Genomic DNA, 55320 nt, shown 5'->3' with positions numbered 1-55320 from the left:
CGCGGACAACTACGGCCACCTCGAGCTGCTCGCCGGAAGCATCGACGGCAGGCTCCTCACGTTCCGCAGCATCGGGAACCCGCCGGTCCGTCTCCAGCTCTTCTGGCACATCGTCGACGACAACACGATGACGTGGCGCAACGAGATCTCGGTGGACGGCGGCGCGTTCCAGCTGGTCGAACGCTACGACTGCACGACGATCCGCTGACAGACTGTCGTGCCGGTTGCCGGCCGCGCCTAGCAGGCGTGCAGGTCGATGGTCCAGGCGTTGCGTTCGAAGGCGGCGTCGAAGGCGATGCCGCCGGCCGTGCCGTCGGCTTCCGGAGAGTCCGGTACGGCGCCCCACGTGATCGCGGGCAGGTGCGTGATCACCGCGCCGCCGCGCGAGTCGCAGCCGGCATTGGCGGTCTCGACGTACCGGACCAGCAGCAGCACCTCCGCGACCAGCCGCGAGTCTCGCGGTACGACGGCGATCGGGGACGACACCGACGCCATCGACCGCGCTGCCGCGAGGTCGCGGTCGAAGCGCGCCGCGGCCACGTGACCGCGGCGGAGTTCGCTGAGAAGGTTCGCCGTACCGCTGTGCGGCGTTCCCGGCGGCATGTTCTGGAACGACGTGAGTGCGGCGCGCCGCGATGCCAGGTCGCTGAGTACCAGGACGACCGACTGCTGCAGGTCGTGCTTCATGCCTGCCGGAATCGGTGCCGCGACCGGCTGCAGATCGGCTGCTCGCACCTTGCGCTCGACTGCTGGGTCGGCTGCGGTCCAGGGCGGTCCGGCGGCATTGATCGCGGCAGCCGCCGCCTTCAGCTGCCGATCGAGAGCGTCGGCCCGGGTGAAGAACGGCGCGAGCGCTGCGGCAGCGCTGCGACCCGGTGCCGTCGTCGGGGTGTTCGCTGGTGCCGTTGCGGAGGCGGACGGTCCCGCACCCGGACTTGCCTGTCCCTTGTCCCGGTTCGCGCGGATCACCAGGACGGTGGTGGCGCCGGCGGCCAGTGCGACGGCGACGACCGCCGCGAGGACGATGGTCCAGAGTTTCTTGTTCCGGCCGCCGTTGCCACCGGATGAGGCAGTCTCGAACATGCGATCTCCCCCTGAGTAGCCTTCTGAGTCGTACCCTCAGGGAAGCCCGGCCGCAGGCGTGCGCCCAGGGGTGTTAGCCCCCATGTCCCAGCCGAAGGTCCCTGGTGTCGGGAGCGGGCGTCGAGCCGGTGCCGGGGGGCTTTCGGCCGGTTCGTCCGGGACCGATGGCCCTGCAGTCGGGATGCTGCGGCAGCCGAGGCTGTGGACATGAGCTGGTCGATGGATCCGTACATGTTCGGCGCCGCGCGCTTCTTCTGGCCCTGGGCAGGATCAGAAGAAGCGCAGCCCCGCCCGGCCCCGCGCCGCCGCTTCGGCCGGCACCGTGCCCAGGCGAACCCAGTACCCGAGGCGGTCGAGACGGACGCCGGTCAGTGGCCGGGCCTGTGGCTGCTGGCACCGGTGGACGAGGACGAGGTCATCGCCTTCGGACGCGAGCTCGAGGCAGCCGAGGACGTCGTCGGTGCCCTCCTGACCGAGCACTGATCAAGCTCGGACAGCAGGTCCCCGTCACGCCAGCGAGAGAAACAGCTTCTCCATCTTCTTGGTGTCGACGCTGTCCGGCCCGTCACCGTTCACGATGCATTGACGCAGCCCGGTCGCGACAACGGCGAAGCCGGCCCGATCCAGCGCGCGCGACACCGCGGCCAACTGCGTCACGACGTCCTCGCAGTCCCGCCCCTCCTCGAGCATCCGCAGCACGCCGGCCAACTGGCCCTGCGCCCTCTTGATCCGGTTGACGACCGGACCCAGCTCGCTCGGCTCGAGCGTCGTCATCTCGTCTCCTCGCTGACTGCGGCAAGCGCAGCGGTGAGCCGCTGCTTGGCCTCCTGCGCGACGCTCCGCAGCTCGGGCGCGTTGTTCAGCTCCGCCATCATGTCGGGGTCGAACGCTTCGACCACGCAACTCGCCGTACCGGTCTCCCGAACGACCACGTTGCACGGCAGCATTGCGGCGATCGACGGATCCGCCTGTAGCGCGCGGTAGGCCAGCGGCGGCCGGCACGCGCCCAGGATGACCTGCGCGGGTACGTCGACACCGAGCTTGGCCGCCAGCACCGTCTTCAAGTCGATCTCGGTCAGAACGCCGAACCCCTGACCGGCCAGCGCGGCACGGACCGCTTCGACGGTCTCGCCGTACGGCCTGCCGACCTCCGTCGTCAGCGTGTAGCCCGGCATTTACGCGCCCCGGGCCACGGTGCGCGCCCTGTCCACGTCCAGTTCGCGTACGGCGGTGATGACCTGCTCCAGCGCCTGCGCCGGAAGTGCGCCGGGCTGCGAGAAGACCAGCGACCCTTCCTTGAAGGCCATCAGCGTCGGAATCGACGTGATCCCGGCCGCCGCGGCCAGTGCCTGCTCCGCCTCGGTGTCGACCTTGGCGAAGACGATGTCGGTGTGCTGGTCCACGGCCGCCGCGAAGATTGGTGCGAACATCCGACACGGCCCGCACCACGCCGCCCAGAAGTCGACCAGGACGATGTCGTTCCCGGTGATCGTCTGCTCGAAGTCTGCGGCCGTCAGCTCGATGGTGCTCATGTGCTCTCCTCCCGAACCGGGACGCCCGCGCCGTTCGCGATACCCCCCGGGGTGTTTTCTGGTTCAACATTACATACCCCGGGGGTATTCCAAGGAGCCCGAGAGGCCGGACACGATGCCGCGATACGCGAGGCGCAACTCGCCGGTCGACGGCTCGGCGGACAGTTCGGGCTCCAGCTGTTCGAACTCGGCGAGCACGGCCGGCGTGCTCCCCGGCGTTCAGGGCGCGAGCCCGCGGGACGGTGCTTTGGTCGCGGGGCTGGCCGCGCTCGGGATCTCGTGGCGCGAGGCGCTCGGCGCGGTCGCACTCACCGCCTTGCTGTACTGGATTCCCGCCATCCTGATCGGTGGCAGTGCGCTGTTGCTGCGCTGGCGCGGCTGGTTCACCGAACGACACCCCGCAGTGGAACCGGCATGATTCGGCCGCTGGTTGTGGCGCATCGTGCGGGCAACGATCCTGGCACACCGCGGGCTGCTCTGGACCTCGGCGCCGATCTCGTCGAGGCCTCGGCGTCGAAGGAGTGATCGGCAAGCACCTCGCAATCCTGCGGACCTGAGGAAAGTCTTCAGCCGGTCGGCCTCGCCGTGGCCGCGGCGAAGCCGACCAGTACTGTGTCTCCTAACCGGCCCGGTACAGCGAGCCGCCGCCCGTGATACCGATCGTCGCTGCCGCGCCCCCGACGTTCAGGCCCACGAGGAACGTGGTGCCTGACCAGCGGGTGGTGTAGGTGACAGAGCCGGACGCGCGCACCGGGACGACGAAGGACAGGATCGACGCCGACTTGCCGGAGCGGGCCATCATGATCGTCGGCGCAGACTTGCGCACGTAGCTGCTCGGGTAGGTCCAGCCCTGGATCGGGCTGGTCTGCCCCTGCTTCACCAGGATCGCACCCGCCGGCAACGCCTGCTTGAACGGCACCTGGAAGATCACCGTCCGGGTCGTGTCTCCGGGCGCCATCGCCACCGCCGTCGTTCGTGAGTACACCGTCGCCCGCTGATCGGCCGGGAGGTGCCACAAGGTCTGGAACGCCTGCGCGGTCTTCGCGGACGCACTGTCCCAGGTGACAATCAGGTCCGGGTCCTTCAGTACCAGCACCCTGCGCACCCGGCTGATCCCCGCACCCGGAGCATCAGTGAACTGGTACGACTCCGAGGTCGTCTTCACCGTGTACGCGTTGAGTTTCGTCACCGGGTTCACGTCTGTCGACATCGGCGTCGTCAGCACACTGTGCGCGCTCGGGCTCACGGTCCAGGTGCGGTACACCCCTGCGTTGTAAGCGGCGTACCCGCCGTTGATGATGATGTCGCGGCCGCGAGCCGTGTACGTGATGCTCGTGTGGTCGCTGTGCCCGTGGTACGCGCGGGCCGGTCCGAACCGGATGCTGTACGCCGACTCGCCGGTGAACCCTCTGGCTGGATCGGTGCCCCAGCCGGTCCGGCCGAACACGTACCCGTTCGAGTACACACCGACCCGCCACGGCGGAACGGTGCCCGACTTGCCCAGCGACCCGGCGTACTCCATCGGCGTCCCTGCGTACGGGTACGTCGCCTGCAGTTCGGTGTCGCCGATCTGCGGCAGCTTGCCGAGCGAGTTCGTTGCCAGCGCCAACCACTTCGCGAGCAATGCGCGCCGGGTCGCGATCGTCGTACCTGGATCAACCCCACCGTTCTGCAGCACGGCCATCGCCCGGCCCCAGAGCGCGTAGTTGAAGGAGGCGTACCCCGTGGATTGTTCGTTGGTCGACCCTTGCGCGTCGATCGCCGTGGTGATGCCTGCCGCGAGGCGTTGCACTGCCAGGTTCTTGTAGTCGCTGCGGCTCAGGGTCACGCCGACGCCGAACAGGGCGATGCTCTCGTCGGTGCCGTGGTTCCAGGCGCCGCTCCAGTAGTTCGTCAAAAACCGCGCGTGGCTCAGCAGCGCCGAGTCGAGCCAGGCGTATCGCGTCGGCAGCGTGGTGACCTGCAGTCCGGACAGGATCGCCTGCCGGAGGCAGACCAGCACGTTCGTGCGGTGCATGGTCGACTCCCACGCGCCGACGTTCGCCTTCCACGAGTACGGGTTGTCGCGGTACCAGTCGTACGCGATCGTGTTCACCCTTGTCATGGCGGTCAGATCACCCTTGCTAGCGGCAACGATTCCCTGTCCCAGCCAGCGCAGCGAGTGAAACCACATGTACCAGCTCGCGTTCTTGTACGGGTTCAGCGACCAGTTGATGTTGCCGCCACCGTTCCCCACCTTGTACGGCGCGTACGGCGCCCAGGTGAACTTGTCGGCGTACAGGTTCGCCAATGGGTTCTGCGCATCAAGACCGCTGAACCCCGGACACGCGTAGAACGGCGCGACCAGGCTGCGCACGGGCGCCGTACCAATATCCGTCGCCGGTGCCGCAGTTGCCGGTACGACGTTACTGGCACCGGCCACGAACTGGGCCTGCGCCGGCTCCTCCGGCGCCGCCACGATCGTGATTCCCGGTGCCGCCGACGGCACCGCCGGCGCACCGGCCGCCGTCGCCGAGGCCATCACCACGACGCCGATCGCCATGATCAGCCAACTCGTTCGTCTCGATCTCATCGGACCTCCCCTCTCAACACCGCCGCCGTACGGCAGCGGTTCAATCGAGGGTCCGGCCAGTCACGATCGCTCCCCAGAGTCCAACGTCCCGAGCACCACGGGACGATCAGCTGTGCAAGTGCACGCGCTGGTGCGTGATCACCTCGATGTCCGAGGCCGCGGCGTGCAGCAGTTTGTGCGCGAGGTCCGACAGCGCGCGGGCCTCCGCGTGCGTGGTCCGGTCGTCGTCGTGCTCGTCGACGTAGATGTCGACACGCCACCGCCTGCTGGTGATCATGATGTGGTCCTTCCGCGCGAGGTCTCCGCTGTCGCTGCCATCGTCGGAGTTCCATCGGCGCCGGACCAGGGCCGTCCGGTCCTGGACGAGCGGGAACTTGTGCCCTGCCGGGCGCGCTTCGTCCGGCGTGTGCTGGAGGTGTGAGAAGGGAGTCGGCCATGAGTGACCTCGACAAGGGCCGCATCCAGAAGGATGCGCAACGCGCCGTCGCGCGCCGCCGTACCGGTGGCTCGGCACTGCCCGAGCAGGCGATCCTGCGCCACCTCGGCATCGAGCTGTACCGCGAACAGCACCACGACGAGCACCACGACCAGCCCGAGGAAGAACCTGCGGACGAACCGACGAAGAAATGACCCAGCGCACCGAGAAGCTGCCGTGGTGGAGTAGGCCCCTACGGATTGCGATCCGGGCGATCGCGATCGTGGTGTTCGTCGTACTGACCGTCCTGCAACTCCTGCACTAACCCACGGGCACCCGCGCCCGGGCAACCGCCGGGAAACGGAGCTTTCGCAGTGGCGTTCCGATGCCGTACGTGACGAACTGGTCCTCGGCGAAGATCTCCACGATCCGGCAGTTCGCGAGCCGTTCAGCCGGCACGGGCCTGGCCAGCGCCGGCGGCAACGAGCCGGTGTCCGGTCGCCCTACCCGGTGCACCACCGCCCGCGCGTGGAAGCTGACAGTCGCCGGTGGGATCGGAAACAACAGTGAGAACACTCCCCCGCGCCCTACCGGCACCGTCACCGCGACCTGCCCCGTGGCCGGGATGTGCAGCGCCTTCCAGCTCGTCGGCGCCGCTGCAACGTACAGCCTGTCGTGGCCGGCCGTGTACACGACTCCGCTCGACCTCGGTTGCCCGCTCGGCGTCACATAACTCAGAACCGCGAACGAGGCTCGCGTCAGCTGTCGCCAGATCTGGTTCCTGCTCGGTCTGTTTGTCATCGTCGTGCCTCCGCAACGGCACGACCCGGTCCCCGCAGGCGCCGGCGTCCAGCTCCGACTGCGCAGTCATCACCACGGCGGCACCGCGGGCAGCAGCGTCTTGCAGCAAAGCGGGTAGGACCTCACGTGCCTCGTCGTCCAATTCGGTCATCGGGTCGTCCAAGACGATCAGCTCGGGCTCGTGCATGAGCGCCTGGATGATGCCCAGCCGACGCAGCTGACCACGGGAGAGATCCGCCATCGGGCGATCCAGGTCCAGCCCGAGACGGGCAGCCAGCTCGTGCGCGTACGACGTACCGCAGCCACGGACTGCCGCGCAGATGTCCAGGACGTCCCGCGAAGTCAGCGAGCCCATCGTCTCCAGATCCTTGACCAGGAAGCCGATCCGGCTCTTCAGCTCGGCGGTGAACGGATCCGTCCCCATCACCGACACCGCCCCGGCGGCAGCCAGCTCGCCGACCAGCACGCGGCTGACCGTGCTCTTGCCCGACCCGTTCGGACCGGCCAGCACGACTACTTCGCCGTACCGCACGATCAGGTCCGGGAACCGCACGCCGTACGCCGACAGAGCTGTCAGCCGTACTGCCTCGTCCAACCGCTCCACCGTGCTCATCACAGCCTCCCATCGATTGCTTCGAGTCTCTGTCGCGGGGTGTGAGCCAGACCACAGGCGTCAGACCCGACTGCGGTAGACAGAGGTCCCCGGACCTACCCGTCCACGTGGGCTGCCCGAACAGGCCGTTCGGCGGGATCGGCCGGGACCGTTGGCCCCTCGACTGGGCGTGCCGACCAAGACCACTCTGACACTCCGGCTGTCGCGCGACGAGGGAACAGACGATGACAGGGTCCAGATCGAGTGCGACGGCAGAGCGTTCGCCGTGGCTGATGCTCGCACTCGCCACCGTGGGGTTCGCCGTGAACTTCTGGGCCAGGGCGCTGCTCAGCCCGCCGGCGTGAAGGAAGGCCACAGCGTCGCCGTTGTCGGGGACGGCGCGGTCGGCCTGTCCGCAGTGCTGGCGGCCAAGAAGCTCGGCGCGCGCCGGATCATCGCGCTCAGCCGCAACCCCGCCCGCCAGACCGTCGCCAAGGAGTTCGGTGCCACCGACATCATCGAGGAACGCGGCAACGACGCGGTCAAGGCCGTCCTGCGGCTGACCAACGGCGCCGGAGTCGACGCCGCACTCGAATGCGTCGGAACCGACCAGTCGATCGAAACCTGCGCGGGCATCACCCGCGCCGGCGGCATGATCGGCGCCGTCGGCGTACCGCTGTACGAGACGTTCGAGTACAAGACGCTGTTCTGGAAGAACATCGGCATCAAGGGCGGAGTGGCACCGGCCCGTCGCTACATCCCCGAACTGCTCGACGACGTCCTCGCCGGATGGATCAACCCCGGCCTCGTCTTCGATTACACCACCGACCTCGACCATGTCGCCGACGCCTACACCGCCATGGACGAACGCCGCGCCATCAAGTCTCTGCTCACCGTCAGCCACCCCTGACCGTTTCACCACTCCAAGGAGCAATCGTGCAGATAGTCCCGCGCCCAGCGACCACCAAGAATCCGCCCAACAAATTCACCGGCGACGTCTGGCTCGACCCAATCGCCTCACCACGCGACGAAGGGCAGCGGATGATCGTCGCGAACGTCCGGTTCGCGCCCGGCGCCCGGACCGCGTGGCACTCCCACGCCCTCGGGCAGACCCTGCGCATCGCCCAAGGAGTCGCGTGGATCCAGTCCCGCGGCGGCCAGAAAGTCACCGCTCACCCGGGACAGACAATCTACTGCCCACCCGGCGAGGAACACTGGCACGGCGCCACACCCGACGCCTTCATGGAACACCTCGCGATGCTCGACAACGCAAACGACCCCGCCACCACGACCACCTGGCTCGAACACGTCAGCGACGACGAATACACCGCCACCGGACAGGAGATTTCATGACGAACGCCGAAGACCAGACACCAGCTCAGCGCTTGATCGGAGGCTGGTGCGGTTGCCGTCGGCATCCCAGCCGTAGCTAGTGGTGGATACGACCGCGTTGTTCTGGCTGACCGTTGATGTGGTGAGGCGGCCCGCGTCGTCGTAGTTGTAGCTGGTGCTGTTGGACGCTGCGTTGCCGGACTCGGATTGTTCTAGTGATGCGGTTTGCCCGTCGGCGGTATAGGTGGCGGCGATCTTGTAGGCGTTCGAGCCTAGGTATGAGGTGGGACGTCGATTGGCGTCGTATGAGCGAGACTCATAGCCGGTGGTCGGACTGACCGCCGACTTGACGCTGATCTGGCTGCCATTGGTGTAGCTGTAGTTCAGGTTGATCCCGCCGCGGACCGTCGCGAGTCGGCCGAGGGTGTCGTATCCGTAGCTCGTGGTCGCTGCGCCAGGCGCCGTACGGGCGGTCAACCGTTGCGCCGCGTCATACCCGTACGTGGTGTTGCCGGATGCATCGGTGCTGGAGGCAAGCAGTCCACGGTTGTCGTACCCGAAGCTCAGTGTCTGCGTGGATGTGGCAGCGGTGGCCAGTCGACTGGCGGAATCGTAGGTGTAGTTGCGTGTTTCGGTGCCCGCCGTGCGTTGCGACATGCGGCCGGCGGCGTCGTAGCTGTTGCTGATCGAACGCCCGGACGGCTTGACGGTCTTGGTGAGGCGGCCCTCGCCGTCGTAGTCGAAGCGCGTGACGGCGCCGACGGGGTTGGTCTCGGAGCTGAGCCTGGTTGCGTCGTCGTACGCGTAGGAGTAGGTACCGCCGCGCGGCAGGACGACCTTCGCGAGCTGACGATCTGCGTTGTAGACGTACCGGCTCGTGTTGCCGAGGGCATCGGATGCGGTCGAGATTCGGTTGTCGGCGTCGTACGTTCAAGTCGAGCTGGTTCCACTCGGCCGCGTCAGCTTGACCTGGTTCCCGGCTCCGTCATAGACGGTGGTTGTCCGGGCGCCCAGCGGGTCTACTGATGCGGTCGGATTGCCCCGTACGTCGTACTCGTAAGAGGTGGTGTTTCCGCTGTCTGCGGGTGAGCACGTGTCCGAGCACATCGTAGGTGTAGGCGTTCCCGGGCCACTCGCCGATCGTGTTCGTCTGGGTGAGCCGGTCGAGCAGGTCGTAGGTGCTGACCCAGCTCGCCCCGCTCATGTCACTGCGCACGGACGGTCGGCCGACCGGGTCATACCCGGTCGCGCTGACCACGCCGGTGGGGTCAGTGGTCTTGGCCAGCCGACCGACAACGTCGTAGACGTACGTCGTGGTGTATCCGAGCGGATCGTGCCGATGCCATCCTCGTACGCAACGATCGCCAAGGAGCACATGGAGCGCTTCGGCACGACGACCTTCGCACTGCCGTGGGAGCGCTTGGACGGAGAAATCCGCGAAGTGGATCTCCTGTTCATCTGGCGCGATGGCCGGCCACTACGAGGAAGGCTCTTCGATGAGATCGTCTGGAAACCTGCAGTCTCGGCGAGCGGCGTCATCCCCCCGCCGACGACGGACGGCCGCGGGCGGCGGTACTACAAGACGAACCGCAAGACCGGACTGCACGCGCTGCGCCACTACTATGCCAGCATCACCCTCGCCGACGGCGTCAACATCAAGGAGCTGTCCGAGTACCTCGGACACCACGATCCAGGCTTCACGCTGGAGCAGTACACGCACCTCCTACCGTCGTCGCACGAGCGTGCCAGGCAGGCGGTCGATCGCCGGCTGGAACGGCTCGCTGTGCGCCTGACGGAGCAGGGATCGTCTGAACCTCGATCCTGAGGAACTCGATACCGGTCCTGGTCTACTCTGAAGAGGTGTTCAAACAGACCAACAGCCCTTATAACAGGACTGTTCCAGCTCTCCTAAGCAACGTTCCAAGCAATCCCAGGGCGCGGGTCACATCCGGGGCAGTGGGGGTTCGCACGAAGATCCATCAGATCTATGCCGACACCCCCATCGGCACCAAGGTCCAGGTCTACGGCGAGTTCTAGGTGATACGTCGCCTCGCGCTGCTCGCCGTACTCGCGCTCACAGCCTGCAGCGCCCAACCCGACACCACCCCGGCTCCCACCGCCAGCGCGACACCAACAGTCGTCCCGCTAACAGCCGCCCAAGCAACCAAAGCCGCACTGCGGATCACGGACCTTCCCAAAGGCTGGGAAGCCGGCGTGGCACCCGATCCCATCCCGACACTCGGCATACCGATCAAGTACGACCCAGTCGAGTGCCAACTGCTGCGCGATCCGCTGCGGAATCCAGCCTCACCACCGACGACCAGCATCCGCGGGCATTATCTGCTCCGCGCCGACAACCCCAACGACGACAAGGTAACCACCGAACTGATCGCGTCATGGCCGACTTCGCAACTCCCGCTCCTGCGGAGGATTACTGAGGCGTTGCCGCATTGCGCGACGTACGCCGGCAGCATAGAGGACGAGTCGTACAGGCTGTTCGCACGGCAGTTGCCGGTGGCCGGACTGCGGGACGGGATCGTGTTGCGGTTCGGGGACCCGAGCGATCCGAAGCTGACGTCCGGCACATGGTCGGCGTACGTCGTGCGCGGCAGCACCGTCCTCGCTCTCAGGGCTGACAGCGACACGTTCAGCACTGATGCCGAGTTTGCGCGGTTTGTGACGACAGCCGTGGCGCGGTTGGATGGTGTGGTGGGTTAGGTGGCGGGTTTGTTGTCTACCTTTACCTGGTAGCTTGCTTTGCGGTCTTCGTATGAGGTGACGGTTGCGGTCAGGCCGTACCGGGTCTTGCCGGCCTTCAGTTCGCAGCGGATGGACTCACCGGCTTTTGCCTTCACCGAACCGGGGCACGTCACCGCGTCCGGGCGTTTGCCGACCGACTTCTCGAGTGCGTCGACGATGCCCTTCTCGAGGTTCTCCTTCGAGATGGTCGGATCCGACCCGAACTTCGCCGAGCATCCGGTCAGGGTGATGAGGACGCAGGCGGCGCCTGCCAGGGTGGTACGTACAGCCAGCAACATCCGAAAGTCTCCTTTGAAGGGCCCGAGCGAGGAAACTAGTCGCGCTCACTGTCGCCCCGCTGCCCGTACTCCACCCGTAGTCCTTAAGGGTGAGACCTTTCGATGGAGTCGAGGAGCCAGGCCAGGCCTGATTCGAAGTTGTCGGGCAAGCCGGCGAAGCCGTGGCGTAGCAGCGGGGCGATGTGCGGATGGTCGCCGCTGTCGGCGCGTTCGGTCAGGTACGTGTTGACGGTCGAGGTCCACTCGCCGGCGGCTGCCGGATCCGTGGGGACGGCGCGGCGCTGGGCGGCGATGCGGGTCACGTAGCCGACGGTGTAGTCGTTGACCGCGGTCGCGATGTTCCACGCCTCTTCCGCGCTGACCGACAGCGGCGCCACCGCGCGGATCCACTCGTCGAGTACGCGGAGGGTGTTCGGTCCCAGCTGGATGCGATCGACCAGCAACTCGATCGACCACGGGTGTGCGAGGCCCTGGTCCCTGGTCCGCCGGGCGATCGCTTCGAGCGCACTCCGCCAGTCCGGCGGGAGTTCGTCACCGAGCACGCTCTCGCCGGCGAGCTGGTCGAACATCAGGTCGAGCAGATCATCCTTGCTCGACACGTGACCGTACAGGCTCATCGGCCGGACGCCGAGCCACGCGGCAACGCTGCGGATCGAGACGGCGTCGAGGCCGTCCCGATCGGCCAGATCCACGGCCGCCTGCACGATGGATTCGCGGGTGAGCGTACGGCGCCGCGGCTGGCGATCGTTCCGCGCCCAGACCGGGCCCACGGGTTGGGCGTCCCGTGACGAGGAGGAGGGCGTCATGTCGGGCATCGTACGACCCTGCGCGACGACATCGACTCATCCCGGGTCAACGAGGCGGCGGCGGTACGGGATACCCGCCGGCGAACGCGTCGAACTCCGCAGCCTCGGCCACGTCCGACCGCTTCTTCTCGCCGACGAACAGCAGCGCACCGAGCACGACCACGCACAGCGCGACAGCCACGTACAACCACTGCCGATCGATCCCGCCGCGCAGGTTCACGGTACGGATCGTGGCGACCGCCAGGATCCACACCAACGACAACGGCATCAGCCGCGTCCAGCCGAAGTGCATGAACTGGTCGTACCGCAGCCGCGGCAGCGTCCCACGCAGCCAGATGAAGACGAAGAGGAAGAACAGCATCTTGCCCATGAACCACAGCACCGGCCAGTAGCCGCTGTTGGCACCGTCCCAGAAACTGATCGGCCACGGCGCATGCCAGCCGCCCAGGAACAAGGTGGTGGCCATCGCCGACACCGTGCCCATGTTTACGTATTCAGCGAGGAAGAACAGCATGAACTTCGCCGACGAGTACTCCGTATGGAACCCACCGACCAGCTCGCCCTCCGCCTCCGGCAGGTCGAACGGAGCCCGGTTGGTCTCGCCGATCATCGAGATCACGTAGATCACGAACGACGGCGCGAGCACGAGCCCGTACCAGAGGTGCGACTGGGCCGCGACGATCTCGGACGTCGACATCGACCCGGCGTACAGGAACACCGCGACGAACGAGAGCCCCATCGAGACCTCGTACGAGATCATCTGGGCGCTCGACCGGAGCCCGCCGAGCAAGGAGTACGTCGACCCGGACGACCAGCCGCCGAGCACGATGCCGTAGATGCCGACCGAGGCCATCGCGAGTACGAAGATCACTGCCACCGGCAGGTCCGTGAGCTGCAGGTGTGTGGACGTGTCGCTCCATGGCAGCTTCACCGCCGGCCCGAACGGAATCACCGACCAGGTCACAAACGCCGGAACGACGACGATCAACGGCGCGAGCACGAAGATCACCCGGTCGGCGGTCTTCGGGATCAGATCCTCTTTGAGGATCAGCTTCATGCCGTCGGCCAACGACTGCAGCAACCCGAACGGCCCGTTGACGCTGGGCCCGATCCGCTGCTGCATCCGGGCGACCACCCGCCGTTCCGCCCAGATGCTGAACAACGTCAGGAGCATCAGAATCACAAAGATCAGCACGGCCTTGACCAGCATCAGCCACCAGGCGTCCTGGCCGAACCCGCTCGGCCCAGCCCCCGCAACGACCACAGGCATGCCACGTCACCCCACAACTCGACTCCACTAACAGATACGGTGTATCAGTTAGAGGACAAGCACCGCAACCTTCGCGGCCACACAGCTCGCCGTAACTCGCTGTAACTCGCTGTAACACCGCTCGCCGTCAGCCGATAGGTGAGTCGCTAGCTCGTGTTGAACAGATTGGATCCGGGGGGATCGCATGCGGTGGATGGCTGTTGCAGCGGTGTGTTCGATTGCTGTGGTCGGGTGCGCCGGGAAACCGGAGCGCGCTGACACACTTCCTGGTGCTGCCAGTGAGTCCAAGACAACTGAAACGACCAAGACGGCTCGGCAACCACCGACGGTCCCCGCAGTTCCGAAGGAGTCCACGCTCTCGGCGGCGCAGGCCAAGCGTGCATTGCTGACGCTCGACGACATGCCCACCGGCTGGTCGCAGGAGAAGCCGGATCCGGGAAGCGACGATGAGACCGTGACACCGAAGCGTTGTGCGACGGTTTTCGACGCTCTCGGCGACCGGGATCCGCTCAGCGAGGCGGAGGCATCGTTCAGCGCCGGTGACCTCGGCCCGTCTCTGGATCACACCGTCAGCTCTTGGCCGAAATCGCAGGTGCAGGCGCTGAAAGCGATCACCCAGGCACTTCGGCAATGCCCGAAGTTCACCAGCACGTCGAAGGACGGCAGCTCGGCGACGTTCGAAGCGACCGGCCTGTCGTTTCCGAACCTCGGCGATCGCACTCTCGCGCTACGTCTGAAGGGCAAGACCGATGGCATCGGCGTCGTAGTTGACGTCGTGTACATCGCCAAAGGCAACAACACCGTCGTCTTGATAGCGTCCGGCCTCCAGCCACTGGAAGGCGCCACTTTTGAGAAGCTCGCCCGGACTGCGATCGGTCGTCTGAACGCCGCAGCAGCCTAGTACTACAGCAGGACTTCGTGATGTCGGGGACCCGGCCCGGACGGGGCGGGTTGGGGAGGATTCACCGCCCGAATCGGGAAGAAATGCACCCCAGGCTCGGCTCGGAGTGCGCTGAGTTGCGGTCACTGAGTCCGGCTGTAGTGCTAGGAAAGCGTTGGCCAGTTGCGCTGCTCGGTGCGGCGGCTGTCGAGGTGTGCCACCAGGGCAAGGGCCTGGAGGTCTTGGTGGTGGGGTACGGCTAGTTGGGCGGCGATGGGGAGACCGGTGGTGGAGAAGCCGGCGTTGAGGGTGGTGGCGGGGTGGTGAGACATGTTGTAGGGGACGGTGAAGGCGATGTGTTCGAAGGGCTTGCCGGGGTCGTCGGTCGGGTAGGCGAGCTCGGCCGGGAAGGCTGTGATCGGGGCGACCGGCGACAGGATGACGTCGTACGTCGTGAAGATCTGGGTGACCGCGGACGCCATCGCGGCCATCTGGCTGTAGCCGTGGAAGACGTCCGCCGCGGTGAGGTCGGACGCGGTCGAGACCCACGTACGAATCTGGGGCAGGACCTTCGCGCGACGCTCCTCGGGGAGGGCCGCGATGTCGGTGGCGGACCGGATGCGCCAGAAGCGGTCGAGGCCGTCGAGCATCTCGCGGGTGATGATCGGGCTGATGGGTTCGACGATCGCACCCGCAGCCTCGAGTCGGGCAGCAACCGATGACACGGCCGCGGCGACCTCGGGATCGACCGGCAAACCCACGCCCGCGTCGAGGAGCAGCGCGACCCGCAGCCCGGAGACTTCGGCTTCGAAGACATCGGACGGCGACGGAAGGGACGTGTGGTCCCGCGGGTCGTACCCCGACATCACCGACAACGCCAGCGCCGCGTCACCTGCGGTTCGCGTCAACGGCCCGATCGCGCGCCCGGCGTACGGGTTGCCGACTGCGATCCGTCCGTGCGTCGGCTTCAGCCCGACCAGTCCGCACCACCCGGCGGGCAGCCGGATCGAGCCGCCGATGTCCGTACCGACATGGATCGGCCCGTACCCGGCGGCCGCGGCAGCAGCGGCGCCCGCGCTCGAACCGCCGGCCGTCTTCGACAGGTCCCACGGGTTCCGCGTCAACCGGTGGAACGTCGACACCCCCGACGACAACATCCCGTACTCCGGCATCGTCGTCTTGCTGAAGATCACCGCGCCCGCCGCCCGCAGTCGCGCCGCCGCCGGAGCATCCTCCGCAGCCGGGACCAACGGAGTCGCCGCAGTCCCTTGCGGTACGGGCGTTCCGCGCGTCGCGATGTTCTCCTTGACCGTCACCGGTACGCCGTCGAGCGCTCCCGCCGTACCGTCCCGCCAGCGCTGCTCGGACTCCTCCGCCGCCGCCCGCGCGCCCGACGGGTCCAACGCGTAGAGCGCGCACAGTTGCGGCTCCATCGACGACACCCGGTCGAGAACGTCGGAGATGACCTCGACAGGTGACACCGAACCGTCGCGGTACTTGGCCAGCAGTTCGGTTGCGGTCAGATCGGCGAGACTCATAGCGGACTCCTAGTTCGGTGGTTCGAAGCGGCCGTCGACTGCGGTCCAGCCGCCGTCGACCGCGAGGACGCTCCCGGTCACGAAGCTCGACGCGTCGGAGGCGAGGTAGACGACCGCGCCGGCGAGCTCGTTCGGTTGCGCCCAGCGGCCGAGCGCACCCTTCTGCGCGTAGGCGTCGTACCAGCCCTGGTTGGCTTTGATCTGCGCGGTCAGCGGGGTCTCGACGACGCCAGGGGCGATCGCGTTCGCGCGGACGCCGGACGGTCCGAGCTCGGCAGCGGCGGTGCGCAGCAGTTGGACGAGACCAGCTTTCGTTGCCGCGTACACCGATTGTCCGGGCTCGACGGTCGTCCCGCGGATCGAGCTGAATCCGATGATGCTGCCGCGTCCGCGCTCCGCCATCCCGCGGCCGAACGCGCGGATCAGCTGGAACGACGCCCGCAGGTTCAGCGCCACGACCCGATCGAACTCGTCGGCGGTGTAGTCGAGGATCCGCTTTCGCACGTTCGTCGCCGCGGTGAACACGAGGACGTCCACGGGCTCCAGTTCATCCACCGCACTCTCGATAGCCGTGTCGTCGAGGACATCAAGCTCGTACGCCACCAACGCCTCACCGGCCGCAGCGGTCTCGCGCGCGGCGGCCAGGTCGCGGTCGGCGCAGGTCACCCGCGCTCCGTGCGCCGCCAGCGCCAGCGCACTCTCGCGCCCGATCCCGCTGCCCGCACCGACCACGACCACATGCCGCCCGTCCAACCGGAACAAGTTCGCGTAGTCCGTCATCATGGGCGCGGGCGGATGATTGCCATCCGAGTCGTGGTCAGTTCCTCGATCGCGAACCGCGGGCCCTCGCGGCCGGTACCGGAGTCCTTCACGCCCCCGTACGGCATCACGTCGGAGCGGAATCCCGGTACGTCGTTGATCACCACTCCCCCGACGTCGAGCCGGTCGATCGCGGCGAACGCGGTGTCGAGCGACGACGTGAAGACGCTCGCGTGCAGCCCGTACCGCGTCTCGTTGACGGCCCGCAGCGCAGCGTCCACATCCGGCACCGACCGGACCGCGATCACCGGCCCGAAGATCTCCTCGTCCCATGCCGCCAGACCATCGGGTACGTCGGTGAGCACGATCGGCCCCAGTACGTCGCCAGGTGCCTCGTACGCGATCGATCCACCCGCCTGCACCGCGTCCCCGACCCACTGCCGTACGCGATCGGTCGACGACGGGTTGATGAGCGCGGACACGCGCGTTGCCGGATCGCGTGGATCGCCGACGACAACCTCGGGCATCCGCGCACCGATCTTCTCGATCAAGGCTTCCCGTACGGACTCGACCGCGATCACGCGCTGCACCGAGATGCAGGCCTGCCCGGAGGCGTAGTACCCGCCACGTACGATCGCGTCGGCGGCCGCGTCCAGGTCGGCGTCCGCGGCGACCACGAGAGCGGAGTTGGAGCCCAACTCGAGCAGGACCTTGGTAGGCGCCGCGTCCCGCGCGATCCGATGCCCGACGGCGGCGGAACCGGTGAACGACACCGCGCCGATCCGGTCGTCGGTGGTCAACCGCGCACCGACCTCCGGTCCGCCGGTGACCACCTGCAGCGCGCTCTCCGGTGCCTCCGCATCGGCCAACGCGGACCGCATCAGATGCGCCAGCCACAAGGTAGCGAGCGGCGTCTGCGGCGCAGGCTTCACGATGATCGGGCAGCCGGCCGCGAACGCGGGCGCGATCTTGTGCGCCGCAAGAAGCAGCGGATAGTTGAACCCGGTGATCCCCACGACCACCCCGATCGGCTTGCGAACCCAGAATCCCTGTAGTCCTTCACCACTCGGCAGCAGGTCGAGCGGTACGGTCTCGCCGTGCAGCCGGGCGACCTCTTCGGCGGAGGTCTCCAGCGTGAGCAGGGTCCGATCGATCTCGACCCGGCAGTCGACGAGCGGCTTCCCGGTCTCCAGTACGAGCAGGTCGACGAACGCGTCCCGCTCCGCGAGCATCGCGGAATGCAAACTCTGCAAGACTTTTCGGCGTACGTACGAGGGAAGTCGCCCGACCGTTTCGCGGACGGCGAGCGCACTGTCGAGGGCCGCTTCCGCGATCGCGACATCGCCGACCGGTGCATCCGCGACCGGCGTACCGTCGTACGGGAAGATCACCGGTGCCGTGGCGGGTGCCTCGATCCACGACTCGCCGATCGGTAGGCCGGCTGGGAACTTCATACAGGATCTCCGTTCGCGAGTAGGTCGGAGGTGGTCGCGCCGGACAGCGCGCGCTGCAGGGTCGGGATCGCCGAGACCAGCCGCTGCGTGTACGGATGCTGCGGGGCGGCGTACACGTCTCCGGTGTAGCCGGTCTCGACGATCTGGCCGGCGTGCATCACGGCGACGCGATCGCAGACGTGCTTGACCACGGACAGGTCGTGCGAGACGAACACCAGGGTGAGGTTGAGTTCGTCGACGAGGTCGGAGATCAGGTTCAGTACCTGCGCCCGGACGGACACGTCGAGGGCGCTGACCGGCTCGTCCGCGATCAGGATCCGCGGGCGTGGGGCGAGCGCGCGGGCGATCGAGATGCGCTGGCGCTGGCCTCCGGAGAACTGGTGCGGGTACCGGTTGCCGGCGTCCGCGGACAGGCCGACGGCCTCGAGCAGCTCGCGGACGCGTTCGCCCGAGGCCGGATGCCCTTGTACTACAAGGGGTTCGGCGATGATGTCGCGGACGCGCATCCGCGGATCGAGGGAGCTCATCGGGTCCTGGAAGACGAGCTGCAGGTTCTCGCGGAGCGATCGCAGCCGGCGCTCCGGGAGGTTGGTGATGTCGGTGCCCTCGACGATCACATGGCCCGAGGTGGCGCGGTCCAGAGCGGCGATGAGCCGCAGCAGCGTGGACTTGCCGCAGCCCGATTCGCCGACGATGCCGAATCGCTCGCCTTGCTTGACCTCCAGGCTCACCCCACGCAACGCCTGCACCGGCGGAGCTGGTCTGACCAGTGACGTACGCGGCCGCGCGTAGTCGCGCACGAGGTCGACGACCTGGATCGCCATCGGCGTTTCAGGCTCGTGCGTCGTCGGGATGTGCTCAGGCATCGGCGCCTCCCGGGTGCTGGCCAACTGCCGCCTGTGCGGGGTGATGGCACGCGAAGCCGTCGGTCTCCGCCCCCGTCCACACAGGTGTCTCCTCGCACAGGGCTGTCGCGTGCGCGCAGCGGGTACGGAAGACGCAGCCGGACGGGAACGTACCGGCGGGCGGAACGTTGCCGGGGATCGTGGTCAGCCGCCGCGAGCTCGTGTCCAGGTCCGACGCGGCGAGCAGACCTTCCGTGTACCGGTGCCGGGGTCGCGTGAACACCTCGGCGACAGGGCCCGCCTCCACGACGCGTCCGCCGTACATGACGAGCACGCGTTCGCAGACCGTGGCGACGACGGCGAGGTCGTGGGTGATGAAGAGCAGCGCCGACGAACGGTCGAGGACGCCGCGCACGATCAGGTCGAGGACGAGCGCCTGGACCGTGACGTCGAGCGCGGTCGTCGGCTCGTCGCAGATCAGCAGAGCCGGATCGTTGGCGAGGGCAAGGGCCAGGACCACTCGTTGCCGTTGGCCACCAGAGAGCTGGTGCGGGTACGCGCGGAGCGTTTCGGGCGGCAACTGCACCCGTTCGAGCAACGAAGCCGCGGCGGTCCGGACTGCCGGTTTGGTGTGCGTCTTGTGGATCAGCATGCTCTCGGCGATCTGATCACCGATGCGCATGGTCGGGTTCAGCGCGGTCATCGGCTCCTGGAAGACCATCGCGATGTCCCGGCCGCGGACGCGGGACATCCGCCGTTCGTCCGCGCCGACCAGCTCGTGGTCGACGCCGTCGAGCCGTACGGAGCCATCCGCGCGGACGTCCTCCGGCAGCAGCCCGAGGATGCTCAACGCGGTCAGCGACTTGCCCGATCCCGACTCCCCGATCAGCCCGACCCGCTCCCCCGCCCCGACCGTCAGATCCACGTCCGACACCAGCGCCGTGTCCCGTACAGACACCGACAACCCACGCACCGTCAAAACGTCGCTCATCGCCGGTCCTCCAGCTTTGGGTCGAAGCGGTCGCGGAGGCCGTCGCCGAGCAGGTTGAATCCGAGGACCGCGACCGCGATCGCCAACCCCGGGAAGACTGCCAGCCGCGGCGCGCTGAACAGGAACTCCTGGCTCTCCTGCAGCATCCGCCCCCACGACGGCGTCGGCGGCGGCGTGCCGTACCCGAGGAACGACAACGCGGCCTCTGCGAGCACCGCGATCGCGAACGACACCGAGGCCTGCACGGTGATCAGGCTCGTCACGTTCGGCAGGACATGCCGTACGGCGATCAGCCACGGCCGCCGCCCCGCCGCGCGCGCCGCGAGCACGTACTCGGTCCGCATCACCTGCAACGCACCGCTGCGGATCACCCGCGCGAAGCTCGGCACCGAAGCGATGCCGATGGCAACCATCGCGGTCAGCGTGCTCGCTCCGAACACCGCACCGAACATGATTGCCAGCAGCAACGCCGGGAACGCGAGCAGCAGATCGTTGGCGCGCATGATCACCTCGCTCGGCCATCGCCGTACGGTCGCCGCCAGGATCCCGAGCGGTACGCCGATGACCGCCGCGACCCCGACCGCGACGACGCCGACGAACAACGTCGTCCGGGATCCGACCATGATCTGACTGAGCACGTCCCGGCCGAACTTGTCGGTGCCGAACCAGTGCGACCAGGACGGCTTCAGCAGCCGCGACGCGGGCGTGACGAGGGTGGCGTCGTACGGCGTCCAAACGAACGAGACCAGCGCCATCAGCACGATCGCGCCGACGATCACGCCGCCGGCGATGAGGCTCGGATTGCGCCGCCTCATCAGGCTGTCCTCAGTCGCGGGTCGAGTGCGACGTACAGGAGGTCGACCAAGAAGTTGACCAGGAGCACTGCCAGTACGAGGACCATCACGACGTCCTGCACGAGCAGCAGATCACGGTTGGAGACCCCGTCGAGCAGCAGGCTGCCCAGGCCGGGGATGACGAAGACGCGTTCCACCACGACGGCTCCGATCAGGAGGGTCGCCAACTGGAGGCCGAGGACGGTCACGACCGGGACGGCGGCGTTGCGGAGGCCGTGCTTCCACAGCGCCTGGAACGGACGGAGGCCTTTTGCGCGGGCCGTTCTCAGATAGTCCTCACGGAGCACGTCGAGGACTGCGCTGCGGACGTACCGGGTGAGCACGGCGCCCTGGACCAGGCCCAGCGAGAGCGCGGGGAGGACGAGTTGTTTGAGGAACATTGCCGGGTCCTGGGCGGGTGGCGTCCAGCCGTTCGCCGGCAGCCAGCCGAGCTTCACGGCGAAGACCACGATCAGCAGGATGCCGGCGAGAAACGCAGGCACCGCGACGCCGACCTGCGAGACCGCCGACAGCGCGAGCCCGGACCACTGCCGATGCCGGGCCGCCATCACCGTGCCGGCCGGTGCGGCGACGAGCAGCGCGATGATCATGCCGGCGACGACGAGCCACAGCGTGACCTGGAAGCGGTCGAAGACCTGTGGCCCGATCGCCACCTTCGACACGTACGACGTGCCGAGGTCACCGTGCAGCAGTCCGCCGAGCCAGTCGAAGTACTGCGTCGGCAGCGGGCGGTCGAGGCCGAACTGCCGCCGCAGCTCGGCCACTGCCTCGTCGGAGGCGTTCACGCCGAGGGCGACCCGCGCCGGATCACCGGGCAGGATCGCCATGAACGCGAACACCAGGACCGAACTGACCGCAAGGCTGACCAAGAACACGGCGGTGCGCTCGATCAGTCGGAGGATCATCGGGCGAGCTTGGAGAGATCGAAGTTCTCGGTGATCGCGTTGGTCGGCAGGCCCTTGATGTCCTTGTCGGCGACCATCAGGTTCGGCAGCAGGAACAGCCAATCGCCCGCGGCCTGTTCGGACAGCCGGCGGGCCGCCTTCTTCATATTGTCGACCTGCGCCGCCTCGTCCCCGGAGTCCGCCGCGGCCAGGTAGCCCTGCAGCGTCGGGTCGTCGTACCGGGTGTAGTACTTCGCGTTGAAGACCGCACCCAGGTCGCGGGGCTCGACGTGCGCGATGATCGACATGTCGTAGTCGGCGTTCTTGAACACCGTGGTCAGCCACGCGGCCGGGAACTCGAGCTGATCGATCTGGACCTTCAGCCCGGCCTGCTCCAGCTGGCTCTTCACGACCTGCCCGCAGGATGTTGCGTACGGCAACGTCGGCAGTCGCAGGCGGAGCGTCTTGCCGGCCGCGCCCGATGCCTGGAGCAGGGACTTCGCCTTGGCGACGTCGTACGGCGCGACGTTGGTGAGGTCCTCGTACCAGGGGTCGGTCGGCGGGACCATGCTGCCGATCAGCTTGCCGCGACCGGCCCAGCAGGTGTCCAGCAGGGCCTTGTGGTCGATCGCCATCCGGATCGCCTGCCGCGTACGAACGTCCTTGAACACCGGGCGCGAGTTGTTGAACGACAGCAGCACCTCACCGTTCGTCGTGCCCTCGATCACCTGGTACTTCGAGTTGCTGGTGAACTGGCTCAGCGCCTCGGGCGCCTGCACCGTGCCGATCACGTTGATCGTGCTCGTGAGCAGCGCGTTGTTGAGCGCGGTCGCGTCCTTGAAGTACTTCAGCGTGATCTGCTGGAAGAACGGCTTGGTGCCCCAGTAGCTGTCGTTGCGGGCCAGGACGATCGAGTCGCCGCGGTTCCACTTGGAGAACTTGAACGGCCCGGTGCCGACCGGAGCAGTGGCCAGCGCGCTGACGCCGCTCTCGGAGAACATCGCACCGATCCGGGTCGTCATCCGGAACAGCCAGTCGTTGCTCGGCTTGGACAGCGTGACCTGCAACTGCGTCGGCGACAGCGCCTTCGCGCCGGCGACGACGTCCATCGCGCTCTTCAGCGAGATCGTCCACGCGGTCTTGACCCGGTTGATGCTGAACACGGCGTCGTTCGCGGTGAACGGCTTGTCGTTGCTGAACTTCGCGTTGTCGACCAGGTCGAACGTGTACGTCTTGCGGTCCGGCGAGACCGTCCACGACTTCGCCAGCGACGGCACGATCTTGCCGGAGTCGTCCTGCTTGACGAGCGTCTCGTAGATGTTGCCGAGCAGCGCCTGCGGGATCGCCGCACCGTCCGTGGTGGTGAAGTCCAGGCTGGCGGGTTCCGCGACCAGGCCGATCGAAAGGTTCTGCGAACTGCCCGGCGAACTGCCGCCGGACGACGTACCGGATCCGGCCGAGCAGGCGGTCACGGCGAGCAGAGCCGTAGCAGCGAGCGCGACCGCACGGGTTGGAAACTTCACGAGAACTCCTCCAGTGCCTCGAACTGTCGCCGCATTCTGACCGCCCGGGTCCCGCTGAACGGCCTCGGCCACGCCGGTGCGGCGGACTTCGCCGCCCGGATGTGACTGGTCAGACCAGTGGACTAGGTATCAGTGGGCCACTAGGTTTGTCGGACCACACCGCTGTGTCAAGACGATTGGGGTGCCGAGATGCCGAAGGGTCCGCAGTTTCAGCCCGTGCAGCCCGTCCGCGCCTACCAGCGGATCGTCGAGCAGGTCGAGGAAGCCCTCGCCCGTGGTGACCTGACGCCCGGTCAGCGGCTGCCGAGCGAGCGTGAACTGGTCGCGCAGTTCGCGGTCAGCCGGTCGACAGTGCGCGAGGCGCTGCGGGTGCTGGAGAGCAACGGCATGGTCCGCTCCCGGCCCGGCGACCCGAACGGCCCGGAGATCCTGCCGTTCTCCCAGGCCGCGCTCCGCAAGCAGGTCGCCCGGCTGGCCAGGGTGGACGAGGTCACCCTGAGCGAGCTGATCGGGTTCCGGATGATCATGGACGGCGCCGCGATCCAGGTCGCGTCCCGGCTCCGTACCGCAGAGCAGCTCGACGAGCTCGAGGCGACGCTGGTCGCGATGCGGGACGCGATCGAGGTCGACTTCGACGCGTTCGGCGAGGCCGACCTGGCGTTCCACGAGCTGATCGCGCAGATCAGCCGGAACACCCTGATCCAGACCTGCAACGAGGTCGTCCGTGGCGTCGTCCTCGGACTGATCTCGGACAAGATCGCCCACGCCCCGAACAGCCGCGCCCTGATGCTCGAGTCGCTGCACCACCACGCCGAGGTCGTGGACGCGATCCGGGCTGGCAACGGCCACGCCGCGGCCCGGATCGCCCGCCAGAACATGTTCGACTACTACGCCGGGTACGTGCCCGACTCCGAACAGGAAACCTTGCGGGCGCTCATAGAGGACTGAGGCGATCCCATGGCATTCTGACGGGATCGCTTCACTGCTGTGGGGGGCACCGCGTGAGCAAACCTGCGATTCTCACTGTCGACGACGACCCGATGGTTTCGGCCGCCATCTCCCGAGACCTGCGCCGACGGTACGGCGACGACTATCTGATCGTCCGCGCGACCTCTGGCGACCAGGCGCTCGCCGCACTGACCCGACTCGCGCTGCGCAACCAGCCGATCGCGATGATCGCGACCGACCAGCGGATGCCGGGCATGACCGGCATCGAGCTGCTCGAACGCGCCCGCGAGCACGCTCCGAGCGCGAAGTACCTGCTGCTCACCGCGTATGCGGACACCGAGGTCGCGATCCACGCGATCAACGACATCGGCCTCGACTACTACCTGCTGAAGCCGTGGGACCCGCCCGAGGACCAGCTGTTCCCGGTCGTCGACGACCTGCTCGGCGACTGGCAGCAGGCCAACCCCGAGCACACCGCGGACGTACGCATCGTCGGCAACCGCTGGTCCGACCGCGCCCACGACATCAAGACCTTCTTGGCCCGCAACCACGTGCCGTACCACTGGTACGACGTGGAGCGCGACGCCGAAGGCCTCCGCCTCAAGGAGCTCGCCGATGCCGCCGACAACGAATTCCCGCTGGTCCTGATCCCGGACGGCGACACGCTCCGCTCCCCCAGCACGCTCGACCTCGCCTCCGCACTCGGTCTGCGCACCCGCGCCGAGCAGCCGCTGTACGACGTTTGCATCGTCGGCGGCGGCCCGGCCGGTCTCGCAGCCGGTGTGTACGCCGCGTCCGAAGGCCTCAGCACCGTGATCGTCGAGCGCGAGGCCCCGGGCGGACAGGCCGGGCTGAGTGCCGCGATCGAGAACTACCTCGGCTTCCCGCGCGGCCTGACCGGGTCCGACCTGGCCCAGCGCGCCGTGGCGCAGGCGTCCCGGTTCGGCGCGGAGATGGTGCTGGCCCGGTCGGTCGTCGGCGTCGAGTCCCGCGGACCGGTGCATGCCGTACTGCTCGAAGGAGCCGGTGAGATCGAGGCCCGCGCACTGATCGTCGCGACCGGCGTCTCGTACCGCACCCTCGATGTCGAAGGCTTGTCCAGCCTCACAGGTCGCGGCGTGTACTACGGCGCGACGGCGAGCGAGGCCGTCCAGGTCCAGGATGACGAGGTCTACATCGTCGGCGCGGCGAACTCGGCCGGCCAGGCGGCGCTCAACCTGGCCCGGTACGCGAAGCGCGTCGTGCTCCTGGTCCGCGGCGAGACGCTCGAGAGCTCGATGTCGCGCTACCTGATCGACAAGATCACCAAGGCCGCCAACATCGAGGTCCGCTGCCGTACGGAGGTGGTCGGCTGCCGCGGCGACGGTCATCTCGAGGGGCTGACGCTCGCCGACCGCGCATCCGGGCGCGTCGAGGAGGTGCTCGCCGGCTGGCTGTTCATCTTCGTCGGCGCGATCCCGCGGACCGACTGGCTCGGCGACTCGGTCGTACGGGATGCGTTGGGATTCGTCGTTACCGGCCCGGAGCTGGTTGCGCAGGATCGATGGTCGCTGCGCCGGCCGCCGTACGCGCTGGAGACCAGCGTGCCGGGCGTGTTCGCGGCCGGCGACGTACGGCTCGACTCGATGAAACGCGTCGCGTCGGCGGTCGGCGAAGGCGCCATGTCGATCTATCTCGTGCACCGCTACCTGGCGAGCGTCTGATGGACGCCGGGGACCTGCGCGACCTCCCGCTCTTCGCCGGGGTCAGCGACGCGCAACTCGAGGAGCTGATCGCGGGCAGCACCGAGGTGCCGATCGTGCCTGGTGCCGACATGTTCCATGAGGGTGAGCCGGCGGACTTCTGGTGGGTGCTCGTCGACGGTGCGATCACGCTGCACCGCAAGATCGGTCGCGAGGACACCGTGATGGGCAAGATGGACGTCCCGGGTCGCTGGGCCGGCGGGTTCCGCGCATGGGACGAGCACGGCCTGTACCTCGCCAGCGGGCGCGGGCTCGCGGCAGGACGGCTCCTCCGGGTGCCCACCGACGTACTGCGGGACCGGATCGACGACTGGTTCCCGCTCGGGGGCCACCTGATCAAGGGCGTGTACGGGACCGCGCGGGCGATCGAGTCAACCGCGCGGCAGCGGGAATCGCTGATCACGCTCGGTACGTTGGCGGCCGGGCTGGCGCACGAGATCAACAATCCGGCTGCGGCCGCGTCCCGTTCGGTCAGCGCCCTCGACACCGCGTGCGTCACGCTGCTGTCGGCGCTGCGCGGGCTCGCGGAGGGCGACGCCACGGCGGCGCAGTTCAGTGCGCTCGACGAGCTGCGGTTGGAGCTCGGGACGAGTACGGCCGCGCCGGATCCGGTGGACCTGGCCGATCACGAGAACACGATCTCGGACTGGCTCGACGACCACGGTGTCGAGCGTTCGTGGTTCATCGCGCCTCCGCTCGCGGCCGGCGGGGCCACTCCGGAGTGGTGCGAGCGCGCCGCCGACGTACTCGGCGACGGGTTGGGAGCCGGGCTGGAGTGGGTTGCCAGCACGCTGTCCGCGACCACGCTGCTCGGTGAGGTGAAGGAGTCGACGCGGCGGATCACCGAACTGGTCGCGGCGGTGCGGTCGTACTCGCAGATGGACCGCGGGTCGATCCAGACGATCGACGTCACCGAAGGCATCGAGAGCACCCTGGTGATGCTCGGGCACAAGCTCCGCGGCGGCGTCGAGGTGGTGCGCGCGTACGGAACCGGGCTGCCGCGGATCGACGCGTTCGCGGGTGAGCTGAACCAGGTCTGGACGAACCTGATCGACAACGCGGTCGACGCGATGGACGGCGCGGGCACGTTGCGGATCGGTGTGCGGGCCGAGGGCGACCGGATCGTGGTCGAGTTCACCGACAGCGGCGCCGGGATGCCCGCGGAGGTCGCGGCTCGCGCGTTCGAGCCGTTCTACACCACCAAGGACGTCGGGAAGGGCACCGGTCTGGGCCTCGACATCGCCCAGCGGATCGTTGCCGAACACCACGGCGGGACGATCGCGATCACGTCCCACCCCGGCGAGACCACGGTCCAGGTCCGCCTCCCGCACCAGCCACCTCGGTGATCCTGGACCGCCACGCAGGCAGAACCCGGTCGGCAAACGCTCTCCAGGCCCGGAATCCCGGGTTCTGCCTGCGTGGCGGTACAGCTCAGCGAGCGACGTCGCCAGTCCGGGTCAGCGGTCGTGCTCGAGAACGCGGACGCGCGGGACCTTGAGCAGCTTGCGGGCCTTCGTGGTCCAGTCGGAGCACACGAAGCGGGCCGCGGTCTCTGGCCAGGCGACCACCACTACCTCTTGGCTGTTGGTGGACTTCACCATCTGCATCAGCGCGAGCAGAATCTCACCGTGCGTGATCGAGACGTGCACCGGATAACCGCTCGCCGTCCGGAGCAGCCGTGAGCTGTGCTCGATCACCGAGGCGAGATCGACCGCCGGGTCGGCCAAGGTCGCCGTCGGTGTCCGGCCGGCACCCGCGGGGCTGACCCGTGCCGACGGACTCCGCGCCGAGCCGATCACGGACGCCGAGCCGGTCATCCCGGCCACGTCCGCGAACGTCGAGCCGAGCAACGCCATCGGTCCACCGATCCCGCTCTCCGGATGACTGGAGACCAGCAGGTGGTAGTCGACGGATTCCTCGCGTTTCGCGTACAGGGCGGCAACGCGGCGCGCGTCGCCCTCGCTCATCTCCCGCTCGATGAGCACCACCACGTCGTACGTCATTCGTGGCTCCCTTCGCCAATTCCGTTGTACTCCTGCGCGGGACCGCACCAAAGCACCGGACTCGCGTCCGTCACCGAATTGTCAAAAACCTCTCAGTCGACTTTCAGACACTCCCGGGTGAAGGGGCTCTGCCACCCGCCCTCGAGTGTCAGATCGCGCGTACGCTCGCGCGGGCCCGGCTGTCGGGGGCGAACGCCGCCAGCAGGTGCGGCGCGTCGACCAGCGCCACGCTCGCAGGGTCCAGCAGGCGCGGATGCAGCGCGTACACTTCCGCCCCCGGGCGGGTCACGACGTCTCCGGCGAGCACCGCGACGAAATCCGCGCGGGCGGCGGAGTCCTCGTCCCACGTCTTGTCCGGCTCAAGCCGCGCGGTCACCCGGCGTGCGAAGTCCACGAGCTCCTCACCCGCGCCGCGCCGATAGCCGACCACGGAGCCGTCCGCGCAACGGACCGCGATCTCGTCGGTACGCGCCGCTGCGTGCCAGCAGCAGATCTCCCACAGGCTGACCCGGTCGCCCGCCCCGTGGACCTCCTCCAGCGTTGCCGCCATCAGCCCGAGCTGACCGCCGAACCGCCGGATGTTGTGGCCGTAGCCGGCCGCGCTCAGGTTCACGTCGTACCAACGGAGGTCCTTGGCGTGCAGGTCGACGCCGAACGGCAACAGGATCTTCGCCGGCCCGCACAGGTCGAACCGGTCCTCGACCGCGGCCGGATCGAACAGGCCGGACGGTTGCCGCATCATCCCGACGAACCCGCGCTCCAACTCGTCGAACGGTACGTCGTTGTAGCTGAACACGACCGGCAGCAGGTACCGCCCGCCGACCCGGCGCACCGCGCGCAGATCGACGTCCACGAACTCAGTCGACCCACCCGGCCCTGGCGCGGATGTGAGGTCGCCGGAATGCACCAGCGCGTCCTCGTCGAACCGCAACCGCGTGTAGTCGCACAGCCCGACGAAGCCCCACTCCTCGTCGAAGACCGCGACCGACAGATCGAGATCGACCCGCCGGTCCCGCGGCTGCACCCAGTGCAGGAACAGCCGCAGCAGCTCGTCCTGCGGGATCGGCACCGTACTCCCCCGCGTCATCCGCAGCAGACTCGACGACGCGCTCCGCTCCGAACCGGGCGCTGCCAGGCGGGACAGCTCCTCGTCCAGGAACGCCCGCCGCCAGCGCGGCAGACCAGTTGCCCTGCGCAACATTTCTCCGATCAGTACGGCAGAGAGCTCCGCGGCGAGCCCACCGGGCAGCGGCTCGCGGTCGTCGACCGACGTCCAGATCCGGGCCGTCCCGCCCCGCGGGAAGAACAGTCGCAGATCGCCCGGCGGCGTCCTGACCTGTCCGAGCGCGGCAGTGATCACGGCCGGCGAGACGTCCGAGACCGCGGTCGTCAGGGCCTCGATCAGCGCGGCGTGCTGCTCCGGGGGCAGCATTCGGGCCAGTTGCACAAGTCGACGTACCAGCTCGCCTGGTCGTTGGCGCAGCAGATCGAGCGCCTGGTCCGGGCGCCCTTGCACGAACGCTCCCTCGACGCGTGAGTGGTACGTCGTGAAGACCAGGCGCCCGTCCTCGACCCGCACCAGCGGATGCCGCGACGCCTCGCCCGCCACCGCCCGCCCGGCCGCGGTCCCAAGGTCGAGATCGGTCCGCCGAACGATCGCGAACGCCAGTGCCGCGACCGGGAAGCAGGCCGCGAACTCGAACGGATGCAGGTTCTCCGCGATCCGCTTCCAGGCTCGCTCGTGCCGGAGCAGGTCCTCGACCAAGGTCTCCACCGGCATCCGGTCGAGCCGCTGCAGCAGCAACCGTCGTGTTGCCCGCGGCAACGATCGGCGGCGGGCCGGCGGTGTCCGCAACCCGGGATCGGCGTCCATCAACGCGTAGATCAGCCGCAGCACATCGGTTGCGGTGTCAGTGCGGTCGATCAGCTCCGGCTCCGCGGGCAGGAAGTGTGCGAGGACGAGCGCCCGGGTCTCCCGGACCGGGATGTCGTCCGGGAGCCAGGCTGAGGCGGCGCCGTCGAGCAGGACCTGGAGATCCGCGCGATCCGCGGCGGACAGCGGAGCGCGCCGCGCCAGCAGGGATTCGATCGTTTGGCGCACCGAATCGGCCGTGGCCAGTGCGAGCAGCCGCAGACGCTCGGACCGGACGTGCGCCGGCCGGTCCTCGTCGACCGAAGGCTGCAGGAACGGGTCGTCCGGGTCGATGCGGCGCAGGCACAGCGGGCAGGCACTGAAGTCGGAGCCGTCCCAGCACGTACGGCAGACCAGGTGCGCGCACGGCGAAACCGCATGCACCGACGTGGTGTCGCCACAAAGCACACAGGGCTGCTCCGGCTCCTGCAGCAACCGTGCGAAGACCCTGTTCACGTAGAAGGTCTCGGTGTTGCCCGGCACGCTCTCCGGGAAGCCGCGGAACAGCGGCGTGTGCTCGGTGTCGAACCCGGACTCGGCGTCGAGCAGGTCGAGCAGCGCACCGCCGAATCCGGCCAGTGCGGGCGCCGACAGCGAAGCGCAGTACCGATAGAGACCGACCGAGAGCAGCAGGCCGCGCTGGACCAGGTCGGCCTGCAACGCGGACAGTCCCGCCTGGATCGTCAACGGGCGACGCAACCATTGCCACGCGGACCGCCGGACCGGTGGGGTGAGCGCAGTGGAGTCGACCAGCCGCCGGCGGCGCAGCAGAACAGCGGCCCGCGGATCGCTTGATCGGTCCGGCATCGCGTCTCCCCAGCTGTCGGGACGAAGGCGCCAGGGGCGGAGAGCGGACGCGCTACTTGCCTGGTAGAGGAGAAGGAAGCACGTCCAGGAGCCGCCCCTGGCACTGAGAACGCTACCGGGTGCCACCGACAGTTTCCGGCGGGCCGGGCCACCGAGGGGCCGGCAAAGAAGAGCTCCGGTGGCAGGGTCGGGGCCGCCCCGCCCAGACCCCGCCACCGGAGATCTCCAGAGTAGAACGTTCACCCAAATGTTGCGCCACCGGGTCCCCGATCCGGACGGGATCTGGCACTGATGCGCCGCAGGCAAACCCTTGAAGTACCGCCGCAGACCCGAACCGATCACGGTCGGGAGGTGTCAGGCCACGGAATGTGGTTAATCTGCAAGGTATGGCGGGTGGGGTGATCGAACGTGCGCGTTGGCGCGACGTCTTCGGGCATGCGGAGTTCCGGGCGTTGTTCCTGGCCGGCGTGCTGTCCGTGGCCGGCGACCAGATCGCCCGCGTCGCCCTGTCCGTACTGGTCTTCGACCGCACCGAGTCCGCCGGGCTGACCGCGCTGACGTACGCGCTGACGTACGTCCCCGATCTCCTCTTCGGCCCCCTCCTCGCCGGCTTCGCCGACCGCTACCCCCGCCGCACTGTGATGATCGTCACCGACCTGGCCCGGGCAGTCCTCGTTGCCTGCATGGCAATCCAGGCCCTCCCTCTACTGGCAGTCATCCTTCTACTGGTTGGCCTCCAAGCCTTCGGCTCCCCGTTCAACGCAGCCCGCGCCGCCACCCTGCCCGCCGTACTCCCCGGCGACCACTACGTCCTCGGCAAAGCCGCCAACGACATGGTCGTCCAATTCAGCCAGGTCCTCGGCTTCGGATTCGGGGGTGCGGTCGTGGTCGCGGTCGGGACGTCCGGCGGCATGCTGCTCGACGCGCTGACCTTCCTGCTGTCCGCGGCGCTGGTCGCGTTCGGCGTCCACCGCCGACCGGTTCCGCGAGTTGACACGAATGCGCCGACGCCGAGCTACTTCCGCGATCTCGGCGCGGGGCTGTCCCTCGTTGCCCGGACGCCGAAGTTGCGGACGCTGGTGCTCCTCGCGACGATCGCCGGGTTCTACGTCACCGTGGAGGGCCTCGCCGTCCCGTACGCACACGAGATCGGCCACGGCACCACCGCAGCGGGACTCCTGCTCGCCGCGAGTCCGGCCGGCGCCGTTCTCGGGATGTGGGCCATCACCAAGCTGCAGCCCGAGCAACGCATGCGTCTGCTCGGCCCGCTGGCGGTCCTGGCATGCGTGCCCCTGGTGTTCTGCTTCGGCGCGCTCAGCCTGCCGGCGACCCTCGCACTGTGGGCGTTGTCCGGCCTGGCGTCGTCATACCACCTACCGACCAGCGCTGCGTTCGTCCAGGCGGTCCCGGACGCGCAGCGCGGTCAGGCGTTCGGCGTCGCAAGCACCGCCCTGAAGAGCAGTCAGGGCATCGGGATCCTCTTGGCCGGTCTGCTCGCCGACCGGTGGTCCCCCTCGGTCGCACTGGGCACCTTGGGGGCCGCCGGTACCTGCGCGGCCCTCCTGGCGGGCACTGCCTGGGCACGTGCCCGCCAGGCCGGGACCGGCAGTACGGAAACGACTGCCGGATGAGCCGCCGGAGATCCGCGCAAACATCTCCCGATCGGGCTCCGTAAAATGCTGGTAAAGAAATTCTGCAATCACCACTCGTTGCCGCTGACAAACCATTCGTTGCCGGACTTGCGGAGCCACTCGTTGCCCGGCTTGCGGAACCACTCGTTACCGCCGGTGAACCACTCGTTGCCGCCTTGGAACCACTCGTTCCCGGCGCCGGTGAACCACTCGTTGCCGCCACGGAACCACTCGTTGCCGGTGCTGATCTTCGCCATGGTTCTTCCTTCCTTCGCCGTCCGGTGGACGGAACAAAACGCGGGCCGGTGCTGACCTCGCGTGAACAGGCAGTTACTATTACGGAATAACCGTTCAGGTCTATCCGGGTGAGGCCACATGATTCTGATCGGTCGGAGCAATTTAGTGCCACCCCGCCGGTGGAAGCTCTGGTCGTTACCGCGCCCCGCACTGTCGTATGTGCTCGGGGTCGATGCGGTTGCGCTCATCATCACCGCCCTCGCCGTGGGGTCGACAGTCTCCGGTGGCGGTGTGTCCCGGTCCGAGTTGCTCGCCTTCGGCGTGCTGACGGCCGCCTCCATCCTGCACCTGGAGTCTGCCCGCGGAATCGAGCGCCGACGCGAGATGGCGGCCAACAGTTCCCCATACACGAACCTGAAGAGCCTGTGGGTCTTCGCCGGAGTGTTGCTGCTGCCGCTCAGCCTGGTGGTCGCACTGGTCGCGATCTCGTACAGCTACTCCTGGATCCGCGTCTACGGACGAACAATCGCGCACCGCAAGGTGTTCTCGGCCAGTACGTTTATCCTCGCCAGCGCCGCGGCTGCGGCCACGCTGCGCGCGGGCGGTCTGCTGACGGAGCCGCGCGTACCGACCGGCCCGTGGGCGTTGCTGGTGGTTCTGGGTGCCACCACCACCTGGTGGTTGGTGAACTTCGCACTGGTGATCGGCGCGATCCTGCTGTCGTCACCGGACGCCACTGCGCGGACCGCGCTCGGCGATCTGGCCGACCAGCTCGTCGTGGTCGCCGGCCTCGGCCTCGGCGTAGCGGTCGCGGCGTTGCAGGCGTCGTACCCGTGGGTGGTGCCGATCCTGATGGTGACGGTCCTCACGCTGCATCGCGATCTGCTGCTGCCACAGTTCCAGCGCGCGGCCGGTACGGATGTGAAGACCGGTCTCGCGACCCCGGCGTATTGGGCCAGCGCGGTCCCGGCGGAGCTCGCTCGGGCGGAGTCCCTGCGGAGCACCGTCGGACTGCTGATGCTCGATCTCGACAAGTTCAAGGAAATCAACGACACGTACGGGCACCCAGCCGGCGACCAGGCGCTGCGTGCGGTGGGCGAGAGCATCCGCGCCGAGGTACGCCAGGGTGACCTGGTGGCACGCGTCGGTGGCGACGAACTGGCCGTGCTGCTGCCGGGCGCCTCCGAGAGCGAAGTCCTCGAGGTCGCCGGACGGATCCGGGACCGGCTCAGCGCACTGAGCGTCGCGGTCGAGACGACGAGCGCGACCAGCACCGTGATCAGCGGAGTGCCGGCCTCGATCGGCGCGGCCGTCTACCCCGAGGTCGCCGACACGATGGATCGGCTGATCCTCGCCGCCGACAACGCCTTGCTCAGCGCGAAACGCGACGGTCGCAACCGCATCGTCGCCGCCCGTCCCAACCCGCCCGGCATCGCCGACCGCGCAGACGAACCAGCCACCGACTAACCTGCGCTACCCAGTGCGTTCGGGGAGGATCTTGTCCCGAATCGGGTGGAAGATCCTCCCCAACCCTTCCCAGGGAGCGGTTTGCGCTGGAGGGGTGGTCAGGCGATGCGGATGAGGGCTTTGCCGTGGAGGGTTCGGGATTCCAGGGCTTGGTGGGCTTGGGCTACGTGGTCCAGGTCGTAGGTCTGGTCGATGACGGGGCGGAGGTCGCCGGCGGCTGCGCGGGCGATGACGTCGGCGCCGGTGACGGCGGTGGTCGTGGAGTCGGCGCGGAGGTCCATGATGCCCTTAACGGTGATGCCGCGGCGTTCGGCGTCGGCAGGGTCTATGGTGGCGAAGCCGCCACTGGGGGCTCCGTGGGCGGAGATCCAGCCGCCGTCGCGGGTGACGCGGTACGCGGTCGTGCCGAGTTCGCCGCCGGCCCCTTCGAACACGATCCCGGCGCCCCGGTTGTTCGTTGCCTCGAGCACCAATTTGTCCCAGCCAGGCTTGCTGTAGTCGATCAGTACGTCGGCGCCCTGAGCGCGGCTGAGCTCGAGCTTCCGCTCGCCGCGGGCGGCCGCGATCACCCGGGCGCCGGCCGCGTGCGCAAGCTGGATCAGGAGCAGCCCCATGCCGCCGGCCGAGGCGGTGATCAAGACGTCCTGACCCTTCATCGACGGTGCGAGTTCCTCGAGCATGAGTGCCGTGAGGCCGTCCCCGTACACCGCGACCGCGGTCTGCAGGTCGAGCCCGGGCGGCAGTTCGACCTCAGGGGTGATGACGGCGAGTTCGGCGTGCGCGCCGAAGCCCTCCGACCGGCCGACCACCGTCTTGCCGATCCAGTCCGCGGGCACGTCGGGGCCGACCGCGCGGACGCGTCCGCCGAGGTTGTTCCCAGGGACGTACGGCGGTTCGACGTCGAAGAACTTCCCGTAACCGCCACGCCGGATCGCGGTCTCGACGAAGATCACGTCCGCCGTGTCCACCTCGACAAGGACCTGGCCCGCGCCGGGAACCGGATCCGGGACCTCACGGGTCTCGATCACGTCCGGTCCGCCGAACGCCGTCACGACTGCTGCACGCATCTCTGGTTCTCCGTCTCGCTGTCACCGACGGCAGAGTGTTCCGCCGGTCTTGGAACGAGCCTGCAACCTCAACGTTGGTTCAGGTCAAGTTTCTGTCGGTCGCCCGGCGTAACCTTCGGGGCATGTTCGACGCCGTCTTCGTGCCCGCCGACCCGCCGCGCGCGGGCCGGTTGGCGCTGTACGGCGACCTCGCCGGAGAGACGGCCGACGGGACTGTCGAGCTGGTCCTGCCTCGCGGTTCGGTGGTGCGCCGGACGACAGTGCCCGCTCGCCTGCCGTCGATCGAGGAGGTTCTCACCCGCCTGACAGCTCCCGACCCAGGACACGAGTCGGCCAGTTGGGCGGCCTGGCGGTCTGCCGGGCTTGCCGGGCTCGTCCTGATCGGCCGCGGCCGATTGGTGCCGGACCAGAGCCCGGAGGGGTACGGGGCTTGGCGGGTCGCGCCGCTCGACCCGATCGACCTCGCCTGGCTGCGGAACCTCGGCGCTGCCATGTCGCCGTACGGGCATGCGCTTCCGCTCGCCGGCACCCGCCCGATCCGGATGATCGAGCCCGAGCACCTGATCCGTGCGTTCTGGGACGCACTGGCCGACACCATCGTCCGTACGCCGGCCGCCGCGGTGGCGACTCGTCCCGGGGCGGCTCCGTTTGCCGCCTCGGAGCCGACGGCTCTGCCCGGTCCGACCACCTGGCTGGACGAGACCGCGCTGGCCGAGCAGGCAGGGACGCGGCTGGTCCTTCGCATCGAGCCGCCAGAAACCGCCGAGGACTTCCGCGCCGTGCTGCAGTTGCGCAGTGGGCTGGATCCAAGCCTGCTCGTCGACGTCGCCGATATGTGGAACGCGCCGGCCGCGGTGCTGACGGCTCTCGGTGAACGCGCCGAGACGGACCTGCTGCTCGCCCTTCGTCGCGGGGCGCGCGTCTGGCCGCCGCTCGGTGCCGCGCTGCGCGATGCCGCGCCGGAGGAGGTGCCGATCGACGACACAGCGCTGGAGGAGCTCGCCGAGGGCAGCACTGAGCTGGAGGACACCGGCATCGAGGTTCTGTGGCCGACCGAGTTGTTCGCCGGCGAGCTCGCCCTCCGCGCCACCGCGGGGACTCCGACGCCCGGCGCTGTGACCGGCCCAGACTTCAGCCTGCACGACCTGGTCGCGTTCCGCTGGCGCCCGACCCTCGACGGCGAGGACCTGTCCGAGGCAGAGATCGCCGCACTGGCAGAGGCCAAGCGCCCGATGATCCGGATGCGCGGCCGCTGGATCCGCGTCGACCACGACGTCGTACGCCGCCTTCGCAACGGATCTGCCCGCAAGCTCACCGGCGCCGAGGCGCTCGGCGCTGCGCTGACCGGCACGATCGAGGCCGAGGGCGAGCTCGTGCCGTTCGACGCCGACGGTTCGCTCGCCCAGATGCTGGCGAGACTCCGGACGGCCGAGGAGCCTGCGCCGGCCACCGACCCCGTCGGTCTGCGCGCCACGCTGCGCGACTACCAGCGGCGCGGCGTCGCCTGGATGGCACAGCTCGCGAATCTCGGTCTGGGCGGTTGCCTGGCCGACGACATGGGCCTCGGCAAGACGATCCAGGTCATCGCGCTGCACCTGCAGCTCAGGGGGCGCGGTCCGACGGTCGTGGTCTGCCCGTCGACGCTGCTCGGCACCTGGGAGCGCGAGTTCGAGCGGTTCGCACCCGACGTACCGACCCGCCGCTACCACGGCCCTGGGCGTACGCTCAGCGATCTCGCGCCGGACGAGGTAGTGCTCACGACGTACGGCGTGGTGCGTCAGGACCACCGGCTGCTCGGTGAGATCGGGTGGGGCCTGGCCGTCGCGGACGAGGCACAACACGCCAAGAACCCGCTCTCCCGGACCGCCCGCGCGCTCAGAACGTTGCCGTCAGCAACAAGGATCGCCCTGACCGGGACGCCGGTGGAGAACCGGCTCTCCGAGCTGTGGTCGATCCTCGACTGGTCGGCGCCCGGGCTGCTCGGCACGCTCGACCGGTTCCGCCACGACGTCGCCGTACCGGTCGAGCGATTCCACGACGAGGAGGCAACCGCGCGGCTCGCCCGGGTGACGCGGCCGTTCCTGCTGCGCCGTCGCAAGAGCGATCCGGGCATCGCGCCGGAGCTGCCGCAGAAGACCGAGCACGACGTCGTCGTACCGCTGACGACCGAGCAGGCCACGCTGTACCAGGCCGTCGCGAGGGAGACGCTCGCCAAGATCGAGGAGGCGTCCGGGATTGCGCGGCGCGGGCTGGTGCTCAGCCTGCTGACGCAGCTGAAGCAGGTGTGCAACCACCCGGCGCAGTTCCTGCACGAGCGCGGTCCACTGGAGCGACGATCCGGGAAGCTCGCGGCGCTGGACGAGCTGCTCGACGTGATCCTGGCCGAGGGTGAGTCGGTGCTGATCTTCAGTCAGTACGTCGAGATGTGCCGGCTGATCGAGGCGCATCTGGCGGCGCGGCAGGTCCGGACGCTGTTCCTGCACGGCGGCATCGGCGTGCGGAAGCGCGAGGAGATGGTGGAGCAGTTCCAGTCCGGTGCGGCGCCGGTGTTCCTGCTGTCGTTGAAGGCCGGTGGTGTCGGGCTGACGCTGACGCGCGCCACGCATGTCGTGCACTACGACCGGTGGTGGAACCCGGCGGTCGAGGACCAGGCGACGGACCGGGCGTACCGGATCGGGCAGGATCGGCCGGTGCAGGTCCACCGGCTCGTCACCGAGAACACGCTCGAGGACCGGATCGCGACGGTCATCAATGCGAAACGCGATCTCGCGGAGGCGGTCGTCGGATCGGGCGAGGCGTGGTTGAGCGAGTTGTCGGACACCGAGCTTTCCGAGCTCGTCGAGCTGTCGACCGGACCGGCGCGATCCGGGTCGGCAAGTGCGTACAACCCTTCTGCTGTTGGGAAATCCGGTGGCTGACGAGGACCGGGTTCCGTGGCAGGGCTGGCGGCGGACGGGTGAGGACGCGGGGTTGCCGGCGGCGCGCGGGCCGGGGAGCCGGCGGACGTTCGGGGCGACCTGGTGGGGCCGGGCGTGGTTGGAGGCGCTCGAACATCGCGCGCGGCTCGATCCAGGGCGGCTGTCGCGCGGCCGGTCGTACGCGCGCCGCGGCAGTGTCGTTGAGCTGACGGTCGGCGCTGGCGAGGTCGAGGCGGTGGTGCAGGGCAGCCGCGTCACGCCGTACCAGGTGACGGTTCGAATTCGTGCGTTCTCCGGGGACGAGTGGGACGCGGTGCTGGACATCATGTCGGCGCAGATCGGGCGGGTTGCGGCGCTGCTCGACGGCGAGTTGCCGCCGGAGGTTGTGGACGACGTACGCGCAGCCGGGCTGGATCTGCTACCTGGTGCGGGCGAGATTCTGACGAACTGCAGCTGCCCGGACTTCGCCGTACCGTGCAAGCACTCCGCGGCCGTCTGCTACCTGGTCGCCGACGCGCTGGACGACGACCCGTTCGCTCTGCTCCTCCTCCGCGGCCGTGGCAAGGACGACCTGCTCGCAGCCCTCCGCACCCGCCGCGGTGGAACCACCAGCACTCCCGTTGCGCCCCGGACTCCCCCACCCGCAGGAATCCCCGCAATAGCAGCCTTTGCCCGCCACATGGCTACACGCTCACCATCCACCGCACCGGATGCCGCGACCGCCGATCCCGAGCTCGCAGTCCCCCAGCCCGGCGTTGCGGTTGTCGGGTCTGTGCCTGTTCCTGCGCCGCCGCGGCCGCTCGGGGCGCCAGGTGCGCCGGCTGCGGTGAAGGTGCTCGATCCGCCGCGTTCGTCCGGCGTCGACGTACGCGACCTGATCGCCCTCGCCACCGACGCCGCCCGCCGCGCCTGGGAGCTGGCCTCCGGCGACACCCACCTACCGCTGACGTTCGAGCAAGACCTGGCGCGCAGAGCAGCGGCCGCCCTCGGTACGCCGGAGCTCACGGACCTCGCGCACCGCGCCGGCATCCCCTCCCGCCGCCTCACCACCTGGGCCACCGCCTGGCGCCACGCCGGCCTCAACGGCCTGGCCGTCGCCGTCGACGCCCCACACGACGTAGACCCCGACCTCCTGACCGAAGGCCTCGCCGCCCTCCCGCACTCAATCCCCGAAGCCAACCGCGTCACCGCCGGCAAACTCCAACTCCGCCTCGGCAAAGACAACCTCTGGTACCGCTTCGAAAACCACTTCAACGACTGGACCCTCACCCGCCCACCCACCCCCGACCCCCAAGACCTCCTCTAAGCTCCGACCCAGGATTCACCCTGGGGAGGGACCACATGCACCGTGCCGTGATCGTCTGGGGCGCCGTTCTCCTCGCCCTCACCGGTTGCAGCTCCCACGACACGACCCGAGCTGCCTCGGCCGCTCCACCTACTTCGGCCTCCACGCTGCGACCGACGGCGACTCTTTGCGATCGCGTCCAGCAGGGTCTCGACGGCCGCTGGAGAACCGGTGAAGCCGAGTTCGCGTCCGGGGTCCCGTTGGCCGACGGCTGTTCGCTTGTCAGCGTCGCGCAGCCGGATGACCGCGTCCGGGTCACGGTGTCCGCGATTGCGGTGACCGATGCGCAGTTCGACGCGTACCGCAAGAACGACGACGAGTACCTGCGCGAGGTGCGGTACGCCGCCAAGCTCATCGACGGCGGAGTCGGAGCCGGCTCTTGGGCCGTGAACCCAGCTGCGGCCGCGCCGTGGCTCGTCTTCCGGAGCGGTGGCCGGGTGATCAGGCTGCGGATGCTGAACGACGGAGCAGGGACGTTGGCCGAGCTGCGCTCGATCGCGCAGGCAGTTGTCGCACTTCCGCACGGGCTCCCCGCGTCGCGCGCGCAAGTCGTACGTCCAGAATGCGCCCGCGGGACAGCCGCCGCCGAACGCCTGCTCGGCGGAACGGCGCTCCTTCGGCGCGACAGCATCGACGACGGCCATCTGGCCTGCCAATGGGGCTCGGCAACGCGGTCCGTCGTGGTCCGATCAGGCGATAAGGGTTCCGATGCCGCCCTCGACTTCGGCTACCTGAAAGACGGTGGATCGTCCGGACTCGCGCGGCCGGTGCGCCTCGGCGCGGAGGGCTGGCAGCAGACGGACGGCCAACTGACCTTCCGCACTGCCAAGGGAACGTACGTCGAAGTCTGGACGAGTCCGCTCGACGAGTCACTGGCCGGCCCGATCCTCGCACTGGCGCGGACGCTGGTACCGGCCTACTCCTGATGGTTGCAGACCCAGGCCGCTGCGCTGAGCCGGTCTACAGCTGACTGTTGCGAGAGGCACCGACCTTCACGGTGGAGGATGGCGGCAGGCGGAGGACCGGAGTCCGTCCATCAGGAGGTTCAGCAGGCGTGCCGCCATCGCGTCGCGCCCGGGGGAACCAGCCACGGTGAAGATGCCGATGAGAGCGGCCGCGAGGTCTTCGGCGGGAACGTCGGCGCGGAGTTCTCCGGCCGCGCGGCCGGCGTCGAGCAGTTCGTCGATGGCCGCGAGCAGTTCGGTCCGGGTGTCGTCATGGGCGATCTCGCCTGATGCGACCATCGCGCGCAGCGTGTCGAGCATCCCGTTCTTGGTCGCGATCCAGTCGCCGAACAAGTCCATCCAGCGTCGCAGCGCGGCGGCCGGGCCGAGTTCGGCGAGCAGTTCATGGGCGCCGGCGGTGAGCCGCGAGACCTGGTCGCTGTAGACCGCGTCGACCAGCGACTCGCGGCTGGGGAAGTGCCGGTAGAGCGTGGCGATGCCGACGCCGGCTTCGTTGGCGATCGCGCGCATCGACGGCTCGGCCTCGGCCGCAGCGAACAGGTGCGTCGCGACGTCCAGCAGTTGCCGGCGGTTACGAGTCGCGTCCGCGCGCGGTTGGCGGCTCTCTGCGCCGGACAAAACGGATCACGCTCCACTTGTGCTAGCTTCGAAGGTAACCGAAGCATAGTCCGTTTACCTTGCTTCACGAGCTGTTCAAGGGAGACAAGCATGAAGGAACCGGGCGTCAGCACGCCGGCGACCACGAGCCGGGCGGTCCAGTTCGAGTCGTTCGGCGGACCGGAGGCCTTGAGCATCCGCGAAGTACCGGTGCCACAGGCCGGTTCGGGGCAGATCCGCGTACGGGTCACCGCGGCCGGTCTGAACCCGATGGACTGGATCATGACCTCGGACGCAGAGACCGCCGCGCGATTCGGTCTGAGCCTGCCGTGCGGCTTCGGCACCGACTACGCCGGGGCCGTGGATCAGGTCGGTACCGGCGTGACCAAGTTCGCGGTCGGTGACCGGGTGTTCGGCGGCGCGCTGTCCCGCGCGGTCGCCGACTACGTCGTCGTGGATGTGGTGCAGACCAGCGCGGTGCGCGGCGAGGCGTACCGCACCCCTGAAGGCGTCGACGACCGCACCGCGGCCACCCTTGCCATCGCCGGCCGCACGGCGGCCGCAGCTCTTGCGGTGGTCAAGCCGGGTCCGGGTGACACGGTGCTCATCGGCGGCGCGGGAGGTGGCGTAGGCGTGATCGCTGTCCAGCTCGCACGCCTCGCGGGCGCACGGGTGATCGGGACGGGGTCGGCAACCTCGGCTGATGCCCTGAGCACACTCGGGGCCGAGCCGGTCACTTATGGCGCTGGTCTGATCGACCGGGTTCGGGCACTGGCTCCTTCCGGCATCACCGCGGCGATGGACCTGCACGGGACGGATACGGCACAGGTGGCACGCGAGCTTGGCGTACCAGACGAGCGCATCACCACCATCGCCGCTCAGATCGACGGGATCACGCCCGCGAACGGCGCCAGCGCGGCCCCGAGCGCCGTCGAGGAGATCGCCGGCCACGTTGCGGCGGGTCGGCTTCGGGTGCCGATCGCCGCAAGCTATCCGGTGGAGCAGATCCGCGCCGCGGTCGAGCTTCAAGCCGGACGCCACGTGCACGGGAAGGTCGTCATCAACCTCTAGGCAAGCCTGGGGTGACTACTCTGCCGTGCTCAGTGGTTCGAAGGGCATGGGGGTGGGGGTTGGGGTGGGGTTCCAGGGTTCGTTGAGGGGGGTTGGGCGCCATTTCCAGGAAGTTGGGGCGTTGGGGGCCCGGCCGGTTTGGCGGCGTAGTTCGGGCCAGGGGTCAGTTAGTTTGCGGGGTTCGTGGGGGAAGAGGCGGCTGAGTACTCGGTCGCACAGGTCGGCGGGTGGTTGCAGTGCGCAGTTCAGGCCTTGGGCGAGGTCGTCGCCGTGAACGAGGAGTTCCACGCAGGCCATGCCGGCGAAGCCTTCCGGGTCGCCGATTCCCCAGGGGTGGAAGGCGCGGGTTTCCGGTGGGGTCGCGCGGACGACGAGCGCCATGATCCGGCCCGCGGCCTCGACGAAATCGAGTACGCCGGCGGGTGGCGCGAGTGATTGAGCCTGCGCGGACCATCTGACGTACTGCGTCTGTGCGCCGACTGCGAGCTGAGACGCCCAATGCAGGTTCGCCTGCCCGATGTGTTCGGCCGTCTTCCGGCAGCTCCACTCGATCGTTCCGGCCGGTACTGCCCAATCAGCATCCACTGCCGGCCGCAGCGCCTCCACCACGCACTCGGTCGCTGTCTCCACGTCGCTTGCCATCACCACGAACTGCTCCTCTCGACGCCGTCAAGTCTGGGCGCCGAGAATCCGAAAAAACAGTCTGTTGCCAAGCGCCCGTTTTTGACATAAATAGAAGGAGAGGCACTTCTGCTCCCTTGCTCAGCCGCTCAGCTGGTGGGTTGGCACGCGGCATGCACAGCGCGAACCCACCAACTCGAAGGTCAACCTCTGAGATGGTGGGTTCGCGCCGGAGCGTGCGGAGCTGTCGCGCGGGGCGGGACCTACGGCGGCGCGGACCTACAACGACGCGGACCTACGACGACGCGAGCGTGCGGCGGGGCGGGTGGGCCGTGGCGCGGGCGGTGGCGCGGCGTGCGGTGGTGCGGGGGTGGCTAGTGGCGGCGTAGCGAGGTGTGTTGCTCGAGGGCCGGGATCAGTTGGGCGGCGATCTTGACGTGGCCGGCGACCGAGGGGTGGACCTGGTCGATGCAGTCGTCCTCGGTGATCCAGCCGGTGGAGTCGATGCAGATCAGGTTCGGGTCGTCGAGTGACTTGACCGCGGCCTGGATCGTGTCCGCGTGCTTCCCGCTGAACGGGGTCAGCGACACGATCGTCGTCGCCGGGTAGGCGGCGCGCACCCGTCGTACGTACGCGGCGTACTCCTCGATCTCCAGCGTCGGGTCGTTCACTCCGAGGTTGAGCACGACCACGTCGGACGGCTCGACGCGTTCGGCGGGCGAACCGGCGAAGTTCCAGCCGAACGAGTCCACTCCCGGCGGCACCTCGCCGTTGCCCGGCCGGCTGACCCCCTGGCTCCCGAAGCCGACCTGGTACGACGTGCCGCCGAACGCGCGCGCAGTGAGATACGCGTACGTTGCCGTACCGTCCGCGCCCTCGGACTCCGAATGCTCGCTCAGCGCCCGCACGCCCTGCGTGATCGAATCGCCGTAGAACTCCAGCCGCGGACCGCCCGGACGGCCGCTGAGCCGCAGCACGGACCTGGTGTCTAGCACCAGGCCGGCGAACACGACCGCACACCCGAACGGCGGGTTCCATCGGTTGGCGTGCTCGTTGACGTCCTTCACCACCACCGACACCTGGTGCCGGCTGTCCGAACCCGACAACTCGATCACCGGCTCGTCCAGTACGTGCAGGTCCGGCTCGCCGCCGTCGACCGTGATCCACACGTGCGGCGCGACCGTCAGACCGTCGGTGTCGAAGAGCAGCTGCACCCGCTCACCGGCGTACGAGAACGAGATCCGCGAACCGGAGTTGACGGTGACCGCCACGCCGGGCTGATGGCCCCACTGGCCCTCCAGGACGATGCGCGGATCGGACGGGGCGACGACCTCGCCAGGCTCGAACGGCACGGCTTGCTCCTTCTCGTTGACGACGGTCTTGTTGACGACGGTCTCGTTGATGGCAGGGCCATTCTGCCCAACGCCGTCACCAGCCTTCCTTCCGAGCCCGCGCCTCGAACAGCAGGATCCCGGCGGACAGCGCCACGTTCAGCGAGTCCGCCTGGCCGAGCATCGGGATCGATACCGCGTCGAACCCTTCGTCGTGCCACGCCCGCGACAGCCCCGAGCCCTCCGACCCGACCACGAACGCCGTCGGACCGTCGTACTGCGGCACGCGATAGGTACCGGTCGCAGCCGGATCGGCCAGATGCACGCGGAACCGGTGGCTGCGCAGCCACGCCGCCGCGGCCGGGATGTCGTCGAACTCCACGATCGGCGTCGAGAGCACAGTTCCACGACTCGCGGAGTACACCGCCGGATGCGATGGACGCGCGCGCTTGCTGGTCAGTACGAGGCAGTCGGCGTTGGCCGCGTCCGCCGTACGGATCAGCGTGCCGAGGTTGCCGGCGTACTCGACGCCGTCCGCGACCAGGACCAGCGAGCGGTTGGTGAACCGGAACGCGTGCGGCCGCCATTCGGGCAGGCGGGCGATCGAGATGAGGCCCTCGGAACGGGTCTTGCGGGCCATCCGGGCGAGCACCTTCGGGGAGATCCGATACACCTCCTCGGCCCGCTCGGCGTACCGGGCCAGGATCTTGGGATCCGGCGTACCGTCCTCGGGGCACCAGAACAGCGCCTCGATCGTGGCCGGTGTGGTGAGCAGGCGGTCGTGTTCCCAGGTTCCTTCGACCATGATCCGGCCGGGCGAACCGTCCTTGCGCAGGGCGAACAGGTCACGGACACGGGGATGTTGCGCGCCGGCAGGGCGGGCAAAGGGGTGCACAGACATGTGCAGGCTCCGTAAGGAGAGAATCAGCAAGCGCGCCGGGGACCGAACGGTCCGCTCCGGCGGGGCGACACCCGCGTGCGGGTGCCGTGGTACTGACGCGGCCTTCCGACCGCGTCAGCCAAGGATTCTCATCACACTTCGGATGGTAGGCACCCTGGGTACCGCCGTCATCCGGTTTTCCACAGGCTGCCGGCAGGCGAGTTTTGGTCTGTCGGTGCGGGTGGTTAGAGTCCTTTCTCTGATAGCCGCGCTATCACACGGGAGGGAGTGCGGATGGACGCGACACTGCTCGACGCCGAGGCCGAAGCCGCCGTGCTGCGCGTCTACCGTCAGATCTTCGCCGTCCTGGCCCGTGAAGCCGGCGCGATGATCGTCGATCCCGACCTCCTGGACGCCGACCAGGCGATCCTGGACGCGTTCGCCGAGGCGGGCAGCGACGGCCTCACGGTCGAGCAGGCGACGCTCGCCTGCCGGGCCTGGCCGCACGACCTGATCGTCCGCCGCTTCGAAGTGCTGAGGCAGTACGGCGCGATCACCAAACTCGTCGACCGGCCGAACGAGTTGCGTCACCGCGCCGCCTTCGCGCCGTACGTGATGCTGATGTTCTTGCGCCGGATGTCCGTCCAGGGCGGCCAGGCCGAGCTGCACCAGCTGCTCACGCTCGAGGCGCACAGCGTCAGCGACCCGCAGGCCACAGAGGACGACGGCCAGGCGTCCGTCCAGCGGCTGACCAAGGTCTTCCGGCTGCTCGGCAACGAGCTCGCGATCCTGGTCTCGACCAGCACGACCGCCCAGCTCCGGGAGAACGCGCAGCTCGCGTGGGGCAACGAGCGCCTGATCGAGCAGGCCGAGAAGGTGCATCGCCTGGTCCTGGACCGGTGGCCGACGCTCCATCGGGCGTGTACGTCGCTGCGCATGGCTCTGGCCGCGTACGCCGACGCGGTGCAACTCGCCGCCGGCCGCCTGGTCGAGCGCGCCGGGACGACCCGGGCGCTCGGGCTGCTGCCGATCGAGACGTGGCTGACCTTTACTCGCAGCAGTGAGCCCGACGTACTGGCTGCCGTGCTCGACGGTCTGCTCTTCGACGCCGCCGCGCCGGACTTCTCGGCGCAGACGATGGTCGAGGCGGTGGAGACGGGGCGTCGCAGTGGGACGGCCCGGATGGCTCCGCCGCGACCGACCGCGGATCAAGAGGCACCCGAGTCGGCCGCCGCGACCGACCGTGAGGACCTCCGGGCGGAGGCGGAGCGCGTGCTCGCCGGACGGACCGCGGTCGACATCGTCGAGGTCGTGGACGCGGCCGGCGACTGGATCACCGCGCGTCGCGTGCTCGCCGAGCTGACAGCGGCGCATCTGCACGACGAGCTGGAGTACGAGCTGGTCTGGTCCGACGGCATGCGGATCGACCCCGCCGCTGGGACGCCGTGGGCGACCGAGGGCGTTTTCCGACGGGTGGTCTCGTGAGTACCGAGGCCGTCGAGCGGCGACTGCACAACGCGCTCTGGTGGGCGAAGGTGCAGTCCGCGGGTCCGCTCGAGATCGATCCCGACACGCCGGCCGTCGCCGGTCTCACGCGCGCCGCGGCACCGGACGGATCAGCGGTCTGGCTGGTGCCGACGATGCCTTCCGGCGCCGGTCACAGCGTCCTTGAGGAGCTCGGCGCTCCCCCGGTCCCGGTCGAGCTGCCGAACGAAACGGCCCGCCTGCTGGCGATCTGCGTCGCCTGCTGCTGGACGGACCGCAGCGCGCCCGCCTGGCCCGGCACAACCGGGACGCTCGCACAGATCAGATCTGTGTACGCCGGGATGCGCGGCCGCGGTGAGCAGCCGAGTGACCTGACCCTGATCATCGGCAGCCTGCGCCGCCTGCACGCCACGCACTGGCTCCTGTGGAACGAGAAGGCCGGCGAGGTCCGTCTCGGCCCGCGCGTGGTGACCTGGACCGCCGCCGACCTGACCACACTGCGCGACCTGTGCCGGCATCTCCCCGATCCTCCGACACCAGTGCTGTCCACGCCGGCGCCCAAGGTCGAGCAGCCGGCCCCGGAGTTGTCGACGCCCGTGCCCGAGGTCGAGCAGCCGGAGGTGTCGGATGAGTGAGCAGCACGCGCTGTTCGACCCACTGCTGCAGGACCTCAGCGATCGCTCGCGCGACGAGGTGCTCGCGGCATTCAGCGCGGTCCAGTTCGCGGCGCATCCGGTCGCCGAGGTGCAGTTGGCCGGTCTGCGCGACGTCACGCTGCGGCGCCAGGTGCAGCGGATGCTCAAGCTCATCGGCCGGACGCTCGTCCACGTCGACGGCACCCATTGGACCGCCGGGTACGACGACGACATCGCCGCGAGCCTGGCCGCCCAGGGGTGGCAGCCGTTGTCGGTGATCGATCGCGCGGTGCTGGTGCTCGTGCTGATCCACTCGGTCGCGATCCCGCGCAGCGAGGGCATCCTGACCGGCGACAGCTGGAAGTCCGCTCGCCCGACCACGGTCGACGAGCTGCGTACGACCAGGATCAGCGGCGAGGAGCGTCGTCTCGCGCTGCAGCGATTGCGAGCAGCCGGGTTGATCCAGCTGTCGGGCGATCACTCGGGCGGACCGTCGTACATCCCGGGTCCGCAGCTGCAACGACTGACACCGGCCGCTCGACGGCGGTTGCAGGACCAGTTGATCCTCGCCGCCGCCCCGGCCAGCCCGATCGCCGAAGCCATCCGCGCCCGTCACGGGGTCCCTGTCGAAATGGGAGAAGAAGCATGACCGAGGACGGGCCGTTCGACATTCTCGGGTCGAAGGTGCTGCTGGGGGTGCAGGTCGTCGACCTGTCCCGGCTGTCGACGCACCCGATCCCGCTGATCGGCCGCGGGCTGATCACGGTCGCCGGTCAGGGTCCGACGGACTCCAACGGCGCCGGCAAGTCGTCCTGGATCGCCGCGCTCAGCCTGCTGCACGCGGACGACCAGTGGCGGCTGACGAGCGGCGCGCCCGGTGCGGCCGAGCTGCTGTTCACCGCCGAGGCCGCTGGCCAGGAAGGCAACTGGTCGAACGTCGATCGTGGCTACATCGTCGGTGTGTTCTCCGACCCCGATCTGACCGACCTCGACGAGGTCGAGGCAGCGGCAGTCACGGTGTGGATCCGCATCAACCGCAAGGCCTCGTACATCGACCTGCGCTGGAAGCAGGGCCTCCACATCCCGTACGGCGCGACCGAGGCGGAGCGTGCCGCCGGCGCCGATGCGCTGTGGGCGGCCCTCCCGCACTCGAACGGTCGCACCGACTTCCACGCCAACAAGCTCTCCCAGGTCCTGTACGGCGGTCAGGTCCGGTGCGTCTCGTTCTTGTCGACGTCGGTCCGCTCCAGCCCGACCGCGAACCTGCTCGCCGAGCCGCTCAACGAGCTCGGCCCGGCCCGGATCTTCAACGCGATCGCGACGCTCACGGGTCTCGATCATGAGCTCGAGCAGGAGCAGGCGCACCGGTCCGCCGAGCACACGCAGCGCGAGGCGACCAAGCAGGCATCCGCGGACCTGCAGCGCTGGGAGCAGGAGATGGCGACCGTCGAGGCCGGCATTCTGCAGCGTGCCGCCGCCCGCGAGGCGCTCGCCGCCGCGAAGGAGTCCTGGCAGGCGCGCTCGGCCCGGCACCTGATCGACGGCTGCCACCGGAACGCCGAGATCCTCGGCGAGCTGGCCGCGCTCGACGAGCGGGTCGCCGAGCAGGAGGCCCGCAAGGAAGCGATCGCGGCCGAGATCGATGCCTTCGGCAACGAGGAGGGCCTGCTGCGAGACGTCCAGCTGACCCGTCAGGAGCGGGACACGCTGGATGCTCGCGACCGGGAGCTCGACCTGGCCCAGCGTTCCGTGCGCGAGCAGCTCGAGCGGCTCGGCCAGGAGCACCGGCGGCTGGTGGACGCAGGCCGTTCGGCCGATGGGCGCGACCTGGCCGCGGCCGGCGAGGAGCAGGCCGAGGCGCGTGCCTTGCTCGAGGAGCAGATCGGTCAGGACCATGCGGCCCGCGTCGCGGTCGAGCATGCGACGGCGGACCTGCGCGAGGCGGAGAGCGGTCAAACCGTGTCGGCTCCGCAGCAACAGGTCCTGGAGAACGCCGGGATCGAGTGCGGCGCGCTCACCGACATCACGGAGCTGCCGGAGTCCGCGCGTGAGGAGTGGGAGCCGCGACTCGCGCCGTACCGGGAAGCCGTCGTCATCGACGCCGGCGACGCGACGGTCGCCTCGACCGCGCTGGCCGACGCCGGGTACGCCGGATTCCTGCTGGTGCTGGCGAATCGGCCCGGTTCGAAGAGTTCGGCGAAGCGCAGCCCGAAGTCGGCGGACAAGCGGTTTGTGCTCGATGCGTTCTTCACGGCGATCGGCGAGCGGGCCACCAAGGACCACATCGATGACGCCGCCGGTGTGGTTTCGGTCGGTCAGTTCGACGAGCCGATCACCGGCCGGACGGCCCGCATCGAGGCCGCCCGACGGCGCGTCGAGGCCGCGGCCGAGGCCCGCGCTCGTGCGTCGGCCGCGTTGGACCAGGCTCGATCCCGGGTCGAGCAAGCCGAGCGACGTACGGCGGCTGCCCGCGCGCTGGCCGACGCGGAATCGGTGCAGGAGCAGATCCTCGCGCTCCGCGAGACCGTCGACCGGCACGAGACCGACCGTGACTCGCTCGCTCCACAACTGCAGGCCGCGAAGGAGTCTGCCGAGACCGCGGCCGGGCAGCAGCTCGTCCGCGACGAGCGGCTGAAGAACCTCGAGGCGACCCGGCGCGACCACGACCGGATCCTCGACGAGCTGACGGGGCGCCGACTCACGTTGCGCGAGGAGCAGAGCGCGCTCGATCTCACCACCCGCACGACCGCATGGGGCGGGACGCCCGAGGAGGCGGAGGAGTTCCTCCTCGCACTCGCCGACGACGCCCAACGCCGTACGGGCGCCGACTGGAACCACCAGGCGTGTACGCAGCTCGACGACGTCATCCGCCGCTGCTTCCCGAGCGCTCGTTCGCGCGAGGAGATCCCGGCCGAGCTGTGGGAGATCCTCAACGGCCCTGACGGCTGGACGAACGGCACGCTGGGCGACCGCGTCGGCCTGGTGCCTGCGCTGCACCGGACGTTGAGCAGCCACCTCGCGCAGCACGAGACGTTCGACAGCCTGCAGCAACAGCAGATCGCCAGCCAGCGCGCGGAGCGGAACGCCGCGCTCGAGCGCGCACGCGAGGGCCTCGACGAGGCGGAGAGCACGGCCCGCGCACACCGCGCGTCGCTTGCCGACGGCATCAAGGCGCGGCTCCGGCTGGTATCGCAGGAGTTCGACCGCCTCGACCAGCAGTACGGCGGGTACGGCGCGAAGCTCGAGTTCCCGGAGCCCGATCCGCCCGCCGAGCCCGACAAGCCGTGGCGCTGGACCGTCACGCCGAAGTGGCGACGCTCCGAGGGCGGCCCGTTCTCGGCGTTCAACGTGAAGGGCAACACGGCCCAGATGGACGAGAAGGCCGTCAAGCTCGTCTGTGCGGCGGCGCTCGCGGGCGGCTCCGACCGTCCGCTGCTGCTGATCCTGGACGAGCTCGGGCGCAACCTCGGTTCGCAGCACCGGCGTGAGGCGGTGGCGTTGTTCGAGCAGATCGGCCGCGACCGGAACATCACGGTGATCGGCGCGCTGCAGGACGACATGGAGCGGTACGCGCTCGCCTCCTCCCGCCTGTACGTGAAGCTCCGGCGCAGCTCCGACACCATGCCGTACAACCAGGCGCCTGTGGTGAAGGGCAACGAGGACAATGCGGCCCGGGTGGAGCTGCTCCGCGAGTGGATGACGTCTTACCGCGGCTCGACCCCAACGCTGGAGCTGGCCTCGCCGACGCTGACGTAGGGCATGTTTGATGATCTGGCGCCGTAGCGAGGAGGTGCTCGGTGCGGCGAGGTGCCGTGCCGAGTGCCCCGCAGTAGGCGCCAGATCATCAAACATGCCCTCTCGCTTCCGCTCTTGACCTGGGCGCGTGGGTCCGGATACTCAGGTGAGAGCGCTCTCTTCCTACCGCCCAGGGAGATCGACATGTGGGTTCGCCTGATGCTGGGTCTGGCTCTGCTGTCCTCGTCCGCTGTTCCCGCTGATGCAACTGCTGTCGCGTCGACCCAGGCAGCTCGGGTGCAGGCGGCTCGGGTGCAGGCGGCTCGGGTGCAGGCGGTCGCGGTCTGTTCTGTCGCGTGCGACGCGCTCGATCCGTCGAAGGCGCAGGAGGAGACGTTCCCCGTACCCGAGAAGGTGATCAACGGGCGCCGCGTCGTACTGCACGTCTCCGACAAGGACGCGATGGCCTGGGGCAGCATCGACGACGGGACGACGAACGACGCGGTCTGGCTCGATCGCAGCTGGGACGGCGGCGCGACCTGGGACGGTCTCCTCGGCAAGGCCTCGATCCCGTCCGGCTGGACCGGTACGCGCACGCTGATGTACAACCTCGCCGACCCGGCCGGCCATCGCCGCGGCCTGATCCGCGCTTGCGGCGACGCGGCCGGCGTCGACTGCACCGCCTGGGTGCACACCACTGTCTGCGCAGCAGCCTGCGACGGCAGCGACGGACCGTCCGGCGACAACCAGCCGGTCCCGTCGACCACCCTGTCGAACCGGCGAATCTCACTGCATGTCGACAACCGCGGCATGGCCTGGGGCACGATCGACGACGGCGCCGCCGCCGACGAGGTCTGGCTCGACCGCTCCTGGAACGAAGGCGCCTCCTGGCCCGACGGCGCATCCCTCGGCCGTACGAGCGTCGGCGCGGGCGCTACGGCGACAAAGACCCTCCTTTACGCGGCAACAGATCCGCTCTCCCGCCTGTACGGCGGCGCGGTCCGCGCCTGCGGCCGAGCCGTCGAAGGCCAGAACGGCAGCTGTACGTCGTGGGCGCGGCCCGCCACTGATCGAGCCGGAGCAGCGGCCGCTGCGCTGATGTACTCGTACCAGCCGCACACCGCATGGTGGTTGTCGAGCTGGTGGAACTCCGCGGTGGCGGTGACGACGCTGATGGACTATCAACAGCGCACCCGCCGTACCGATCTGCGCTGGATCGTGAACGAGGTGTTCGAGAAGAACAAGGGCGTGTTCCCGGCCGGCGAGAAGAGCGGTGACGCCCTGGAGGGGAACTTCATCAGCCGGGCGATCGACGACACCGAATGGTGGGGCATTGCATGGATCGCGGCGTACGACCTGACTAGTGACCCGAAGTACCTCGACATGGCGGTCACGATCGCGAACTACGTGCAGGGGTACTGGGACACGAGTACGTGCGGCGGCGGGGTGTGGTGGGACCGCGAGCGTACGTACAAGAACGCGGTGACGAACGGGCTGTACATCCGCCTCACGGCAGCGCTGCACAACCGGCTGAGCGGCGACACCGTCTGGTTGCAGCGGGCAACAACCGCGTGGAGCTGGTTCGCGGGCAGCGGGATGATCAACTCGGCGCACCTGGTGAACGACGGTCTGACCGGTTCGTGCGCGAACAACGGGCAGACGGTGTGGACGTACAACCAGGGGCTCGCGATCGGCGGAGCGCTCGAGCTGTGGCGGGCGACCGGCGACAATCAGAAGCAGTTCAAGGGCGTCTTCATGCGGTACCTGATGGATCTCGCCGACGTCACGGGCGACGCGTCGTACCGCACGTACGCTCAGCAGCAGGCCGATTCCATCTGGCAGAACGATCGTGATTCGCTGAACCGGCTAGGTCAGCGCTGGTCGGGCGGCGGGGCGCGGGACTGGCGTACGCAGGCGAGCGCCCTGGGCGGGCTGCTCGCGACCACCCCTCGCGCTTGACACTTGTCCAGATTTCGATACGTGTTTACCAAAATCGGACCCCGGTGCTGACCCAGGAACCGACAGTGCAGCAGTATGGTGCGGTGACTTTTCCGGAGAGCCGCCATGCCCGCGTGCAGCGAGGGGCCGGAGCTCTGGTCAAGCGGTCGTATGACGGCGTACCGTCACCTGCATCCGGCCCTGTCTCCGGAACCGTGTCACTGCCCTGCTCAGCATCACTTCCGCCGAATCGGCCGCCTCAGGATCGGAGGGCGTGAATGGCATCCTGGCTGCTCCGCGCCCAATGGTCGCACCGTGACGAAACCGTCGAGCACCGCGCGCTCCGCGTCGGCCGGACGCTGACCGCGGTCGCGGTCGCCTTCCCCGACGTCCACAACTGGACCCAGGACGAGCGTTGGGGCTATCACGTCCTGGAGGCCGACGGTTCGACGCCGCTGCAGGAGATGGTCGAGGCCACGACGAAGGTCCTGGCGAACGGCACGAGTACGACCCGGCTGCACCTGCAGAGCACGGGCGAACTGCCGTGGCTGTTCGACCTGTCCATGGGCGGGACGATGACGACGATCTCGGACCAGCTCACGCTGCACTGGAGCGACGAGGACGCGATCGAGCAGTCGGAGCGATTCGCCCAGGTGCTCCGCGCAGTCGTCACGATCTGGGAACCGCAGTGGGCGAGCATCGCCGACACCGAGCTCGCCGCCGCGGCCGGCGTGTTCCGTCGAGGGATCCCGATGATGGGCTGGCTCACGTACGTCCGCGGGATGGTGGCCGGTGCCCCAGGCATCGACATCACGCTCACCCCGTACGAGCGTGGCACCCTGCTCCAAGCCCCGGTCTCCCCCATCGACATGACCCCGGTCCACATCTGCGCCGCGGCCGCCCTCGTCGGCATCGCCCCCGAGGAATAGCTACTCCGTCACCACGACCGCCCGGTCCCACCGCTCGAGCTCCACGGACGTCGGCACCTCGAAGCTGGCTGCCCATTCCTTCAGCTCCTCGCGGGTGACCGAAAACGTCGCAGCGGGCAGCGCCGCGTTCCGCTGCTCAAGCCGCTCCCACAGCACATCCAGCGGCAGATCCAGTACGACGATCTCCGCGGCAGCGCCAAGCGCCTGCGCCCGGCTCCGAAACAGGTCCCGCTCCTGCTCGGACCAGCACCCATAGTCGAGAACCACGTTCCCGCCAAGCTCCAGCACCCTCGCGGCAACACCCCACAACAACTCCGACTCCAGAACCCACCGCCGCCCGTTCACCTCACTCGCGGCGAACAGCGCCTCCATCCACTCATCCGGAGTCAACCGAACCGCTCCCAGCTCGCCCTCGATCCTCCGAGCCCAAGAAGTCTTCCCAGCCCCCGGCAACCCCACCACCAAAACCATCAAACCCATCCCCCGACCCTAGGCCCCCAACAACCACCCCAACCCCAACCACCCCACACCCCACGTGCCACAGCCGTGGACACCGGGCCCACCGTCGGCCTTGCCCCTAACGCCCACAACAAGCCCCACCCCAGGCGGCCGCACCAGACGACCGCATCAGGCGACCACCCCAGACCACCACCCCAGACCAGCGCAGCAGGTGACCGCACCTCGCACCCCCAGCGGACCGCCTGCGGGTAGACAACGGTGTGCGCGTCGACCGGGCCGCCCACACGCCGCACCCCACCCGCAGCAGGCCGCAGGCCGCAGATTGCCCCTCGCAGACCAGTTGCGAGTCGAGTCGTCGGACCTAGCACCCCAGCCCAACCCAAATCCCGTGACACACAGGCCAGCCCGAACCCATTCACCACGACTCGGTGGCACCGCAGTCAGCGACCCCGCCGAGTCGTGGGATTTGGTCGAGTTCCGGAGCCAATTTCCACGACTCGAGGTCCACCCTCCAGCCATCCGCCACGACCAAGCGGGCTGTGGGTCGATAGGTCGCCGAGTCGTGGAAATTAGCTCTGGAATCGCCGATGTCCCCGCCGATTTCCACGACTCGCCCTCCAGCCCCCCAGCCATCCGCCACGACTCGGCTAGCTCATAGGCTGATAGGTCGCCGAGTCGTGGATCTCGGCTGTGGAATCGCCGGGGTCTTCCAGGCCAACCGTGGGCGCGCGGAGCTACCCACCTCACGCGAGCTGTGCCTCCGCCCCAGGGCCACACTGGGTCGCGTGTGATCCAGAGCAAGGTCGGTGACGATCGTTGACGCACGCCAGCCTGCGGTCGCCGGCGACCGCAGGCCCTGACGGCCGGACGGGCCACACACCAGCCACAGAGGACCGCATCAAAGCACGGCCAGCGACTACGCCGCACCCGGCCCGGAGCGCGTGGAGGTCTCACCGCGCCCGGCAGTAGCCGCAGACGCACAGCCGCCGAGAGACTGGCAGTCCCGGCCGGCCGATTGCTGACGGCGGATTGCTGACGGCCGCGCCCACGGACGCCGGCCCAGCCGCTGGCGCGGGATCCTGTGCCGGGGTGTTGGTGTGGGGTACTGGTGGTGTGGGGGGAAATGTTAAGGGCCACCCCCGTGGGGGTGGCCCTTAACAGTGTGAATGTCCGGCGGCGTCCTACTCTCCCACGACCTCCCGGTCGCAGTACCATCGGCGCTGAAGGGCTTAACTTCCAGGTTCGGAATGGAGACTGGGTGTTTCCCCAACGCTATGGCCACCGAAACTCTATAGGAACTACACATCAAAACCACTCAAGCCACACCCCCTCAAAACAGCGGGGTGGTTGCCGGGATTCTGACCGTATTCCGGGAACCGTACAGTGAACGCGAACATCAGTTACATAGCGCAGGCTCTTCAAAGTCTG

General features: G+C 68.7%; 53 protein-coding genes, 1 rRNA gene and 4 pseudogenes (1 of these 58 only partly in view). 24 read left to right on the top strand and 34 right to left on the bottom strand.

The genetic code is table 11. The annotated features are described in order from the left end of the window. Window positions 1-208: the end of a DUF1579 family protein gene (locus ACGFI6_RS41000; RefSeq protein WP_393128116.1), read on the top strand. The gene continues 293 nt to the left of window position 1, outside the view; only the last 208 of its 501 coding nucleotides appear in the window; its start codon lies beyond the left edge, outside the window; it ends in the stop codon at window positions 206-208. 29 nt (window positions 209-237) lie between these two features. On the opposite strand, the gene ACGFI6_RS40995 is transcribed toward ACGFI6_RS41000, so the two are convergent. Next, entirely contained in the window at window positions 238-1083 is an 846-nt protein-coding gene (locus ACGFI6_RS40995; RefSeq protein WP_393128115.1) for a hypothetical protein, read from the bottom strand. Between the two features lie 207 nt (window positions 1084-1290). Between ACGFI6_RS40995 and ACGFI6_RS40990 the strand changes: the two genes are divergently transcribed. Further along, the gene (locus ACGFI6_RS40990; RefSeq protein WP_393128114.1) at window positions 1291-1566 is read left to right on the top strand and encodes a hypothetical protein; all 276 of its coding nucleotides are present in this window, start codon (window positions 1291-1293) and stop codon (window positions 1564-1566) included. A 24-nt stretch (window positions 1567-1590) separates the two neighbouring features. Here the strand turns inward: ACGFI6_RS40990 and ACGFI6_RS40985 are convergent, their stop codons facing one another. Genes ACGFI6_RS40985 through trxA form a run of 3 tightly spaced genes read right to left on the bottom strand, consistent with a single transcriptional unit; the run spans window position 1591 to window position 2615 of the window. Beyond that, window positions 1591-1857: a metal-sensitive transcriptional regulator gene (locus ACGFI6_RS40985; RefSeq protein WP_393128113.1), complete on the bottom strand. Its 267-nt coding sequence runs from the start codon at window positions 1855-1857 to the stop codon at window positions 1591-1593. Further along, complete coding sequence (locus ACGFI6_RS40980) at window positions 1854-2258, bottom strand: DUF302 domain-containing protein (protein ID WP_393128112.1); 405 nt, start codon at window positions 2256-2258, stop codon at window positions 1854-1856. Before ACGFI6_RS40980 ends, ACGFI6_RS40985 begins: the two co-directional genes overlap by 4 nt. Then, window positions 2259-2615, bottom strand: a complete 357-nt coding sequence (trxA, locus tag ACGFI6_RS40975; RefSeq protein WP_393128111.1) for a thioredoxin — start codon at window positions 2613-2615, stop codon at window positions 2259-2261. It lies immediately after the preceding gene. A 115-nt stretch (window positions 2616-2730) separates the two neighbouring features. Between trxA and ACGFI6_RS40970 the strand changes: the two genes are divergently transcribed. Beyond that, window positions 2731-3033 (top strand): hypothetical protein, encoded by a 303-nt coding sequence (locus ACGFI6_RS40970; protein WP_393128110.1) that lies wholly within the window; start codon window positions 2731-2733, stop codon window positions 3031-3033. Window positions 3034-3234: 201 nt separating this feature from the next. Here the strand turns inward: ACGFI6_RS40970 and ACGFI6_RS40965 are convergent, their stop codons facing one another. Then, a complete protein-coding gene (locus ACGFI6_RS40965) occupies window positions 3235-5187 on the bottom strand; it encodes a heparinase II/III family protein (RefSeq protein ID WP_393128109.1) in 1953 nt (650 codons plus the stop codon). Window positions 5188-5293: 106 nt separating this feature from the next. Then, the gene (locus tag ACGFI6_RS40960) at window positions 5294-5464 is read right to left on the bottom strand and encodes a dsRBD fold-containing protein (protein ID WP_393128108.1); all 171 of its coding nucleotides are present in this window, start codon (window positions 5462-5464) and stop codon (window positions 5294-5296) included. 158 nt (window positions 5465-5622) lie between these two features. On the opposite strand from ACGFI6_RS40960, the gene ACGFI6_RS40955 reads away from it, so the two are divergent. After that, complete coding sequence (locus ACGFI6_RS40955; protein ID WP_393128107.1) at window positions 5623-5817, top strand: hypothetical protein; 195 nt, start codon at window positions 5623-5625, stop codon at window positions 5815-5817. A 106-nt stretch (window positions 5818-5923) separates the two neighbouring features. Here ACGFI6_RS40955 and ACGFI6_RS40950 read toward each other — a convergent pair whose 3' ends face one another. The 3 genes and pseudogenes from ACGFI6_RS40950 to ACGFI6_RS40940 form a co-directional block, all read right to left on the bottom strand. Further along, the gene (locus ACGFI6_RS40950) at window positions 5924-6061 is read right to left on the bottom strand and encodes a hypothetical protein (RefSeq protein ID WP_393128148.1); all 138 of its coding nucleotides are present in this window, start codon (window positions 6059-6061) and stop codon (window positions 5924-5926) included. Window positions 6062-6175: 114 nt separating this feature from the next. Beyond that, window positions 6176-6403: pseudogene (locus ACGFI6_RS40945) on the bottom strand (pyridoxamine 5'-phosphate oxidase family protein); the annotation flags it as partial. A 160-nt stretch (window positions 6404-6563) separates the two neighbouring features. Continuing rightward, a pseudogene (locus ACGFI6_RS40940) lies at window positions 6564-7016 on the bottom strand (ATP-binding cassette domain-containing protein); the annotation flags it as partial. Window positions 7017-7356: 340 nt separating this feature from the next. Here ACGFI6_RS40940 and ACGFI6_RS40935 point away from each other — a divergent pair. Continuing rightward, entirely contained in the window at window positions 7357-7905 is a 549-nt protein-coding gene (locus tag ACGFI6_RS40935) for a zinc-binding dehydrogenase (RefSeq protein WP_393128106.1), read from the top strand. 26 nt (window positions 7906-7931) lie between these two features. After that, window positions 7932-8348 (top strand): cupin domain-containing protein, encoded by a 417-nt coding sequence (locus tag ACGFI6_RS40930; protein ID WP_393128105.1) that lies wholly within the window; start codon window positions 7932-7934, stop codon window positions 8346-8348. Here ACGFI6_RS40930 and ACGFI6_RS40925 read toward each other — a convergent pair. From ACGFI6_RS40925 to ACGFI6_RS40910, 4 genes and pseudogenes are all read right to left on the bottom strand, one after another. Then, window positions 8343-8984 (bottom strand): hypothetical protein, encoded by a 642-nt coding sequence (locus tag ACGFI6_RS40925; protein WP_393128145.1) that lies wholly within the window; start codon window positions 8982-8984, stop codon window positions 8343-8345. The two genes, ACGFI6_RS40930 and ACGFI6_RS40925, sit on opposite strands and share 6 nt — an antisense overlap. Beyond that, a pseudogene (locus ACGFI6_RS40920) lies at window positions 8982-9242 on the bottom strand (RHS repeat protein); the annotation flags it as partial. The pseudogene ACGFI6_RS40920 and the gene ACGFI6_RS40925, both read right to left, overlap by 3 nt. A 15-nt stretch (window positions 9243-9257) precedes the next feature. After that, window positions 9258-9434 carry an RHS repeat domain-containing protein gene (locus ACGFI6_RS40915; RefSeq protein ID WP_393128104.1) on the bottom strand — a complete coding sequence of 59 codons (177 nt, stop codon included), beginning with the start codon at window positions 9432-9434 and terminating at the stop codon, window positions 9258-9260. A gap of 160 nt (window positions 9435-9594) precedes the next feature. Beyond that, window positions 9595-9702: pseudogene (locus tag ACGFI6_RS40910) on the bottom strand (hypothetical protein); the annotation flags it as partial. On the opposite strand from ACGFI6_RS40910, the gene ACGFI6_RS40905 reads away from it, so the two are divergent. Both ACGFI6_RS40905 and ACGFI6_RS40900 read left to right on the top strand, forming a co-directional pair. Then, complete coding sequence (locus ACGFI6_RS40905) at window positions 9661-10152, top strand: tyrosine-type recombinase/integrase (protein WP_393128103.1); 492 nt, start codon at window positions 9661-9663, stop codon at window positions 10150-10152. The pseudogene ACGFI6_RS40910 and the gene ACGFI6_RS40905 sit on opposite strands and share 42 nt — an antisense overlap. 212 nt (window positions 10153-10364) lie before the next feature. Further along, window positions 10365-11045, top strand: coding sequence for a hypothetical protein (locus ACGFI6_RS40900; RefSeq protein ID WP_393128102.1), 681 nt, complete (start codon window positions 10365-10367; stop codon window positions 11043-11045). Here the strand turns inward: ACGFI6_RS40900 and ACGFI6_RS40895 are convergent. The 3 genes from ACGFI6_RS40895 to nuoH all read right to left on the bottom strand — a co-directional run bounded on the left by ACGFI6_RS40895 (window position 11042) and on the right by nuoH (window position 13441). Next, window positions 11042-11365, bottom strand: coding sequence for a DUF4333 domain-containing protein (locus ACGFI6_RS40895; RefSeq protein WP_393128101.1), 324 nt, complete (start codon window positions 11363-11365; stop codon window positions 11042-11044). The two genes, ACGFI6_RS40900 and ACGFI6_RS40895, sit on opposite strands and share 4 nt — an antisense overlap. An 83-nt stretch (window positions 11366-11448) precedes the next feature. Continuing rightward, a complete protein-coding gene (locus ACGFI6_RS40890) occupies window positions 11449-12171 on the bottom strand; it encodes a TetR/AcrR family transcriptional regulator (protein ID WP_393128100.1) in 723 nt (240 codons plus the stop codon). A gap of 46 nt (window positions 12172-12217) precedes the next feature. Further along, the gene (nuoH, locus tag ACGFI6_RS40885; RefSeq protein WP_393128099.1) at window positions 12218-13441 is read right to left on the bottom strand and encodes an NADH-quinone oxidoreductase subunit NuoH; all 1224 of its coding nucleotides are present in this window, start codon (window positions 13439-13441) and stop codon (window positions 12218-12220) included. A 193-nt stretch (window positions 13442-13634) separates the two neighbouring features. Between nuoH and ACGFI6_RS40880 the strand changes: the two genes are divergently transcribed. After that, window positions 13635-14342 (top strand): hypothetical protein, encoded by a 708-nt coding sequence (locus ACGFI6_RS40880; RefSeq protein ID WP_393128098.1) that lies wholly within the window; start codon window positions 13635-13637, stop codon window positions 14340-14342. Between the two features lie 143 nt (window positions 14343-14485). Here the strand turns inward: ACGFI6_RS40880 and ACGFI6_RS40875 are convergent, their stop codons facing one another. Genes ACGFI6_RS40875 through ACGFI6_RS40840 form a run of 8 tightly spaced genes read right to left on the bottom strand, consistent with a single transcriptional unit; the run spans window position 14486 to window position 23169 of the window. After that, entirely contained in the window at window positions 14486-15859 is a 1374-nt protein-coding gene (locus ACGFI6_RS40875; protein WP_393128097.1) for an amidase, read from the bottom strand. Between the two features lie 9 nt (window positions 15860-15868). After that, entirely contained in the window at window positions 15869-16642 is a 774-nt protein-coding gene (locus ACGFI6_RS40870) for an SDR family NAD(P)-dependent oxidoreductase (protein ID WP_393128096.1), read from the bottom strand. Beyond that, on the bottom strand, window positions 16639-18072 hold the full coding sequence (locus tag ACGFI6_RS40865; protein WP_393128095.1) for an aldehyde dehydrogenase family protein: 1434 nt from the start codon (window positions 18070-18072) through the stop codon (window positions 16639-16641). Before ACGFI6_RS40865 ends, ACGFI6_RS40870 begins: the two co-directional genes overlap by 4 nt. Next, complete coding sequence (locus ACGFI6_RS40860) at window positions 18069-18938, bottom strand: ATP-binding cassette domain-containing protein (RefSeq protein WP_393128094.1); 870 nt, start codon at window positions 18936-18938, stop codon at window positions 18069-18071. Before ACGFI6_RS40860 ends, ACGFI6_RS40865 begins: the two co-directional genes overlap by 4 nt. Beyond that, on the bottom strand, window positions 18931-19908 hold the full coding sequence (locus ACGFI6_RS40855) for an ABC transporter ATP-binding protein (protein WP_393128093.1): 978 nt from the start codon (window positions 19906-19908) through the stop codon (window positions 18931-18933). The genes ACGFI6_RS40860 and ACGFI6_RS40855 overlap by 8 nt, the downstream gene beginning before the upstream one ends. Then, a complete protein-coding gene (locus ACGFI6_RS40850) occupies window positions 19905-20723 on the bottom strand; it encodes an ABC transporter permease (protein ID WP_393128092.1) in 819 nt (272 codons plus the stop codon). The genes ACGFI6_RS40855 and ACGFI6_RS40850 overlap by 4 nt, the downstream gene beginning before the upstream one ends. Beyond that, window positions 20723-21667 (bottom strand): ABC transporter permease, encoded by a 945-nt coding sequence (locus ACGFI6_RS40845; protein ID WP_393128091.1) that lies wholly within the window; start codon window positions 21665-21667, stop codon window positions 20723-20725. The genes ACGFI6_RS40850 and ACGFI6_RS40845 overlap by 1 nt, the downstream gene beginning before the upstream one ends. Continuing rightward, entirely contained in the window at window positions 21664-23169 is a 1506-nt protein-coding gene (locus ACGFI6_RS40840) for an ABC transporter substrate-binding protein (protein ID WP_393128090.1), read from the bottom strand. The genes ACGFI6_RS40845 and ACGFI6_RS40840 overlap by 4 nt, the downstream gene beginning before the upstream one ends. A gap of 216 nt (window positions 23170-23385) precedes the next feature. Here ACGFI6_RS40840 and ACGFI6_RS40835 point away from each other — a divergent pair, with 216 nt between their 5' ends. From ACGFI6_RS40835 to ACGFI6_RS40825, 3 genes are read left to right on the top strand one after another with little or no spacing between them, the layout of a single operon-like run. Next, window positions 23386-24117 (top strand): FadR/GntR family transcriptional regulator, encoded by a 732-nt coding sequence (locus ACGFI6_RS40835; RefSeq protein ID WP_393128089.1) that lies wholly within the window; start codon window positions 23386-23388, stop codon window positions 24115-24117. A gap of 53 nt (window positions 24118-24170) precedes the next feature. After that, the gene (locus tag ACGFI6_RS40830; RefSeq protein WP_393128088.1) at window positions 24171-25820 is read left to right on the top strand and encodes an FAD-dependent oxidoreductase; all 1650 of its coding nucleotides are present in this window, start codon (window positions 24171-24173) and stop codon (window positions 25818-25820) included. Beyond that, a complete protein-coding gene (locus ACGFI6_RS40825) occupies window positions 25820-27205 on the top strand; it encodes a sensor histidine kinase (protein WP_393128087.1) in 1386 nt (461 codons plus the stop codon). Before ACGFI6_RS40830 ends, ACGFI6_RS40825 begins: the two co-directional genes overlap by 1 nt. A gap of 111 nt (window positions 27206-27316) precedes the next feature. Here ACGFI6_RS40825 and ACGFI6_RS40820 read toward each other — a convergent pair whose 3' ends face one another. Both ACGFI6_RS40820 and ACGFI6_RS40815 read right to left on the bottom strand, forming a co-directional pair. Next, window positions 27317-27862 (bottom strand): hypothetical protein, encoded by a 546-nt coding sequence (locus tag ACGFI6_RS40820; RefSeq protein WP_393128086.1) that lies wholly within the window; start codon window positions 27860-27862, stop codon window positions 27317-27319. 148 nt (window positions 27863-28010) lie between these two features. Then, window positions 28011-30581 (bottom strand): MXAN_6230/SCO0854 family RING domain-containing protein, encoded by a 2571-nt coding sequence (locus ACGFI6_RS40815; RefSeq protein ID WP_393128085.1) that lies wholly within the window; start codon window positions 30579-30581, stop codon window positions 28011-28013. A 386-nt stretch (window positions 30582-30967) separates the two neighbouring features. Between ACGFI6_RS40815 and ACGFI6_RS40810 the strand changes: the two genes are divergently transcribed. Then, window positions 30968-32212: an MFS transporter gene (locus tag ACGFI6_RS40810; protein WP_393128084.1), complete on the top strand. Its 1245-nt coding sequence runs from the start codon at window positions 30968-30970 to the stop codon at window positions 32210-32212. 68 nt (window positions 32213-32280) lie between these two features. Here ACGFI6_RS40810 and ACGFI6_RS40805 read toward each other — a convergent pair whose 3' ends face one another. Beyond that, window positions 32281-32469 carry a DEAD/DEAH box helicase gene (locus ACGFI6_RS40805; RefSeq protein ID WP_393128083.1) on the bottom strand — a complete coding sequence of 63 codons (189 nt, stop codon included), beginning with the start codon at window positions 32467-32469 and terminating at the stop codon, window positions 32281-32283. A gap of 118 nt (window positions 32470-32587) precedes the next feature. On the opposite strand from ACGFI6_RS40805, the gene ACGFI6_RS40800 reads away from it, so the two are divergent. Then, window positions 32588-33916 carry a diguanylate cyclase gene (locus tag ACGFI6_RS40800; RefSeq protein ID WP_393128082.1) on the top strand — a complete coding sequence of 443 codons (1329 nt, stop codon included), beginning with the start codon at window positions 32588-32590 and terminating at the stop codon, window positions 33914-33916. 98 nt (window positions 33917-34014) lie between these two features. Here the strand turns inward: ACGFI6_RS40800 and ACGFI6_RS40795 are convergent, their stop codons facing one another. Next, a complete protein-coding gene (locus ACGFI6_RS40795) occupies window positions 34015-34983 on the bottom strand; it encodes a zinc-binding dehydrogenase (protein ID WP_393128081.1) in 969 nt (322 codons plus the stop codon). A gap of 122 nt (window positions 34984-35105) precedes the next feature. On the opposite strand from ACGFI6_RS40795, the gene ACGFI6_RS40790 reads away from it, so the two are divergent. Genes ACGFI6_RS40790 through ACGFI6_RS40780 form a run of 3 tightly spaced genes read left to right on the top strand, consistent with a single transcriptional unit; the run spans window position 35106 to window position 40172 of the window. Then, window positions 35106-37901 (top strand): SNF2-related protein, encoded by a 2796-nt coding sequence (locus tag ACGFI6_RS40790; protein ID WP_393128080.1) that lies wholly within the window; start codon window positions 35106-35108, stop codon window positions 37899-37901. Further along, the gene (locus ACGFI6_RS40785) at window positions 37894-39207 is read left to right on the top strand and encodes an SWIM zinc finger family protein (RefSeq protein WP_393128079.1); all 1314 of its coding nucleotides are present in this window, start codon (window positions 37894-37896) and stop codon (window positions 39205-39207) included. Before ACGFI6_RS40790 ends, ACGFI6_RS40785 begins: the two co-directional genes overlap by 8 nt. Before the next feature lie 35 nt (window positions 39208-39242). Next, window positions 39243-40172, top strand: coding sequence for a hypothetical protein (locus ACGFI6_RS40780; RefSeq protein WP_393128078.1), 930 nt, complete (start codon window positions 39243-39245; stop codon window positions 40170-40172). A 66-nt stretch (window positions 40173-40238) separates the two neighbouring features. Here ACGFI6_RS40780 and ACGFI6_RS40775 read toward each other — a convergent pair whose 3' ends face one another. Then, window positions 40239-40829, bottom strand: a complete 591-nt coding sequence (locus ACGFI6_RS40775) for a TetR/AcrR family transcriptional regulator (protein WP_393128077.1) — start codon at window positions 40827-40829, stop codon at window positions 40239-40241. 90 nt (window positions 40830-40919) lie between these two features. On the opposite strand from ACGFI6_RS40775, the gene ACGFI6_RS40770 reads away from it, so the two are divergent. Beyond that, window positions 40920-41879, top strand: a complete 960-nt coding sequence (locus ACGFI6_RS40770; RefSeq protein WP_393128076.1) for an NADP-dependent oxidoreductase — start codon at window positions 40920-40922, stop codon at window positions 41877-41879. A 15-nt stretch (window positions 41880-41894) separates the two neighbouring features. Here the strand turns inward: ACGFI6_RS40770 and ACGFI6_RS40765 are convergent, their stop codons facing one another. The 3 genes from ACGFI6_RS40765 to ACGFI6_RS40755 form a co-directional block, all read right to left on the bottom strand. Continuing rightward, window positions 41895-42521 carry a maleylpyruvate isomerase N-terminal domain-containing protein gene (locus ACGFI6_RS40765; RefSeq protein ID WP_393128144.1) on the bottom strand — a complete coding sequence of 209 codons (627 nt, stop codon included), beginning with the start codon at window positions 42519-42521 and terminating at the stop codon, window positions 41895-41897. Between the two features lie 353 nt (window positions 42522-42874). Further along, window positions 42875-43852 (bottom strand): GDSL-type esterase/lipase family protein, encoded by a 978-nt coding sequence (locus ACGFI6_RS40760; protein ID WP_393128075.1) that lies wholly within the window; start codon window positions 43850-43852, stop codon window positions 42875-42877. A gap of 76 nt (window positions 43853-43928) precedes the next feature. Then, window positions 43929-44732 (bottom strand): TrmH family RNA methyltransferase, encoded by an 804-nt coding sequence (locus ACGFI6_RS40755; protein WP_393128074.1) that lies wholly within the window; start codon window positions 44730-44732, stop codon window positions 43929-43931. Window positions 44733-45005: 273 nt separating this feature from the next. Here ACGFI6_RS40755 and ACGFI6_RS40750 point away from each other — a divergent pair, with 273 nt between their 5' ends. From ACGFI6_RS40750 to ACGFI6_RS40725, 6 genes are all read left to right on the top strand, one after another. Next, entirely contained in the window at window positions 45006-46196 is a 1191-nt protein-coding gene (locus ACGFI6_RS40750; protein WP_393128073.1) for a hypothetical protein, read from the top strand. Beyond that, window positions 46193-46831, top strand: a complete 639-nt coding sequence (locus ACGFI6_RS40745; protein ID WP_393128072.1) for a hypothetical protein — start codon at window positions 46193-46195, stop codon at window positions 46829-46831. The genes ACGFI6_RS40750 and ACGFI6_RS40745 overlap by 4 nt, the downstream gene beginning before the upstream one ends. Beyond that, complete coding sequence (locus ACGFI6_RS40740) at window positions 46824-47480, top strand: hypothetical protein (protein ID WP_393128071.1); 657 nt, start codon at window positions 46824-46826, stop codon at window positions 47478-47480. Before ACGFI6_RS40745 ends, ACGFI6_RS40740 begins: the two co-directional genes overlap by 8 nt. Continuing rightward, window positions 47477-50587 carry a chromosome segregation ATPase gene (locus ACGFI6_RS40735; RefSeq protein WP_393128070.1) on the top strand — a complete coding sequence of 1037 codons (3111 nt, stop codon included), beginning with the start codon at window positions 47477-47479 and terminating at the stop codon, window positions 50585-50587. The genes ACGFI6_RS40740 and ACGFI6_RS40735 overlap by 4 nt, the downstream gene beginning before the upstream one ends. Window positions 50588-50770: 183 nt before the next feature. Then, window positions 50771-52525, top strand: a complete 1755-nt coding sequence (locus ACGFI6_RS40730) for a glycoside hydrolase family 76 protein (protein WP_393128069.1) — start codon at window positions 50771-50773, stop codon at window positions 52523-52525. A 257-nt stretch (window positions 52526-52782) separates the two neighbouring features. After that, a complete protein-coding gene (locus ACGFI6_RS40725; RefSeq protein WP_393128068.1) occupies window positions 52783-53433 on the top strand; it encodes a hypothetical protein in 651 nt (216 codons plus the stop codon). Here ACGFI6_RS40725 and ACGFI6_RS40720 read toward each other — a convergent pair whose 3' ends face one another. Together ACGFI6_RS40720 and rrf are read right to left on the bottom strand one after the other, a co-directional pair. Further along, window positions 53434-53904, bottom strand: coding sequence for an AAA family ATPase (locus ACGFI6_RS40720; protein WP_393128143.1), 471 nt, complete (start codon window positions 53902-53904; stop codon window positions 53434-53436). A gap of 1156 nt (window positions 53905-55060) precedes the next feature. Continuing rightward, a 5S ribosomal RNA gene (rrf, locus tag ACGFI6_RS40715) occupies window positions 55061-55178 on the bottom strand. Between the last annotated feature and the right edge of the window lie 142 nt (window positions 55179-55320).

Source organism: Kribbella sp. NPDC048928 (genome assembly GCF_043197975.1).
GTDB lineage: Bacteria > Actinomycetota > Actinomycetes > Propionibacteriales > Kribbellaceae > Kribbella.
The sequence above is the reverse complement of the archived record's forward strand: the minus strand, read 5'-3'. Positions and strand labels throughout refer to the sequence as shown.

Bases quoted from the DNA above. Each gene is read 5' to 3' on its own strand.
- ACGFI6_RS40960 (WP_393128108.1), bottom strand. From the start codon at position 5,464: ATGATCACCAGCAGGCGGTGGCGTGTCGACATCTACGTCGACGAGCAC.
- ACGFI6_RS40815 (WP_393128085.1), bottom strand. From the start codon at position 30,581: ATGCCGGACCGATCAAGCGATCCGCGGGCCGCTGTTCTGCTGCGCCGC.
- ACGFI6_RS40880 (WP_393128098.1), top strand. From the start codon at position 13,635: ATGGCTGTTGCAGCGGTGTGTTCGATTGCTGTGGTCGGGTGCGCCGGG.
- ACGFI6_RS40970 (WP_393128110.1), top strand. From the start codon at position 2,731: ATGCCGCGATACGCGAGGCGCAACTCGCCGGTCGACGGCTCGGCGGAC.
- ACGFI6_RS40765 (WP_393128144.1), bottom strand. From the start codon at position 42,521: ATGGCAAGCGACGTGGAGACAGCGACCGAGTGCGTGGTGGAGGCGCTG.
- ACGFI6_RS40995 (WP_393128115.1), bottom strand. From the start codon at position 1,083: ATGTTCGAGACTGCCTCATCCGGTGGCAACGGCGGCCGGAACAAGAAA.
- ACGFI6_RS40850 (WP_393128092.1), bottom strand. From the start codon at position 20,723: ATGAGGCGGCGCAATCCGAGCCTCATCGCCGGCGGCGTGATCGTCGGC.
- ACGFI6_RS40870 (WP_393128096.1), bottom strand. From the start codon at position 16,642: ATGATGACGGACTACGCGAACTTGTTCCGGTTGGACGGGCGGCATGTG.
- ACGFI6_RS40770 (WP_393128076.1), top strand. From the start codon at position 40,920: ATGAAGGAACCGGGCGTCAGCACGCCGGCGACCACGAGCCGGGCGGTC.
- ACGFI6_RS40855 (WP_393128093.1), bottom strand. From the start codon at position 19,908: ATGAGCGACGTTTTGACGGTGCGTGGGTTGTCGGTGTCTGTACGGGAC.
- ACGFI6_RS40980 (WP_393128112.1), bottom strand. From the start codon at position 2,258: ATGCCGGGCTACACGCTGACGACGGAGGTCGGCAGGCCGTACGGCGAG.
- ACGFI6_RS40820 (WP_393128086.1), bottom strand. From the start codon at position 27,862: ATGACGTACGACGTGGTGGTGCTCATCGAGCGGGAGATGAGCGAGGGC.
- ACGFI6_RS40780 (WP_393128078.1), top strand. From the start codon at position 39,243: ATGCACCGTGCCGTGATCGTCTGGGGCGCCGTTCTCCTCGCCCTCACC.
- ACGFI6_RS40845 (WP_393128091.1), bottom strand. From the start codon at position 21,667: ATGATCCTCCGACTGATCGAGCGCACCGCCGTGTTCTTGGTCAGCCTT.
- ACGFI6_RS40735 (WP_393128070.1), top strand. From the start codon at position 47,477: ATGACCGAGGACGGGCCGTTCGACATTCTCGGGTCGAAGGTGCTGCTG.
- ACGFI6_RS40865 (WP_393128095.1), bottom strand. From the start codon at position 18,072: ATGAAGTTCCCAGCCGGCCTACCGATCGGCGAGTCGTGGATCGAGGCA.
- ACGFI6_RS40925 (WP_393128145.1), bottom strand. From the start codon at position 8,984: ATGTCGCAACGCACGGCGGGCACCGAAACACGCAACTACACCTACGAT.
- ACGFI6_RS40790 (WP_393128080.1), top strand. From the start codon at position 35,106: ATGTTCGACGCCGTCTTCGTGCCCGCCGACCCGCCGCGCGCGGGCCGG.
- ACGFI6_RS40965 (WP_393128109.1), bottom strand. From the start codon at position 5,187: ATGAGATCGAGACGAACGAGTTGGCTGATCATGGCGATCGGCGTCGTG.
- ACGFI6_RS40985 (WP_393128113.1), bottom strand. From the start codon at position 1,857: ATGACGACGCTCGAGCCGAGCGAGCTGGGTCCGGTCGTCAACCGGATC.
- ACGFI6_RS40730 (WP_393128069.1), top strand. From the start codon at position 50,771: ATGTGGGTTCGCCTGATGCTGGGTCTGGCTCTGCTGTCCTCGTCCGCT.
- ACGFI6_RS40860 (WP_393128094.1), bottom strand. From the start codon at position 18,938: ATGCCTGAGCACATCCCGACGACGCACGAGCCTGAAACGCCGATGGCG.
- ACGFI6_RS40720 (WP_393128143.1), bottom strand. From the start codon at position 53,904: ATGGTTTTGGTGGTGGGGTTGCCGGGGGCTGGGAAGACTTCTTGGGCT.
- ACGFI6_RS40890 (WP_393128100.1), bottom strand. From the start codon at position 12,171: ATGACGCCCTCCTCCTCGTCACGGGACGCCCAACCCGTGGGCCCGGTC.
- ACGFI6_RS40875 (WP_393128097.1), bottom strand. From the start codon at position 15,859: ATGAGTCTCGCCGATCTGACCGCAACCGAACTGCTGGCCAAGTACCGC.
- ACGFI6_RS40825 (WP_393128087.1), top strand. From the start codon at position 25,820: ATGGACGCCGGGGACCTGCGCGACCTCCCGCTCTTCGCCGGGGTCAGC.
- ACGFI6_RS40805 (WP_393128083.1), bottom strand. From the start codon at position 32,469: ATGGCGAAGATCAGCACCGGCAACGAGTGGTTCCGTGGCGGCAACGAG.
- ACGFI6_RS40895 (WP_393128101.1), bottom strand. From the start codon at position 11,365: ATGTTGCTGGCTGTACGTACCACCCTGGCAGGCGCCGCCTGCGTCCTC.
- ACGFI6_RS40800 (WP_393128082.1), top strand. From the start codon at position 32,588: ATGATTCTGATCGGTCGGAGCAATTTAGTGCCACCCCGCCGGTGGAAG.
- ACGFI6_RS40725 (WP_393128068.1), top strand. From the start codon at position 52,783: ATGGCATCCTGGCTGCTCCGCGCCCAATGGTCGCACCGTGACGAAACC.
- ACGFI6_RS40990 (WP_393128114.1), top strand. From the start codon at position 1,291: ATGAGCTGGTCGATGGATCCGTACATGTTCGGCGCCGCGCGCTTCTTC.
- ACGFI6_RS40955 (WP_393128107.1), top strand. From the start codon at position 5,623: ATGAGTGACCTCGACAAGGGCCGCATCCAGAAGGATGCGCAACGCGCC.
- ACGFI6_RS40915 (WP_393128104.1), bottom strand. From the start codon at position 9,434: ATGTGCTCGGACACGTGCTCACCCGCAGACAGCGGAAACACCACCTCT.
- ACGFI6_RS40810 (WP_393128084.1), top strand. From the start codon at position 30,968: ATGGCGGGTGGGGTGATCGAACGTGCGCGTTGGCGCGACGTCTTCGGG.
- trxA (WP_393128111.1), bottom strand. From the start codon at position 2,615: ATGAGCACCATCGAGCTGACGGCCGCAGACTTCGAGCAGACGATCACC.
- nuoH (WP_393128099.1), bottom strand. From the start codon at position 13,441: ATGCCTGTGGTCGTTGCGGGGGCTGGGCCGAGCGGGTTCGGCCAGGAC.
- ACGFI6_RS40750 (WP_393128073.1), top strand. From the start codon at position 45,006: ATGGACGCGACACTGCTCGACGCCGAGGCCGAAGCCGCCGTGCTGCGC.
- ACGFI6_RS40740 (WP_393128071.1), top strand. From the start codon at position 46,824: ATGAGTGAGCAGCACGCGCTGTTCGACCCACTGCTGCAGGACCTCAGC.
- ACGFI6_RS40795 (WP_393128081.1), bottom strand. From the start codon at position 34,983: ATGCGTGCAGCAGTCGTGACGGCGTTCGGCGGACCGGACGTGATCGAG.
- ACGFI6_RS40755 (WP_393128074.1), bottom strand. From the start codon at position 44,732: ATGTCTGTGCACCCCTTTGCCCGCCCTGCCGGCGCGCAACATCCCCGT.